Genomic DNA, 57671 nt, shown 5'->3' on the forward strand with positions numbered 1-57671 from the left:
AAGAAGTGGGCAAACGTTTTGCCCCGCGTGTATTACTATCAGATGAAGTTGGCTTAGGTAAAACCATTGAAGCCGGCATGATTATTCACCAACAAGTGCTTACAGGTCGTGCTTCTCGCGTGCTAATTGTGGTGCCTGAAAACTTACAGCATCAATGGTTGGTTGAAATGCTGCGTCGCTTCAACTTACAGTTTTCAATTTTTGATGATGAACGCTGTACAGAAGCTTATGCCGATGCTGCAAACCCGTTTGAAACTGAACAGCTGATCCTAACCAGCCTTGAATTTATTACGAAAAAGAAAACTTGGTTTGAGCAAGCAACACTTGCCGATTGGGATTTACTTGTCGTCGATGAAGCGCACCACTTAAAGTGGAGCGAAAAGAAATCAAGCACAGAATACAACCGTATTGCTGAACTAAGCCAAGACATTCCGGGCTTAATTCTACTCACCGCTACGCCTGATCAACTGGGTCACGAAAGTCATTTTGCCCGTTTAAAACTGCTTGATGAAAACCGTTTCTACGATTATCAAGCATTTGTTGAAGAAGAAAGCCACTATCAAGAAGTTGCTGATGCGGCAAACCAGCTACTAGCTGATGAAGCCTTAAGTGATAACGCAAAACAAACGCTTACATCACTATTAAAAGAAAGTGATATCACCACACTGCTTAGCCAAGTTGAAAAAGGTGAGCAAGCGGCTAAAAATGAAATTTTATCAATGCTGCTCGACAGACACGGTACAGGCCGCATTTTGTTCAGAAACAGCCGTAGTAGCATCCAAGGTTTCCCATCACGTGAGCTACACGCTTACCCTGTAACGATGCCGAAACAATACACTACAGCAATGAACGTAATGGGTAATATTGCGGGCTTAAAAGATGCGGAAATGCGCGCGAAACGTGCATTATTCCCAGAAAAGATTTTCCAAGAGTTTGAAGGCGAATCAGCAAGCTGGGCACAATTTGACCCACGTGTTGAATGGTTAGCCGAGAAACTACTTGAGCTAAAACGCGAAAAAGTATTGGTAATTTGTAGTGAAGCGCAAACAGCACTGAGCTTAGAACAAGCAATTCGTGAAAGTGAAGGTATTAAAGCCGCGGTGTTCCACGAAGGTATGAGCATTATTGAACGTGACCGCGCAGCAGCATACTTCGCCGAGCAAGAAGATGCGGCGCAAGTATTAATCTGTTCTGAAATTGGCTCTGAGGGACGTAACTTCCAGTTTGCCCACCACCTAATTTTATTTGATCTACCGCTAAACCCTGATTTACTTGAGCAGCGAATTGGCCGTCTTGACCGTATTGGTCAAAGTGAAGACATTAAAATTCATGTGCCGTACTTTGAAAACACTGCGCAAGAAGTATTATTCCGCTGGTACCACGACGCGCTAGAAGCATTTGAACACACATTAACCACTGGACAACTGCTGTATTCAGAATACAAAGATGAATTATTGGAGTTCGTGGCAAGCCATAACACCGACGAGGAAGAGCTTGATCCATTACTTGAATCGGTAAACAAGCAAAACCAAGCGTTAAAGCAAAAAATGGAGCAAGGCCGCGACCGATTACTTGAACTACATTCAAAAGGCCAAGGCCGCTCAGAGCAATTGGTAAGCGATATTGAATCGCTTGATAACCAAACTGCACTGCCTATGTTTATGATCAAGGTGTTTGATATTTTCGGTATTTCACAAGAAGACCGCGGTGAGAACTCAATTGTTCTAAAACCAACTGAACATATGCTAACGCCATCGTTCCCGTGTTTACGTGACGAAGGTTTAACCGTTACTTTTGACCGCGACACCGCACTTGCACAAGAAGATGTGCACTTTTTAAGTTGGGATCACCCTATGGTACAAGGTGCAATGGAGCTGATTATTGATGATGATCTCGGCACTACTTCCGTTGCGCTACTTAAAAACAAGCAACTGCCTGCGGGAAGTTTCTTTGTTGAGTTAGTGTACCTTGCAGAAACCAGCGCACCAAAAGCACTGCAAATGGGTCGTTTCTTACCAACTACACCTGTGCGTTTATTACTTGATAAAAACGGTAATGATTTAGCTGCGAATGTCGCCTTTGATACGTTTAATCAGCAACTTAATGCCGTTGGTAAACAAACTGCTAGCAAGCTTGCCTCGGCACTGCAATCAAGCGTTCACCCAATGATTGAAACGGCAAATAAACTAGCGAAAAGTCAATTAGATACACTAAAGCAAAGCGCTAAAGAAAGTGTGAATACTAACTTAGATGATGAGCTAGCACGCTTAAAATCGCTAAAACAACTTAATCCGAACGTACGTGAAGACGAGCTGTTTTATTTAGAAAAGCAAAAATCACAATTACTTGAGCATGTTGAAAAAGCAGAGCTTAAGCTTGATGCAATCCGCTTAATAGTGGTTTCTCACTAACTATAATTGCTTTAAAATGGGGCTTAGATTAAGCCCTTTTTTTGCTGGAATCACTGTGCTGTTAAACTATAACCCGCCCACTTCGCCATACATCAATATTTTATATCGTGATGATGACCTAATCATTCTTAATAAACCCAGTGGTTTACTGACCGTGCCGGGCAAAGCGCTTGAGCACAAAGACAGCCTGATTAACCGCGTTAATTTAGTATTCCCAACGGCAACCATAGTACATCGCCTTGATATGGCCACCTCAGGCATTATTTGCCTTGCGCTCAATAAAGCGGCGCACCGTGAAATAAGCCGCCAGTTTCAAGACAGAGAAACCAAGAAACGTTATATCGCTCGCGTCTATGGCAAACTCGAACCAGAAACAGGTTCTGTGGATCTTCCGTTAATTTGCGATTGGCCAAACCGACCAAAACAAATGGTGGATCATGAGCGTGGAAAACCCTCTCTTACCCATTATAAAGTGTTAAGCTATGAAGAACATGCAACGCGTGTTGCCTTAACGCCAATCACTGGTCGTTCACATCAGTTGCGTGTACATATGTTATCATTAGGTCATGTGATTTTAGGCGATCGTCTGTATGCGCACGACAACGCACTTGCTATGGCGACAAGATTACAACTTCATGCGCAATACTTAAGCTTTACTCACCCAGTAACAAAACAGCAACTCAGTTTTTATAGTGATCCTGATTTTTAACTAAAATATTAGCTTAGAGTGTCGATAAGCTTAAAAAGTCAAAATCAAATCATGCGTGTGAAGCCTAAATTTTACCTTACAGTTTGTTTGTTACTTGTTAGCGCGTTCTTAACGCAAGCTAAGGATGTTAAATGGCTCGCACCTATCAATAAAGAGCTGCAAAACAATCAAGATGTGTCCCATTACTTCGAACCTTCAGAGGTTGTAACAGTAATGGCTGGCGACAATGAGTTAACAGCCTTGTACCGAGACCACACGGCAGAATTTGAAAAGGGTGTTGCGATCTTAATTGCTGATTGGCACTTAACCCAATCGAATGACCGTGGCATCGACTTTTTACGTAAATCACTAAATGATTATGGATGGGTTACTTACAGCATTAGCGCAGGGAGTAGCCCACGTATAAATAATGATGAATTGCCCTATAATGATAACGTAAGCGTTGCGCCTAGTTTATCGCAATTTAAAAAGCCTGACCTCGACGCCTACGCACTTAGTTTAACCAGTCGTTTTAAAGCCATGTATCAACAAGCGCTAACTCACCCGGGTTTTGTAATTGTGATTACACAAGGACAAAGCGGCGCAATTTTGAATAGTTATCTAAATCAGCAAACATCGGAACAAATTGATGCACTGATTTTGCTTAATAACTTTTATAACGAAGCGCAGAAAAACAAGTCACTAAACCAAACCATCACTACGACCCCGTGGCCAACGCTCGATATTTATTATCAAAGTCAAAACCATTGGCTTAACCAACAAATGGTACAGCGCAAAAAACTTGCACGACGTAACCATAAATTAAACTATCGCCAACGCGCTTTATTTGGCAACCAATCCAGTGAGCAGCAACATCAGCGTTTATCTAAAGAAATATATGGTTTTTTAACCTGGTTAGGTATTTAACTCCCCCCCCTGTAGCAAGCTTTAAGCCTAACATGCTACTTCGCTTTTAAATATTCATATGCTGCTTGAATATCTTGGCTTTTCTGTTTGGCGAGCTGCATCATCTCAGGTGGTAATCCCTGCGACACTAGTTTGTCTGGATGGTGCTGAGCCATTAATTTACGATAGGCTTTTTTAATCGCCTTTTCATCGGCATTACTATCTAACCCAAGCACTTGTAGTGCTGCACTTTTTGTTAATGCCGTATCTTGCGCTTTGTTCGTTGACGAGCGATGAGATTGCTGCTGATTTTGCTTTGTATGTTGATAACGATGAAACTCAAATTCTGCAATATAACGCTTTAAAATAAACTTAAAGTGAGTACTGTTAATGCCAATGTATTTACTCACCTGTTTGAGTAAATCACGCTCTTTATCGCTTAACTCGCCATCGCTAAATGCCATTTGAATTTGAATTTCAAGAAACAATTGGATCAGGTCATAACGACCTGAAAAGCGGTCGCGAAAATCTTTAAGTACTGACTTAAACGGGAAGTCAGCTTGTTTGCCACTGCGAAATGCGTTTTGCGCATCGCGGCGCGCATCGTCAGTTAATCCCATTTCATCCATAAAACGAGACGCGGCACTAATATGCTGTTCGTTAACTCGGCCATTCGATTTAGCTATATGACCCATTACGGCAAAGCAGGTATAAGAAAATAACGCTTGTTTTTCAGAGACGCTACTATTGTCGAAAAAACCTTGGAAGCCTCCGGCTTTATTAAAATCTTGCTTTAAACCGCGGTCAAATAAGTGGCCTAAATAAAGACCTAAAATTGCGCCAAACCATTTACCAAATAAAAAGCCAAACCCTGCACCTAGTAACTTACCCCACATTTAGTTTAATACTCCTGTTGGTTAATTTCGGCTAATCGCTCAGGTGTGCCGACATCTTGCCAATTGCCAATGTACAGTTCGGCGGTCACTAATTTTTCGGCCATTTTTTCTCGTAGCATTGGCGCGAGTGGTAAAAAATCAGCCTTGGTATTCGCAAAAAATGACTTATGGTAAAGCGCAATGCCCGCAAATGTATGTTTTATTTCGGCATCGCTATCACTTGATGCAAACCCTTGCACTAACGAAAAATCACCGTTCGGATTATGTGCTGGATTTTCAACTAACACTAAATGCGCTTGTTGCGGCAATAGCGCAATTTGCGTCAAACTTGCTGCATCATAATCAGTAAAAATATCACCGTTAATGACAATAAATGTCTCGCTAAGTAAATCGAGGGCATTGATAATACCACCGGCAGTTTCTAAACCTTCTCCGCCTTCGTCACTATAAATGAGACTCACGCCAAATTGGCTGCCATCCCCTAATGTATTGCGAATACTTTCACCACACCAAGCCAAATTAATCACAATTTCGCTAATACCCGCCGCTTTTAAGCGTTCAATATGGTACTCAATGAGCGGTTTGCCATTCACTTTTAACATGGGTTTGGCGGTATCTGCTGTTAATGGCATCATGCGTTTACCGCGCCCCGCCGCTAAGATCATTGCTCTCATAATTTTGCCTTCAAGCTTGGTAAAACACTCACTTTAAGCCATTGTGAAAAGTAACCTAAGACAGGAAATGAATGTGCTAATTCGTCGCATGCTTCAACAACATAGTGCATGGTATCAAGCACATGAGGTAGGTATCCTTGTTTGTTATCTCGAATACTTAATCGACAAAAAATACCCGCAGCTTTTAAGTGACGCTGAATACCGGTTAAGGTGTATAAGAGTTCAAAATCATCAAACGATAAACCGACTGTCATTCCCGCGTTTTCGTACTGCGCAAACCCGTAGCGTATAAGTTCTTGACGAAACGTCTTTGGTAAAATGTGATAGCAATCTTTGGTAAGTGACACTAAATCATAGGTGAGCGGGCCTTGCACCGCATCTTGATAATCGATAATTGCCAGCTGTTGTTGCCATACCATTAAGTTTCGACTGTGGTAATCACGGTGCATGGTCACTTTAGGTTGCATTTCTAACGCATTAATTAGTTGTTGCTTCACTTGTTGCCATGTTTTTTGCGCGCCAGTATCCATTGTAATCTGACAAAACTGCTCAATTAACCAATGATTAAAAATTTCTAGTTCAAGATCGATAAACGCTGCATCATACGCCTTCATTGCGTTGGTTTTTGCTAACTTTGCAATGTTAGGCAACATATCAATCGCTTGATGATACAATTTCTGCTCACAACCTTGCCCTAAACAATCTGCAAAGTGAGTACTTCCTAAGTCTTCAATAAGCAGTAAACCTAATTCTTTATCTACTGCTAGAATTTGTGGCACTTTAAAAGAGCCCTGACTAAACAGATGATTAAGTTCAATAAAGGGTTCGTTATCGACTAAATTTGGTGGCGAAACCATTAAGATATAAGTGTGGTTATCAGTAAAAACACGAAAGTACTTACGAAAACTCGCGTCACCTGTAATAAGCTCAACTTTGAATACGTTTTGTTGTTCTAAATTCGGTAAGTTTTGCGTTAAAAACGCATCAAACATTTGGTTATGCAAGGCTTAACCCCAACTACAATTAATTACAATTTGTGCATTGTCCTGTGCCATTTGCTAACAGACTATAAATGGCGCTTAATTGCACAAGTATTTTTCTCTTTTCAATGGTATATTAACAGTTCAAGTAATGAGAGAAATCATTAAAATTAAATTATTATAGGCTTAGTTACGTGTGCGCTTTAAATTATGCTCAAAGCAGCAAGTTTTTGGTGCAACAAAATGCCGCTGTTTAACCATATAAAATTAAGTGTAAGCTCCGAAATTCGCTTACTGACAAAAACAGCGCATAGTATAAAACGTAAGTAAGGTCTTTTTCACAAGGTTATCTGATTAATGAAACGCCCTTTTGGCATATTTGCGACACTGATTTTTATGTCACCTCTGGCCAGTGCTTCAGATATGTTTTCTCTGTGCGAAACCGATCCTAACTTAAGCTGGCAGTCTACTTCCCAGCTTGCTGTTGGTCAGCTTGCGATTAACGCAGATCAGGTAGAATTAGCAGGAAAAAACAAAGCGCTCTTTAGCGGCAACGTGATGATGGACTCGACACAGATGAGTCTAACCGCATCCAGCGCTGAACTTGATAAAATAAATGGCATGCTCAATGCTATTGGCCCAATTATTTATCAGGATCCCAACAGTTATATTTCGTCAAAACACTTTTTTGCTAACTTAACCTCATCTGAGTTATCTCTCGGTGACGCTAAATATCAATTTACCCAACAAGCAGGTCGCGGCGAGGCCAAGCTGCTTGAAGTAAATCAATCACTTTTACTCTTGCAAGATGCCAGCTTTACAACTTGTCCAAGCGATAACCCTGTGTGGGCGCTGGATGCAAAAAAAATTAAACTATCACAAGAAGAAGGCTGGGGTGAAACTTACGGTGCGGTATTAAAAGTGTATGACACACCGGTGTTTTACCTTCCGTATTTTACTTTTCCAATATCGGATAAACGTAAATCTGGTTTTATTCAACCAACATTTACCAGCTCTAATCGTTATGGTTTAGAGATTGAAACCCCGTTTTATTGGAATATTGCGCCCGATATGGATGCGACGATTACCCCACGTTACATGTCAAACCAAGGTTTTCAGCTGCAAACCGAGTTTCGCTATTTAACTGAAGAGCACCAAGGCATGGCTGCAATTGAGTACCTTAACAGCGATGATTCTGAACCAGAGTTGGGCAGTCGTTATTTACTGCACCTAAGCCAATACAGCAAAATTGACGATAACTGGCGCGGCCAAATCGATATCACAAATATCAGTGATGATAACTATATAAACGATATGGGATCGAGCTACGCTAATCGTACCGATACTCAGCTTAATCACCTTATTCAGTTGACCCATTTAGGTGATTACTGGCATACCGATATGAAGTTACAAGGCTTTGAGGTACTTGGTGATCATTTAGAGTCTTATCGCGCACTGCCACAAATTACCTTTAGCCAGATTAATGCGTTTGATTTTTATGGTGTCGACTTTACTTTAAACGGTGAATTTGCCCATTTTCAAAACGAAGAAGCACTGGTGGAAAAAGCCACCCGTGTTCACTTAGAGCCTAAGTTAAGCTACGGCATTAGCGACTACGCATGGAGTTTTTTATCTGAGGTTAGTTTGCTGCAAACGAATTACCATCAACAAGGTGATTTACTTGGCACTCAGTTAGAGGAAAATGTAAACCGTACCTTGCCAAAACTACGCCTCTACGGACAAATTAATTTTGAACGTGATACTCATTGGTTAGTGGATAACGGCCTACAAACACTCGAACCAAAAGCTCAGTATTTGTTTATTCCAGAAAAAGATCAGTCAAATATCGGCTTGTACGATACAGTAAAGCTACAAGATGATTTCCACGGGTTGTTTCGCGAGCAACGCTTCTCGGGCGTAGACCGTATTGCTACGGCAAACCAATTTACCTTAGGCGCAACAACACGTATATTTAATCAACAAAATAACGAAGTATTTAACTTCAGCATTGGTCAAATTTTTTACGTTTCAGATGACGCTAAACCGTCTGAGATTGACGACAATGCGAGTTATAACTCGTTATTTGCCAGTGAAGCTATGTTACATTGGCACAAGAATTGGTACCTGTCTGCAGGTATGCAATACGATACTGACGGCAGCGACCTTGTTAACTCACACCTCACCCTCGATTATAAAGGGGATAATAATGAGTTAATTCAATTGAACCATAGGTACGCAAACAATGTCTCAGGAAATACAATTGAGCAAGTTGGTATTTTTGCTAGCTACCCAATTGGCGAGCAATGGCAACTTGTTTCGAGCTACCAGCGCGACCTAGAATCAGATCGCAGCGTGGAGTTTTTAACTGGTGTACAATACCAATCATGTTGTTGGGCGATTCAATTATCTGGTAGCAGACAAATAGAAACTGACTTAAATAAACCAGTTGGTCAGTTTGCTAATGAATCAGCTAAATTTGACTCGAGTATTCAAATTAAATTTATAATGGGTCTAGATGCGCAAAAACTACTCAACCAAAGCATCTTTAGTTATCGCAGACCTTACTTTCTAACAAATTAATATGTAAGTAGAAAAAATCAATGAAGTTAAAACGATTAATGACAGCGGGCGTTGCCCTACTTGCTTTCTGCCAAAGCGCATACAGCCTTACTGAACTTGATAGCGTTGCCGTAAAAGTTAACGACGGTGTTATTTTACAAAGTGAAGTAGACGCACTGGTAAACCGTGTTAAAAACCGTGCAAAAGATTCTGGTCAGGAATTGCCTTCAGAAACGGCGCTAAGACGTCAAGCAATCGATAAACTTATTGACCAAGCTCTGCTACTGCAAATGGGTGAACGTATTGGTTTACGTATTTCTGATGCACAGTTAGATCAAACCCTCTCGCAAATGGCCCGTGAGCAAGGTGCAACCCTTGACGATATGCGCCGCTCGCTTGAAGCAAGCGGAGATAACTTCCAAACTTATCGTGAAGAAATTCGTAACGAAATGGTTGCTAGCCGCACTATGCGTGCAAGTGTTGAACGCCGCGTTTACGTAAGCTTACAAGAAGTACAAAACTTACTGCGTATTTTAGAGCAGCAAGGGCAGACAAACGAAGAATACGATATCGGTCATATCCTGATTGAGATCCCTGAAAATGCCACTGCAGACGATATCAAAACACAAAAAGAGCGTGCTGAAGCCGTTATTCGATTATTAAACGAAGGACGTGAATTTAAGCAAATAGCAATTGCGTCATCAGGTGGTGGTAAAGCTCTTGAAGGTGGTCAATTAGGTTGGATGAACATTAACGAAATGCCAACACTATTCGCTGAGGCGGTAAAAGGCCATAAGAAAGGCGACATTGTCGGCCCACTTCGTTCAGGCGCAGGTTTCCACATCGTAAAACTACAAGATGTACGTGGTGTTGAAGTTGTTGAAGCGGTTGAGCTAAAAGTACGTCATATTCTTGTTAAGCCATCAATTATTGTATCGGAAGAAAAAGCGCGTTCTATGCTCGCAGGTTTTGTTGAGGATTTAAAAGCAGGTAATGCTGACTTTGGCGAATTAGCTAAAGAGCATTCTGAAGATCCAGGTTCAGCATTAAACGGTGGTGAATATGATTGGACAGACCCGAACTCTTGGGTAGGCGAATTTAAAGAAACTGCATTAGGTTTAGAAAAAGGCCAACTCAGTGAGCCATTCAGAACCCAATACGGCTGGCATATTATGGAATTATTAGACCGTCGCGTATCAGACAAAACTGAGCTTGTTAAACAAAACCGCGCGCACCAAATGATTTTTAATCGTCGCTTTAAAGAAGAAAGCTTTACGTTCCAGCGTGAATTACGCGAACAAGCTTATATTGAAGTTGTAGAAGAATAGTTATGACATTACGTATTGCAGTTACACCGGGCGAACCGGCAGGTATTGGGCCAGACCTTATTTTACAGCTGGCGCAACAAGATTGGCCTGCAGAACTTGTCGTAATTGCTGATAAAAATCTGTTAAAGCAACGTGCAAAATTACTTGGCATAGATATTCAACTAATTGAATATCAGCCAAATAATGCGGCTCAACCGCATAATGCAGGTAACTTAACCGTTAAGCATATTCCATTAGCAGAAGACGTGATTGCTGGCGAACTCAATGACGCCAACGGACAATACGTACTTGATACGCTGAAATATGCCTCTGATGGCAATATGCAAGGTGAATTTGCTGCAGTGGTCACAGGCCCTGTGCATAAAGGCATTATTAACCAAGCAGGTATTTCATTTAGTGGTCATACTGAGTTTTTTGCTCAGCAATCAAATACGCCTGATGTTGTGATGATGCTCGCTACTGAGGGCTTACGCGTTGCTTTAGTGACAACGCATATCCCGCTCGCGTATGTGTCTAAAGCAATTACTGAAGACCGTTTAAGCAAAGTTACGCGTATTTTGCATCATGATTTAACCACTAAATTTGGCATTGAATCAGCAAAAATTTATGTCTGTGGTTTAAACCCGCACGCAGGCGAAAATGGTCACTTAGGCCGAGAAGAAATCGAAGTCATTTCACCAACGCTAGATCAGCTTAGAAATGAAGGCATTAACCTTGTTGGCCCACTGCCAGCGGATACGTTATTTCAAGACAAATACCTAAAAGATGCCGATGCCGTGCTTGCAATGTATCACGATCAGGGATTACCTGTGTTAAAATACAAAGGATTTGGTAATTCAGTTAATATCACCCTAGGTTTACCGTTTATCCGCACATCTGTGGATCATGGTACCGCTCTCGATTTAGCCGCAACTGGCGAGGCCGACGTGGGTAGTTTCGAATTAGCAATTTCTAAAGCAATTGAAATGGCAAGTAAAAGCGCACAATAGATGAATGATAAAGTACACTTAGGGCACCGCGCCCGAAAACGTTTTGGTCAAAACTTTCTACACGATACAAGCATTATCGATAAGATCGTAACTGCAATCGATCCAAAACCTGGCGATAACCTCGTTGAGATTGGTCCAGGCCTTGGCGCAATTACAGAGCCAGTGGCAGAGCTAACAGACCATTTAACGGTAGTTGAGCTCGATAAAGATCTTGCTCACCGCTTGATTCATCACCCATTTCTTGCCGACAAGCTGACTGTGCATCAAGGTGATGCCATGCAGTTTGACTTTGCGTCATTAATTAATGATGAGCGCAAACTTAAGGTATTTGGTAATTTACCTTATAACGTTTCAACGCCGCTTCTGTTTCATTTATTTGAATTTTATCAAAATATTGAACACATGCACTTTATGCTGCAAAAAGAAGTGGTCAAACGCATGGTTGCGAGCCCTGACAGCAAAGCCTTTGGCCGATTAAGTGTGATGACACAGTATTATTGTCATGCAATGCCTGTTATTGATGTGCCACCAGAGTGCTTTAAACCTGCACCTAAAGTGGATTCAGCAGTTATTCGCCTGATCCCGAAATCGCCAGATCAATTAAAGGCAAAGAGCACTAAAATCCTTAACACGGTGTGCTTAGAAGCGTTTAACCAAAGACGTAAAACAATTCGTAATAGTTTATCGAATTTATTAACGCCTGAAGAAATTGAAAACTTAGGGTTAGATTTAAAGCTGCGCGCCGAAAACCTTTCCCTAGACACTTTTGTAAAGATTGCAAACTGGATTTATGACAACAAGCAGTAATTCTCCAATTAAAGTATCGGTAGAAACGTTTTATGTTGATGGTCAGTCTGAGCCAGAAAAAGATAAATACGTTTTTGCCTATACCGTAACAATCAAAAACCACAGTTTATGTTCATCTAAATTACTTAGCCGCTACTGGTTGATTACCGATGCTAACGGTAAAGAAACCGAAGTTGAAGGTGAAGGTGTGGTTGGTGAAACACCAACGATTGGACCTGGTGAAAGCTACACCTATACATCAGGTGCAGTATTAGATACACCAATCGGTACAATGCAAGGTTATTACCAAATGCGTAACGAGTTTGGTGCCGAATACCAAGCCCCGATTGAAGTATTTCGCCTAGCTAGTGATGTTGTATTACATTAATTAAGCAAATATGGCTAAATATGTAATTGGTGATCTGCAGGGGTGCTTTAACGAATTTACCTCGTTATTAAAAACGGTAGATTTTAACCCAAGCCGCGATCACCTTTACTTAGTTGGCGATATTGTTGCGCGCGGTCCAGATTCACTGGCGTGTTTAAAGTATCTCTTTACTCAGCAAGGCAGTGTAACAATAACGTTAGGCAATCATGACTTACATTTACTAGCGACGTACTTCACGCAAAACACTCCCAACCCAAAAGATAACTTACAAGCCTTATTCAACGCAAAAAAGCTACCTACTTACATTGAGTTTTTAAGACAACAACCGCTCGCGGTATGGCTTGAAAAGTATAATACTTTTATTTCCCACGCTGGATTAAATCCCCAGCTATCATTGCAAAAAGCACTTGAGCTTTGTGCTAAAGCACAAAAAAAATACCAAGGTGACAATGCACAGTTTTACCTAGCAAATATGTATGGCAACAGCGTTAACTGCATTTCACAAGCTAATGATAAACTATCGCGCTTTACCTACACCGTAAATGCATTTTCGCGTATGCGCTTTGTAAATCAACATGGACAAATGGACTTTGCAAATAAAGGACCTGCGAGCCAAAATTCACCCGAATTATTTCCATGGTTTGATGTGAATGCAAAAAATCATTCAGATATTAATATTTGTTTTGGTCATTGGGCTGCATTAAAAGGACAAACACCTTATCCAAATCTATTTGCCCTTGATACCGGTTGTGTTTGGGGCGAGCATATGACTTTGCTTGAGCTAAAATCAAAGACAAAACATTATTGCAATAACTACAAAGAACATAAAAACAGTACTTAAGTTGTATTTTAAATACTACAATTAACTATTCAGCTATAAATACTGAAATAAAGTTACGAGTTTGTTAGATTGAACTAAAGTTGTATCCATGTATGTCGATAAAATACAAAAGCCCTCAGAGGCTTAATCATTTTGCCGGCAATTAGTAAACAGGAATGAATATGAAGTTGACTGTCAGCCAACGTATTTGGGGTGGCTTTATCCTAATCACCCTACTTTTGATCACCATTGGTATCAACTCACTTGTTAGAATCAATAGCATTAGCAATTCATCTAACCATGTTAATACCCTCTCTATTCCTGCGCTCAGAGCGACAAATGAGCTTCAGGTTTCGTTCAATAAAATGCAGGCACTTGCGCTGCAAGTTTATTACAGCGACAACAGTAAGCAACTTCAGGGTCTAGTAAACCAATACCGCGCTGCAGCTGAAGATTTTGATAAATCAAATGAACGACTAAAGCAGGTTGTTAGCAGCGATGCGCAACTGGCAAATGCCGCCTCAGCTGTTGATAAAACTTACAACAGTTTTGTTGGCCGAGTACAAAACCTTATCAACAACAAAACCAGTGCACTGCAAATTGAAAGCAGTTTAACAACGCAGTTAGAAACACTGGAAATTGCCGCGGAAGATGCCAGCACGGTCGTATTAGACTTAAGTGATAGTGCAGAGCTTGAAGATAACTCACAACGTCTTTATCAAGCCGTTTCGAATATTGAAAATGCACTTCTTAGTATTGTGAGTAACAGTACAGATCTTAAAAATATTAAAAATGCAGCAACAGTAGAAACCTTATCAAACGAAGTAAACTACAGCCTTGCTGATATTGAGCGCAATATCGAGCTACTTTCAGAAACCTTTAAACAAACAGATGAAGACTTACACCAAGACTTCCAAAGCTATTTTGCGGTTGTGAAAGAAAACGGCCAAGGCAGTAAATCACTCGCTAATGTAAAGCAAAATCATATTAGGCAACTTGAAGAAGCTGCTACTAACTTATCGCTTGCAGAGCAAGACACAAATACGGCGAGCTCTCAGTTGGATAAATTAACTTCTCTTTCGGATACGCTTGTAGTAGAGCTTAGAAAAGAAGTGGAAAGCAGCGTGTCAAAAGCAGAGCTTTGGACATGGTTAGGTATGATCATTGCCACTGTAATTGCAATTGTTATTGCGTTTTTAACAGTTCAACGTATCACGAAGCCGTTATCTGAAATCAACAAAGTGCTTGATAACGTGGCGCAAGGTGATATGACAATGCGCCTTGACGATAGCAATAAAGATGAATTTGGTGAATTAGCGAAAAGCTTAAACCGCGTGACGGACAATTTACGCAACTTAATTCAAGGTATTATTTCACGTTCTACACAGCTTGCAGCGGCTTCTGAGGAAACATCGGCTGTGACAGTTGAATCGAGCCAAGCAATTGAAAGTCAACGGGCACAAGTTGAACAAGCGGCAACAGCAACAACTGAAATGAGCAGCACCTCACAATCAGTTACACAAAGCGCTGAAGATGCGTTACATGAAATTAAACAAGCTGACAACGAAGCTGAGCGCGTTAAAACAATTTCAAGTAATAACAAGCTGACTATTGAACAACTTGCTCGTGAAGTGGCTGGAGCATCTCAGGTTATTAATAAACTGCATCAAGACAGCGCGTCAATTGGCGGTATTTTAGATGTAATTAGAGGTATTGCAGAGCAAACAAACTTACTTGCACTAAACGCTGCTATCGAAGCTGCGCGTGCTGGTGAGCAGGGTCGTGGATTCGCAGTGGTAGCTGACGAAGTACGCTCACTTGCAAGCAAAACCCAAGAATCTACACAAGAAATTCAGGCTATGATTGAATCACTGCAAAGTGGTGCAGAAGAAGCGGTATCTGTAATGGCGAAAGGCCAGCAGCAAGCAGATTCATGTGTTGAACAGTCTGAACAAGCCGCTTCTGCGCTTGAGCAAATTACGCAAGCGGTATCACAAGCGCACGATGCGAGTGAACAAATTGCAACAGCAGCAGGCGAGCAACATCAAGTATCACAAGAGATCAGTGAAAGCTTAGAGTCAATTGTTGCAATAGCCGAACAAACAGCTGAGGGTGCAAACCAGACATCAGCGTCAGCAAGTGAAGTTGCTAAGCTTGCAGAAGAGCTAAGACTCTCTGTAGAAGAGTTTAAAGTGTAACGCTATTCACACACTTTCAAAAACAAAAAGGCCCACTAATCAGTGGGCCTTTTTAATATCTAAACGAAACTCGATTTAAAATTAACAAGTAACTTTAACTGAGTAACGGCTGTACAAGATTAAATAAATCGTCAGCCTGAGGTGCGAGCTTAGAGTTGCTCTTCAGAGATGCAGCAAAACTTCAATAATAACGAATTAATTGAGTCTGTTATTCAAGATGAAAGGTCAAAATAACTGAGGTTAAAGCGTTTATAACTCCGCTCTTTTTCTATTCCTTAAAGATTACTTTTAACTACATAGCCAGCACAATAACGACTTTATACTTTAAGAGAGTCACGTAAAAACAAAAAAGCCAGCTTAAAGCTGGCTTTTACAAAGGGAATAAACTAATTAAAAACTATTAAAGACCTGCACGATCTTTTAGTGCAGCAATTACAGCTGAACCTGAATGACCATTTGCATCAGCCCAAGCCACGTCGCCACCTGCTGCTAAGTCGCTTTTTGGTAGCTGCTTAACGATGTATTCGCCTACGCCATCTGCGCCACTAACAATTGCATGACGGATCAGGTTATTACCACCACAGCTAATGCCCGCATAAATATTACGTAGCTTTACACGTGATTCTTTAAGCTTCTTACGAATACGGCTTTTATCATCAGCACCTACATAGTCACAAATACTAGCAGCTAATTGCTCATTTGCATTTACCGTGTGAGAGCTTAGTAATGCAGCCGAAGATACAGATAGAGTAAATAATAATGTTGATAATTTCATGGTACAGCAACCCTAGTAGCACTTTATACTTAATTTAATTGCAACAATTCTAACAACAAGTTAAATCATCTTCAAGAAATTAAGCCTAATTTCTTATAAATAACAAATTGGTAATGATATTGATTGGTTTCATCCGGTGCGAAGCTTTGGGTTTCTAGCACCTGCCAATCTGCCACAGCTTCGTAATCAGGAAACTGCGTATCACCATCAACATCCAAATCTATATGAGTTAAGTATAGTCGATCTGCACGGCTTAAAAAGTCTAAGTAAATTTTACCGCCACCAATAATCATAACTTCATCTACATCACCAGCCAAAGAGAGCGCATGCTCTGGGCTTTCAGCCATTATCGCACCTTCAACAGCGTACTCTGGATTACGCGTGATAATAATATTATCTCGCCCTGGTAATAGACGGCCGATCGAATCATATGTACGGCGCCCCATAATGACAGGTTTGCCCAAGGTGACCGATTTAAAGTGCTTTAAATCAGCAGGAAGGTGCCATGGCATATCGTTATCTTTACCAATAATACGATTATTAGCCATCGCAGCTATCATTGAAATCTTCATAAGAAATTAATACTTTTAACCTAGTTACTTATTATTAGTACTTTTTTATTAAATATAAAAAAAGGTGCGCAAGCACCTTTTATTATCGTTGATAGACGACTTCTACGTCGTAATCATCTTCATCCCAGTCTTCGTCATCATCGTCATCTTCAAAGTCAGATATTGACTCTTCATGGTATGTATCCCACTTAAACTCAACTTCTTGTGGCTCTTCTTCAGCAACAAACTTCTCTTTAGGCATACTTTCTAAAAGCTGCATAATGTCGAAGCATAACTGCTCTGTACCAATTTTATTGAATGCAGAGATCTTATAGGTTTTTTCAGCTTCAAGCGCATCAGCGATCTCAGCGCACAGTTCATCGGCTTCTTCATCTAACAACAAATCAATTTTGTTAAATACTAACCAGCGAGGTTTTGCAGCGAGTGCTGGGCTGTAACGCTCAAGCTCACCTAAGATTGTGTAAGCATTTTCTACCGGATCAGAACCATCTACAGGCATAATGTCGATTATATGCAGAAGAACACGGCAGCGTTCTAAATGCTTTAAGAAGCGAATGCCTAGGCCTGCACCTTCAGCAGCACCTTCAATTAATCCTGGAATATCAGCGATTACAAACGATTGATTTTGGCTTGGTCTAACCACACCAAGATTTGGCACTAAGGTAGTAAATGGGTAATCAGCAACCTTTGGCTTTGCCGCAGATACACTGCGGATAAAGGTTGATTTACCTGCATTTGGCAAGCCTAATAAGCCAACATCAGCAAGTAATAATAACTCTAAACGTAAATTACGAATTTCACCAGGCGTTCCCAGTGTTTTCTTACGAGGAGCTCGGTTAGTACTTGATTTAAAACGAGTATTACCAAGTCCGTGAAAACCACCTTTGGCAACAATAATCTTTTGACCATGTTGCGTTAAATCACCTAGTGCTTCCGCAGTATCAACATCAACGATACGCGTACCTACAGGAACTTTTAAGGTAAGATCTTCACCTTTTTTACCAGTCATATTTCGGCCAGCACCATTAGTGCCACGCTCTGCTTTATGAAAGCGCTCAAACTGATAATCAATAAGTGTATTTAGGTTTTCATCGGCTTCAATAAAGACACTGCCGCCATCACCACCGTCACCACCATCAGGACCGCCGTCTGGTACAAACTTTTCTCGGCGAAATGAAACTACACCGCTGCCACCGTCACCAGCTTCAGCGCGAATTTCAACTTCATCTACAAATTTCATATATTTAGCCTTACACAGCCTAGAATGTACTTATTATACCAAGACAAACGGGTTGTGCGTAATCAAGAAACAAAAAAAGCCCCGCAGTTGCGGGGCTTTTTAAAACTTTTAGGGTTTACTCAGCGATGATGCTTACGTATTTACGACCTAAAGGACCTTTTTGCTCAAACTGAACTTTACCGTTTGATGTTGCAAATAAAGTGTGGTCTTTACCCATACCTACGTTTGTACCTGCGTGGAACTTAGTACCACGTTGACGAACGATGATGTTACCCGCTAAAACTGATTCACCACCGTAACGCTTAACACCTAGGCGTTTACTTTCTGAATCACGACCGTTACGAGTACTACCAGCTGCTTTCTTATGTGCCATCTTTCTGTACCTCTAAATTAAGCGTTAATGCCAGTGATTTTAACTTCAGTGAACCACTGACGGTGACCCATTTGCTTGCGAGAATGCTTACGACGTCTAAACTTAACGATCTTAACTTTCTCACCACGACCATGAGACACAACTTCAGCTGTAACCTTACCGCCATTAACGAAAGGTGCACCAATTTCGATTTTCTCACCGTTTGCAACAAGTAATACTTTGTCAAATTCTACTGCTGCACCAGTTTCAGCCTCTAATTTCTCAAGGCGAATCGTTTGACCTTCAGTCACACGGTGCTGTTTACCACCACTTTGGAAAACCGCGTACATAATTAACTCCGTTCTGCGCCCTCAAATCGACGCAACTTAATAATCTTCGATAGGGCGCGAAGTCTACGCGAAATCAGAGCGTAGCGCAAGCCTATTTTCATAAAAAAGACTAAATATGTTGCGTGTTGTAAGGCACACTAAAAAATTTAATATTAATGGCGTCAATTCTACCTAATTAAAGCGCTGTAGAAAACTATTATTTTACATAAAATATTGATTCTACTCAGTGCCAAAAATAGTGTACAATCCCCGCAAATCAGCGGATCTTACCTCTTTACTTGTTGGAGACCCATGGATATAAAAGCGATCCAAGCCTTAACAGAACAAGATATGTTGGCGGTTAATCAACTAATCGAACAACAACTGCAGTCGAACGTTGCGCTTGTCAATCAATTGGGGCTTTATATTGTCAATAGCGGTGGCAAACGCATCCGCCCAATACTTTCAATCCTCGCTGCAAAAGCGTTAGGACACACAGGTAATGAGCATATTCGTCTGGCAACCATCGTAGAATTTATCCATACCGCTACACTTTTACACGACGACGTTGTTGACGAATCACTTCTACGTCGAGGAAACCCAACGGCTAATGCTGAATTTGGCAATGCAGCCAGCGTGCTTGTTGGTGATTTTATCTATACTCGTGCTTTCCAGCTGATGGTTGGTTTCAATAAGATGCAAGTAATGGATATTTTTGCTCATGCAACGAACGTTATTGCTGAAGGCGAAGTGCTGCAACTAATGAATTGTAACGACCCTAATACTAGCGAAGAAAGCTATATGCAGGTCATTTACAGTAAAACAGCAAAATTATTTGAAGCTGCAACTGAACTAGCTGCCATTATTACAGAACAAGATGAAGACGTAATAAACGGATTAAAGTTTTATGGCATGCATCTTGGTACCGCCTTCCAACTAGTCGATGATGTGCTCGATTATAGCGCAAACCAAGCTGAACTAGGTAAGTCAATCGGTGACGATCTGGCAGAAGGTAAACCAACATTACCTTTGATCTATGCAATGCAAAATGGATCACAAGCGCAAGCTGAATTGATCCGAGGGGCAATTGAAAAAGCTGATGGCAAAGATTACCTAGACAAAGTTCTCGCTATTCTTGAAGAAACCAATGCGTTAGCACTAACAATGCAAAAAGCACAAGAAGAAGCCGAAAAAGCAATTAACTACCTTTCTGTACTGCCAAATTCAGAGTATAAAGATGCATTAGTTGCACTTGCTAAGTTATCAGTCGATAGAAAATACTAATCAAACTGAGCTTTGCTTTAAATAACTACTAAAGTATTTAAATAAAAAAACCGCTGGTAATCAGCGGTTTTTTTATTTTTAACTGGTTGTTATACCAATTCACTTAAGTAGCTGATCATCCTAGCGGACTAAATATCATGCTAACTGCGGTAGAATTTATCAATGTAGAGCAACTACATAAGAAAAATTCTGCCTTGTTACCATTTCATTTATCCAGCGCTATCCCTGACCACATACTTAACAGAATTGGTATTATTTATTAAGCTCTAAATAGCGATTCAATATTTAATCCTTGGTGTGTTAACACCTCTTTTAATCGACGCAACGCTTCAACCTGAATTTGTCTTACGCGTTCGCGTGTTAATCCAATTTCTTTGCCTACATCTTCAAGCGTTGAAGGTTCATAGCCAAGCAGTCCAAAGCGTCGTGCTAACACTTCACGCTGTTTCGCATTAAGTTCTTCAAGCCAATGCACAATATTATTGTGAATGTCTTGGTCTTGAATTTCACCTTCAGGACCACGTCCCTTTTCATCTGCAATGATATCTAATAACGCTTTGTCTGAATCACCGCCGATTGGTGTATCAACAGAGCTAATCTTTTCGTTAAGACGCAGCATTTTACTCACATCTTCAACAGGGCGATCAAGCTTCTCTGCTATTTCTTCTGCGGTTGGTTCATGGTCAAGCTTTTGTGTTAATTCTCGTGCTGTGCGTAAATAAACATTAAGCTCTTTAACAACATGGATCGGTAAGCGAATCGTGCGTGTTTGGTTCATAATCGCACGTTCAATGGTTTGACGGATCCACCAAGTTGCATATGTAGAAAATCTAAATCCACGTTCGGGATCAAATTTTTCTACCGCTCTGATCAGGCCTAAATTACCTTCTTCGATGAGATCTAATAGTGCCAGCCCACGATTGTTATAACGACGCGCTATTTTGACCACTAAACGCAGATTACTTTCAATCATGCGTTTTCGTGATGCTTCACATCCTCGTAAGGCCTTGCGTGCAAAGAATACTTCTTCTTCTGCACTAAGTAGTGGTGAAAAGCCGATTTCGCCAAGATAAAGTTGTGTAGCATCTAAATTTTTAACAACTTCTTCTTTTGCGAAGATTTCGTCTTCTGTATCTTCAATTTCTTCCAAAACCTCGTCTTTAACATCCATATCAACGTTTAGTTCTGTACTATTTTCTTTCTTTGTGCGTCCCATAAGCATCCTCCCGAGTCATTCAGTGACCTTTAAACACTAAAACACGTTCGCGCGCCAACTAACTTAGCGTGGCAAATACCTTAATGGGTTAACCGATTTACCTCGGTATCTTACTTCAAACCTCAGTCCAACCGACTTAGCTTCAGAGTTACCCATAGTGGCTATTTTTTGCCTAGCTGTAACTTTTTGCTTTTCTTTTACCAGAATTTTCTGGTTGTGAGCGTATGCCGTTAGATAATCATCATTATGTTTCACTATGATTAAATTGCCATACCCTCTTAACGCACTTCCCGCATAAACAACAATACCGTCTGCTGCTGCAAGAATGTCAGTCCCTAACTTATTTTTTATTAGAATTCCTTTATAGCCGTTTTCTTTTCCTGAAAACTTGCGGGCTATACGACCTTTAGCAGGCCAATACCAGCGCAACTTACCAGATGTTTTCGCTATCTTTTGTTGCTTTTTTAAACTGGCTTGATTTTCAACATACTCTTGTTGTTTTTTCTGATCAAGTGGTTTTTTTAATGAATTGTTATTTTTTTGTTTATTTTTGGTGGACTTGCTACTAGTGACCGTGTATTTTTTAGCCTTTTTTGCACGTTTAGGTGGTGATACTAAGTGTATTATTTGACCAGGAAATATGGTGTAAGGTGCTTTAATGCCATTGATCTTAGCGAGATCACGGAAGTCTTTGTTTGATCTAAAAGCGATCGAGTAAAGGGTTTCACCTTTCTTAACTTTATAGTTACTTCCATTAATTTTAATTTTTTGTTGCGAACTACTCTTACCAGATGAAAGGTTCGCGACCGGCGCCGGCGTTGTTCTGCTACTGCACGCTATTAACTGAAGACAGATTAAGCAAATAAGTAGTTGAGTTAACAGACGCATTAATATCACCTAATTAATTGCGCCAGCAACCAGCGGTACAAATCTTACAGGTTCTAATGTTTGCGTAATAAACTCATTACCTTGACGCTTCACTGCAACTAAGTTCTGTTGCTCATTACCGCCTACTGGAGAAATAAGCACTCCGCCTTCATTAAGCTGTTCCAGTAATGCCTGAGGCAACTCACTCGCTGCGGCTGTAACAATAATTCCGTCATAAGGCGCGTTAGATTGCCAGCCTTGCCAACCATCAGCGTGTTTCATAGTGACATTGAATAAATCAAGCTGGTGTAAACGTCTTTTGGCCTGCCACTGCAATGCTTTAATTCGCTCAACTGAATATACCGAACGAAAACACTGAGCGAGAATTGCGGATTGATAACCTGAGCCAGTGCCAATTTCTAATACCTTGGCATTTGGACCTGTGAGCTGCAACAAAAGCTCAGTCATGCGCGCAACAATAAAAGGCTGAGAAATTGTTTGTCCCAAACCAATAGGTAACGCGGTATTTTGATACGATTTGTGTTTTAACACGTCATCTACAAACAAATGGCGTGGTGTAGCAGCAATCGCATCCAATACTTGCTGAGATCGAATGCCTTGCTCATAAACTAATTGTGCGAGTTGATGCGCACTACGACGATAATTATTCAACACCTGAAATATTCAATCCTTCAACCCAAGATTCCATTTTGGCAAGACTCGATTTTGCCGTCATATCAACCGTCAACGGAGTAACTGATGCGTAATGATTAGCTACCGCAAAAAAATCAGTGCCATCGCCAGCATCTTGCGCTTCACCTAAATGACCATACCAATATATTTTTCGGCCCCACGGATCTATTTGTTCTTGCATGGTTTCAGCTTTGTGACGTGAACCTAAGCGCGTAACCTTAATGCCTTTTAAATCAGCTAGTGGAATATCAGGTACATTCAAATTAATAATTTGGTCCGGACCAAGCGGGTGCGCTTTTATTTCTTTGATAATGGAAACTGCAACGGCAGCTGCGGTATCGTAATGTGCTTCCTGTTTTGAGCACAAAGATACGGCAATCGCTGGCAATCCTAAAAAACGCCCTTCACTGGCGGCTGCCACCGTGCCTGAATACAAGGTATCGTCACCTAAATTAGCGCCATTATTTATGCCCGCCACAACTAAATCTGGCGTAAAATCGAGCAGTTTATTAATTGCCAATTGCACACAGTCACTCGGCGTGCCGTTAACCGATATAAAACCATTATCATATTGATGTGTTCTTAGCGGGTTTAACAAGGTAAGTGAGTTACTTGCACCACTGCAGTTTCTATCAGGTGCAACAACCACCACTTCCGCTATCTGCGATAGGGCGTGATAGAGTACTTCAATCCCTTTTGCGTTTACGCCATCATCATTGCTCAGCAAGATTTTCATTATTATCCTTATTCTTTAAAGAAACATCTTGGCACTCTGCAAGCTCACGCAGTACGGCCGTTGCAAAACACCCTTTCGGCAAACTAAAACTAAACTCTATCATATCTTGCGTTACTTCAAGCACTTCAAATTTTTCAGGATAAAGTCGCATATTCCTACGTTCAGCTTTAAGGCCAAGTTGTGAAAGGTTTTCATGCCAGCTGGCGAATGGTGCTAACCACTCTTTTTCAAGCTCTGTAACGCCCTGATCGCCTTTACCAACCAAAGGTGCCGATAAGTGAATATCCCCACAAGCCAAACGATTAACTGTTTCAAGGCTAATACGCTCTTTAAAAAATGCATTGCTACCATCTAGTAGGAACACTTCTTCGACCATGGTTTTTGCAATACCATATTGCGCAATACGTTGGCTTACAATTTGATTAAAGATATGAGAGCGTGCAGCTGAAATAACAATGCCACGCAGCTTACGATCGTGGATTTCTTTACCTGAGAACAACTGCTCTGCCAGCGTTAAGTTGTGTGCATCATGACCAAAACGCTGTGCACCAAAATAATTAGGCACACCTTGGCGAACCGCATTAATACGTGTCAAAATGTCCTCAACCATACTGCAGCGTCTCAGCGCAATCGTAAAACGGTTCGCTTTATGGCAACCTGTTTTTAACTTTCGATTATGCCTAACTTGCTGAAGTACTTTCACACTGTCGCTATTCAGCGCTGAAAAGTCGATGTGTTTTTTAATCGGCACCGGTACACTGAACCATTGCGATGTCACTGCATTGCGGTCTTTTAAACCAGGGTAACTTACATTGCGAGCTTGTGTGCCCGCAATTTTAGCGATTTGCTTGGCAATATATTGGGTATTTTCTCCCCTTTTTATTACCTGTAAACATACATGCTCGCCACTTCCGCTAAGTTCAAAACCGAGTTCTTCATCTACTCGGAAATCTTCAGCACTGGTTTTAAATTCGGCGGTCGAATTAGGTTTACCGTATAAATAACTTAAGTTATCCATTTACGAGTAACACCACGGCATGGCTTTCAATGCCTTCTTTACGACCAGCAAAGCCTAGTTTTTCAGTTGTTGTCGCTTTCACATTGACTTGGTCGATTTGAATATTTAAATCTTTGGCAATCACTTCACGCATTGCATTTATGTGTGGCGCCATTTTTGGTGCTTGAGCTACAATCGTGATATCAGTATTGCCAACTTGGTAACCGCGCTCAGTCATTAGCGACACTACATGACACAATAAAATTCGGCTATCGATGTTTTCAAATTCTGCGGCGGTATCTGGAAAATGTTTGCCGATATCACCAAGGGCTAGTGCCCCTAGAATTGCATCACACAATGCATGAATCGCTACATCACCATCAGAATGCGCTAAAAAACCAAATTCATAATCAATTTTTACGCCTGCAATTGTTAGCGGTCCTTCACCGCCAAACTTATGCACATCATAACCATGGCCTATTCGCATGTGTTGTTCTCCAAAATTTGCTTCGCAATCAAAAACTCTGCGATTGCAATATCATCAGGGGTAGTCAATTTAATATTATCTGCACGGCTCGATACTAACTGTACTTTTCCACCAGCCCATTCAATAGCTGAGGCTTCATCAGTAATTGCAACGTTTTCGTTTAAAGCATTAGTCAGTGCGGCGGTTAAATCGTTCAGTAAAAACATTTGCGGTGTTTGCGCCTGCCAAAGAGCTTCTCTTGGTACTGTCGCTTCAACAAACTCACTACCCTGCTTTATAGTATCTCGCACCTTACTTGCTAAAATGCCACCACAGTGACGCGATTGACAATGTGAAATGAGTGTACGTATATCGTTCGGTAAAACCAGTGGCCGCGCGGCATCATGTACCAACACCCAGTCAACTGGATGATTAGTTGTTAGGTAATTCAGTGCATTTAATACTGAATCTGCACGTTCCTTACCCCCCAATACAGTTATAACGTTATCGGGTAAGGTTAAATCTGGAAAATAAGCGTCATTTTCACTGATAGCAACAATAATCAATGCATTGGGTATCGTTGCTTTTAGCTTATTAATGGTGTGTTCTAATACCGTTTTGTCGCCAAGTTGAATATATTGCTTTGGCTTATCGGACTGCATTCTTGCCCCAACGCCTGCGGCAGGAACAACAAATGCAAAAGAGGGATTAATATCTTTCATTTTTATGTGTTACGCGAAAAAAGGTTTCGCCTTGTTTAATCATACCCAACTCGTTGCGTGCTCGCTCCTCAATGCCCTCGAGGCCAAGTTTGAGATCTTCCACATCTGCTTTCAGTAATTTGTTTCGTTTTTCTAATCTAGCGTTTACTTTAGTGTGTTGAGTAACGGCAGACTGCAGTTTTTTATAGTCTTTTACGCCGTGATGACCAAACCAAAGTTGGTATTGCAAACTTGCAAATAAACACAAAAGCGCTAACTGAAATAATCGCATAGTGAATTTCTATTTTTGAGTTATAAATGGGTGTTTAAAATCTTGCCAATTAATTCGTGCTGCAAGTAACATTTCGCGTAACGTTAACACTCTGGGTGTTGTTGCCCGGCCGAGTAACCACACATGGCCACAACACGCCGCAGAAAACGCAGTTTTACTTGGTTTTAATACCTGAATACCAACACCTTCTTGTGATTTTCCTGCCTTATCAACCCAACCAAATTGATTGCAGTGAAAACCCGACGCGGTTACTTCATCAACGCTATCGATTCTAACAGTTGAATACTCAGCGTCATATACTAAAACCGGAATAATTAAACCAACAAAGGCGTTTTTCCCAAAAAATAGCGTGTTTTTCTCTAAATCGTACTTAGGTAGGTTACGCGACTGCTTTGCAATCCAACTGCCATTTTGAGTATCTAAAGTTAACGGACTATTGCCATCTAAAATATGACTGGCGGCTTTTTCAATATAATATGGAAGGCTTGCAAAACGACGCTGTAATCGCTCTACATTATTAAATGACTCTTTACTCAAACGATGGATTTCACGAACATAAAACGTATTACACAACGCATTATATGCATTGCTTTTTGACGAACTGCGCCAAAGTTCTGTTTGTTCTTTACACCCTGTTTGCACTTATAAAAAACCCACCAAATACACTTAAGTAACCATAGTACATGATTCTATATTTGGATGTAATATAAGCAGTTGCTTTATCAAAGTATATGCTTAATGAAATTTAACTTAACCTTAATTAAGTAAAGTGAACAGTATGGCAGCAATCGATGAAAAAAACGGACGTTAATGAGTAAAATAAAAGGTTGTAGTTACAAGCAATAAGCGCATCAATCGACGCGCTTGCCTAATTTGGCATAACCAGTTTCTAAAAACTGCACAACTTGATGGCGTTTTTTACCAATCAGTAAACAGCCATCGCTCATAAACAAGAAATTTAACCACGTCGCTTTAAATGTACGCCAATCAGTTTCAATAACATGCTTTCGCGATAAGCAATAATAAACGGTTGTGTTCTCGTCCCAATCAAGGTGATTAATTATTTCTTCAGGAAGCGCTTCGTCATTATCCCACGCAGATTCCCACTTTACTGAGTTACCCCATGTTTTACCATTACCCGGCCAATCTTTAGTGTCGAAAAAATCAGGGTGATCTTTTTCACGGCTGACAAATGTGCACCATAAATTCGTTGCACGGCTATCTGACATTGGCTTTATTTTAGAAAGTAAATTTTCTTCGATAGGCAGTTGTTGATGACGAAATGCCCACGCATATTTAAAGTCATCAAGGGATATGTAATTCATACTCGGTCAAATCAGTAAAAAGTCACGAAACTATACCACAATTGATGTTTAAGCTAAATCACAGTAATGGCAGAGCATAAGGTTGATAGAAAAGTAAAACGCAAAAAATCAGACTAGTTAAAGTTGGCTTGGTAACGTTTGCTGGTACTTACTGTAAATTTCAGCCAGTTTTCCTGACTTTTTTAATTCGGCAAAACGACCATCAAACAGTTGGGCTATTTGTTTACCGCGCTCAGATTTCGAAAACGCCATATACAAATTCAATGAGCCGATATCTATTAATTCAAATTCCGATTTATCAGGCTGCTTAGCCAAATGCGTCGCTAAAATTGTGCGAACATCAATAAAATAATCAACTCGATTATGGCGCACTAAGTTAAACCCACTGTCCGTGCTTTCGGTCGGCACGCCTTTTACTTGGGATTTTAACTCACCACTGAGTAACTCATTTCGATACCCTGAACGCCAAACCCCGACTAGTTCAGGCAGCTGTGTCAATTTCGCAGCATCCAAATGGGCCTTTTTAATTAACACAGAAATTGGTTGGCTTAAAACAATATGCTGCGACATAACGTAATCGCTATTTAACGGCATTGCGCCGGTAAAATCAGCATTGCCAGACTTTACTAATTCTAGCGCTCTTAGCCAAGGCGTATACTGCACATCAAACTCTTGTCCATTGTGAAAAACACTGCGCATTAACTCGTGATATAAACCGGAACCATCTTTATCAGTATAATTTGGCCAAGAGTCAGTAACCCAACGAATTGGGGGTTTAATCTCTTCTTGCTGTGACACACTGTAAGTTGAAAACAACAACAAGCTTAAAAAGCAATAAAATCTAATTTTCACAACGCTTGCTCCAGGATGAATACTACAAAACTAAACTAATTTGCTCTCGTTTACTACTTTTAGCTGCAAGTTTGACCTTTACTTAATCACTTATTATGACAAACTTACAGATCTTACCAGTTTAATTTTCAAAAGGTACTCCGTGCAATTTAATGGTACACAAGATTACATCGCGTCAGATTCACTTAAGCTGGCAGTAAACGCTGCAATTACGCTAGAAAAGCCACTCTTAATCAAAGGTGAACCGGGTACAGGTAAAACCATGTTGGCCGAAGAATTGGCAAAAGCACTCGATACTGAGTTAATTCAGTGGCATATAAAGTCAACAACTAAAGCACAACAAGGCTTATATGAATATGACGCAGTATCACGCTTGCGTGATAGCCAACTCGGCGATGAAAAAGTACACGACATTAGCAATTACATTGTTAAAGGTAAGCTTTGGCAAGCCTTTGAAGCGAAAAAACGCCCTATTCTATTAATTGATGAAATCGACAAAGCTGATATCGAGTTCCCAAATGACTTGTTGTTAGAGCTCGATAAAATGGAGTTCTATGTGTATGAAACACAACAGCGCATAAAAGCAATCGACCGCCCAATAGTTATTATTACCTCTAACAATGAAAAAGAGTTACCCGATGCTTTTTTACGCCGCTGTTTTTTCCACTACATAAACTTTCCAACAGCAGAAGAAATGGCACAGATCATTGAAGTTCACCACCCTAACGTGAAACAGGACTTGCTTGCACAAGCGCTACAAGTTTTCTTTGGGTTACGTGATGTAAATGGCCTTAAAAAGAAACCATCTACTAGTGAATTAATCGACTGGCTTAAATTGTTACTTGCCGAAGATATAGACGCACAAACCTTGCATGATAAAACTCAAAAAGGCGGACTTATGCCACTTTTTGGCGCACTGCTTAAAAATGAGCAAGATGTAAGCCTTATCGAAAAACTCGCATTTCTCGCTAAGCGTTAACACTTATGCTGATTGCGTTTTTTTTCACATTAAAAAAACACCGCGTAAATGTGAGCGTGCGTGAACTGTTGGATTTAATCAATGCATTAAAAAAACAGGTCATATTTGCCAATATCGACGATTTTTATCACTTGGCAAAACTGTGTCTAGTCAAAGACGAAACGCAGTTTGATAAATTTGATCGCGCTTTCGCTGAATATTTTGAAGGGGTTGAGGCTGTTGATATTTTCTCTAAGCTGCAAACCCAACATCAACTTCCCGATGCGTGGTTAAAAAAGGAATTTGAAAAGCACCTTAGCCAAGAAGAAAAAGACAAAATTGAGGCCCTAGGTGGCCTTGATAAACTTATGAAAACCTTGGCGGAACGCTTAAAAGAGCAACAAAAAAGGCATGCCGGTGGTAATAAATGGGTTGGCACTGGCGGCACCTCCCCGTTTGGTGCCTATGGTTATAATCCTGAAGGCATACGCATTGGGCAAGATGGCAACAATCATCGCCGTGCTGTAAAAGTGTGGGATAAACGTCAGTTCAAAAACCTTGATCAAGACGCCGATATTAGCTCGCGTACCATGAAACTCGCACTTAAAAAGCTCAGAAAGTTTGCCCGTAGCGGTGAAAGTGACGAACTTGATTTGAATAACACAATTAGTGCAACAGCAAAACAAGGCGGTATGCTCGATGTAAAAATGAAACCTGAGCGCCACAATGCCGTAAAAGTACTTATGTTCTTTGATATTGGTGGCTCGATGGATGACTATATTCACACCTGTGAGCAACTGTTTAGCGCTGCACACTCTGAATTTAAACACCTAGAGTTTTTCTATTTTCATAACTGCTTATATGAAAACGTATGGCAAGATAACAAGCGCCGTTACAGTGAAGTATTGGATACCTTAACAATCATCAACCGCTTTGCGAGCGACTATAAAGTGATTTTTGTTGGTGATGCAACAATGGGGCCTTACGAGATTGATTACTCCGGTGGCAGTGTTGAACATTGGAATGAAGAGCCAGGCAGAGTATGGCTTGAAAGAATAACGCAACACTTTAGTAATGTAGTTTGGCTTAATCCACAACCAAAACAATATTGGCACTACTACCCTTCAATTGGCATTATTGAGCACTTAATGGAAAAGCGCATGTTTCCCCTTACGCTAGATGGGATCGGGCAAGCAATTAAAAGTTTAAATTAGCGCTTACTGCGACTTTACTTTATCTCAATTTGATTAGTAGGATAAAACCCTAATTATAAAATAAAGCATATAAAATGGATAAGCACACGGTTACAGAGTACTTTCTGAGTAAGCCTTTCACGAGCGTAAGCCAACCGTTTGGAGAAGGCGTAGACGTTTTTAAAGTCAAAGATAAAATGTTTGCGACCCTATCGCTTGGTAACGGTAATGAGAAAGATACAAATGGCAAAATGGCGGGTCACTATTGCATTAATTTAAAATGCGACCCCGATGAAGCACTTATGCTCCGCGATATTTTTGACGCTGTTATTCCAGGCTATCATATGAATAAAAAGCTTTGGAATACCGTGATTCTTGATGGTTCAATGCCAAAAGGTGAAATTGAGCGCCTTATAGATAATTCGTTTTTATTGGTTGTTAGTAAAATGACCAAAGCAGATAGAGAAATGATATCACTTCACCTATGACCATAAGTAATCTCAAATCTCTGTCATCGATATAATTCATCTAGTTACTGACATTTTATACCCAATCATACCCAAGCCTAACGTTAAAAAATATTCACAGTTTCTTTAACGCTTTAGAGAAAATGTAAGCAAATAAAAGCAGGGCTTTGCCCCGCTTTTATTTCAAAAGTTAAGAACTCAAATTACAGGTATTGGAATCCCAAAAACTGAAACTTACCTGTGGATGATCCGTCAGGGTCTGGCCCAACTACCGACTCACCCAAATACACATCATAGTGAAATGCACCACTACCTGTTATTGACACTGTCTTCCCTAAAATCGCCCCCATAAAATCAGCTGATGATGTAACTGTGACGTCTGTTTTTGGCGCATAAACGGCAGCATATATGTCTTCTGTGCCACCCTGAATTGCAATACCATCACCAACGTAATCGCTAAAAATGCTTAATACTGGAAGTTTGTCAGGATTAGTTAAACCAACATCTGGAGTGTAAATTTCACCACCGCCACCTACTTCAAACGTACCTTGAATTATAATCATTAGGCTACTGCCATCAGGGATCGTTAAAGTAGATTGCCCACCCATTTCAAAATCCCCTTTTATAAACCAAACCACGTGCGAATTATCAGCAATTTTAATATGACCTTTAACAGATACATTATCGACCATAATCACGTTACGTTCTAAACTTAGAAAAGTAGCTCTGACGCTTTCAAGTGAAGCAACACTGCCTTGATTTGTTGAGTTTCTATCAACTGAAAATTCAGCACTTGTTTCGCCAATAACAAACACATCTCCACTACCTGAACCACTGACAAATAAATCACCGTTCGATACATAATCTTGATTAATATCTGACATTTGACTGTCAATATTCAAAGGGTCGCATTGCACTTCACTGTCTTCGCCACCATCATCAAATGGGATCTCCTCCAGCGGCTCTATTTCGTCAAACAAGGCAATGATGTTTTCTTCCGTATCGTGGTAATCACCCAAACCAAAATCTGTGTGCTCGATAAAACTACCGGTGCCAGCATACAATAAATCATCGTTAGATATAGTGGTTCCCCATTTAGGTAAGCTAACATCACCTACAACACGTACACCACCATCGACGCGACCATAGGTTTGTATAAAATTACCAAAAGTTTGAACGCCAAATGATAAGTTTGATGTCTCATAATCAATAATTGCATTATTCAAAAAGACATTACCTTTGCTATAAACACCACCATAAATAGTCTCACCCGTTATATCGATGTTAGATGGATCGCTTGAGCTGCCCGCAACAGGTGACGAAATTACATCACCGCCAACAACAACTTGTGATAAGGTAATATAGTTATTGCTTTGAATTGAACCGCCGATAATCGTATTTTTTACATCAACATAATCTAAGGCGCTTACATCACCACCAATAAAGCTTGATGCGCTTGTAATATCGACAAAACCGTTAGTACTTAGATTACCTGAAATAGAGGCCGAGCCACCAAATATCACATTACTGGTAGCCTTCACATCACCTTGAATATCGGCACCACCTTTAATAGTAATAACACCAATATCTGAAACAGTACTTACCGTAACCGCATCCCCAATGTTATCTCCACCATATGCACCATCTTGGGAGTTATAACTATCTGCTTCGCCACTGCCGCCCAATACAACGCCATCACAACCAGTTAACCCCGTAGCAAATGGCGATGGGTAATTAACCAAGTTTCCCGGTACAAATTTAAAAACAGCACTCAGTGTATCTCGCCCTTCGAACTGGCTGCCTTGAGTTTTAAATGTAAATACATCACCCGATACCGAAGTTAGCTCACTACTATATTTGCTATGATCAGATAGTCCCGTATCTGACATCATATCGGTATTTGCCGCCAGCGCTTCGACAAAATCATCTAACTCCATGTAAGGGTTAGCTTTAATCATATTTTCAACTTCTTCACGAATATTTAACACACCAAGCTCAGCTGTATGTCGAGAGTTCATTTTCTTGTGAAAATTACCTGACAACCGCTCTTGTATAAAATTATCCTTCAATGAGCCAGCAACTAAGACACTCGCCATCATGACAAGCATCATAACGCTTAATAAAGCAAACCCTTTATTTGGATGAGAACACAACATTAGTTTGTCTCCTCCATTAAAATTTTACTGCTTACAGCGATATCAATTCTTACTCCATTTGGCAAATCTGCAATTGGAAAATCGTTCGGTAAAACGGTAATTTGAACCAAGTTCCCATTAATCGCAAAAGACATATTTGCGATTCCCTGAAGAATAACCACTTCGCCATTACCAGCGTTACAGAGTAGGTTTGGAACTTCAAATCGGTATGATTCTGTGTAAGGCGCAGCAACAGGCACAGTGCCATCACACGCAACTGAACCGACTTTATCTTGAATCACGCGAATATTGTCAGGTGCAGTCGATACGGGGGAAACCAGTGTTTGTTTCAAACTTCTGCTAAATACTTCTGTTGTGTAACGGAGCACCTCTTGCGTGTTTTCTATATTTTTAGATAAATTAATCGAATCGGAAATTCCGATATAGGCAAATCCAGTTCCAGCTATTAAGCTCATCGAAACAGCCATAGCTACCATCAACTCAACAAGTGAAAAACCTGATACCGTTTTCATGAACAAACCCTCGGAAGCTTAACCTGTAACGCTGCACTGTTAGCTAGATTGTCGGTCATTCGTTCATCGTTCCAGCTAACTAGAACTTCAAAGTCATCGATGTCAAAACCATTAGGAAACTCAACTGTGTATTTGTTTGTTTGAGCAGCTACATCAAGATCTGCAAGTTCAATATTGCCATTTTGTAAATCGCATAAATTAGCCCAAGACTGTTCGACTGCATTATTCGCCTGTATCAACGATAAAGTATAATCAAGGCTGCTAGCAGCATATTGCAATGACTTAACTTGACCCACTCCAAGACTAAGTAATGCAATCGCTGAAACAACCGTTGCAACCATAGCCTCCACAAGCGAAAACCCAGACTGTTTTTTATGGAGTTTCATTGATACAAGCTCCCTTAGTTAATTGGCTTTGCCCACTCACTAACACAGCAAAGCAACGGTCTCGAGTATCGGCATCATCATCAACGATACTTAGATTTATGCTTGTCGTCTCACCCGAGGCACGCACAGTCATATTTGCCAGCCCTTCAACTTTAATGTTTTCGTAATTACTACTAAAAACCATAATAGTTTCGCCATCAAGCTGGACGTGCCAATCAGCTCCTGAAACTACCAGTTCAATATCCGACTCCCGCTTAACTGCTTCACTGCGAGCAAACTTAAACGTGCTGGTTAGTTGATTTGCAGTAGCAACGAGTCTGTCCGATTTAATGGTGGTAATCATAGAAGGAATTGCAACAGTACTTAGAATGCCAACAATACTTGAAACAACTGCTAACTCTATTAAGGTATATCCATTTTTCATAACGTCACCTCAACGCCAGCACGTGTCGAGAGAAGCAGTTGTGGTGCCTTGTTGGTTAACAGACAAGTCACCGCATTTATCGTCTGATTGTGGTCCTTTGGGACTTGCATTCAAGGTGAATGCTGTGTCGCTATCACGTGAATACGTAAAAGCATAATAATCAGATGTTTCAGGAGTAATAGCATCTTCGGCGGGGTATTCACCAAGGCGTGTATAGTTTCTCTCAAGCGTGCCTGAGAGCTGAAGTAAATATTGCTGCGCGTCTACTCTGCGACTTTCCTTAACGTATTCAGTATATGCTGGCAAAGCTACCGCTGTTAAAATACCAATGATTGCAACCACTATCATTATTTCAACAAGTGTAAAGCCGCTATTTTTTTGCATTTCCTCACTCCTAAAAGCGCACTATGAAATGCAAATCCGTTTGTCAGTGCAGTCTTATAAGTATAGAAAAGCCTAAAAAATAGACAAAACAAAATAGTCTCTTTTTGCTGTATTGAGCAAATTTGAGCCCCATTTTGCTAAGCAAACATTTAATTAGTAACCAAAATTTAAATCTAATAATTTTCCAATAATTTTTGGGAATATTTCTCAGTATCGAGTACAACATTCACTTCACGGGCTTTTGCATCAAGTTCGGCTTGCCAAATACTTAACTCTTCCATCGTAATGGTATTGTCATCAAGCTGCCAAAGCTGACGAGAACCGGCATACGAGTAGTTAATTATCTGCATGGCAATAACATCGCCTTGCTCAACCGCAGCTTTTAACTTACGCATTTTACGGGTAATGTAATTTAGCTGTTTTTTCAGCTCCCAAACATACGTTACTTCTGTCATAAAATCGTGATGTTTATATTTTTTTAACACGCTTCCAATCACTAAACAGCTAATCACGACTCCTGCAAGGTTCCAGTGGAAATGACCCCCTTGCTCATTCGGTAAAACGGCGATGAGCCCTTGTGCAATACCCAAACTGCCGACAACGAGTGCCACAATGCAGCCAACAATCACTTTATTTAAATGATTGCGATAACGAGCTTTATTGATCTCTTGTAATTTCATGCGCGTAAAACCTATAAATTATTCTGACGTGTATCAAGACAAGGCATTTTACCATTTATTAATTGAAACAAAACCTTGCAAGTCAGTTGTTAAAATATAAAATGAAAACGATTATCAATAGCATTAGATGAGAAAACACATGAAATATTTAATTAAGTTAGGTTTTATTACTTTAGCGGGAGCACTATTCTCTGCCAATGCATCAGCTTCGTGCAAAGCTACACTCGAAGCCAACGATATGATGCAATTCAACCAAAAAACACTGAGTTTTTCTAAAGACTGCAAAGAAATTAGCATTGAGTTAAAGCACGTTGGTAAATTACCTGCTCAAACTATGGGCCATAACGTTGTAGTTGTAGACACAGCAAATATACAGGCTGTTGCAACAGACGGTATGTCAGCAGGAATCGATAACCAATATGTAAAGCAAGGCGATGAGCGCGTATATGGATATTCCAAAGTAATCGGTGGCGGCGAAACAACCACACTCACTTTTGCAACCGACAAATTAAAAGCTGGTGGCGACTATTCATTTTTCTGCTCATTCCCAGGCCACTGGGCGATTATGAAAGGTAAGTTAGAGTTCAAATAGGCTGAAAATTCCTATTGGGCGTTTTTTAAACGCCCCTAAGGACAAATGTCCTTACCTCAAGCATCTACAAAGCACTATATTGGTGAATCACTTTGAAAATACAGTGTGTAATAATGAACTTTAACGTCATTAAAACGTCATAACTCTGTATTAAGTTAATGGAAATCGCAGGCACCCTGATCCAGTGGCTGTACTTGTAAAACCAGTGTTTACCCTAAACACTTAGATAAGAGAGTCGAAAATGGACTATTTATATCAAGGATCCAAAATCCATGTGGCATTGCCTGTGGACTTTGCATCCATCAACAAAAGCAAGGTGACTTTCGAAGATAAGTCAGGCAATCAACGCGTTGATTTCGAAAACAAAAGCGACGCACGCCAATTCCTTAGCTGGCTAACAAGCCAAAAATAAAAAAACCGCGAAATTCGCGGTTTTTTTATGTCTGCTAATAAGTTTGTTAACTTGGCCAATTAAATAAACCTCACATTTAAACCGCTTACTCCAAATGAAAATATTTCGCTCTGCTCACATAAGATATAGAGTAAATACTTCATTAAACTGTAAATTAGCTGTAAAACTAAACACTTAACTTAGTACCTTTATTAACAACAAAAATAAGGGTACACATGAAAATCAACGCTATCTCACTACTTGTTGCTGGTGCTATTGCTTGCGCAAGCCAACAAGCGAACGCCTTCTCACAAGAAACACACAAACGCATTGTTATTGATGCAGTAAACTACATGCAACAAAACCCAAGTTCTACTGAGTATGCCAAGTTGTCCGCATGGGCGTCTCAACTTAACTTGTCAGTTGCTCAGTTGGCTAACTTACTTGGTCAAGCTGCTTACGACGTTGATGATTTTGAAGATACATTCTTTTGTGGCGCAATCACAGGGTCTTGCGTACAAGCGCCTATTTGGGGTGCAGCAGAAAGCATTGTAAAGTACACTAGCTACTGGCACTTTCAAAACCATACCCAAGGGCCCGACCAACACGGCAATGACTTTGGTGGTTATAACTACCAAAAACTTACGGTGTGGGGTGACATTGACAATTTAGCCGCAACTTGGTTAAAAGGCGATTACTTGGACGATGGCCGCGGTGGCGAAACCGGCTGGTTTGGTTCTGACTCAACGAAATACAATAGCTACGGCATTACTGAAGCAAACTACCGCATTGATGGTCACTCACACTACAACATGTATGATGACTTTGAAGAAATGCCGTTCCAACCAATTGATCATTTGGGTCAATACTGGTTTCAAAAGTTTGTCGAAAGCAAAAATCCACAGATCCTAGGATTTGTATTTCACACCACTGATTTACTACAACCACACCACACTTGGGTAACATCTGCATTAAATCATTCTGGTTGGGAATCGTGGGTAAAAGATTACTACGATAAAGAGCAGCTAAACGATTTTAGTAAAGTCAGCCAAGCACTTGAATACTACGCAACACTAGATGCAAACCAGCAAGATATTCGCCCAATTCTTACTCAAGGTGGTGCACTTTCATATTCACAAGGTGGCATAGTACTTAATTCAAAAGATCACTACGACCGTGTAAATACCGGGCAAGTTGTGATCCCACATGCCATTGCTATGGTCGTTCATTTACTTAATCATGCCGTGGTACAGCTATAAATGAAGTTTTTAGTATTATTAAGCACGCTTTTAGCGTGCTTTGCACACGCTAATGTGCAATTTAATAACGATGAAATTGCTTTTATGAAGCAGTTTTATATCAAGCAAGGCGAGCAATTATCCAAGCAGCAAACACAACAAAGGCTTGAAACTCTGTATTTTCACCTTGCATTGGCAAAACAAAAAGCACCGACATTATTGGAGCGTGTTTCAAGTGTAGGCTTTAGCACTAACTACCATAAAAAACGCTATATGATCAGCTTATTAGATAATGGATTTACTAAAATTTCAGCACCAAACATTGCTCTTAGCAGTACTGAACTAAAACAGCTACTGGGTAACTACCCTCATAATGGCATAGCAACAACGCAACTTTTAGCTAAGTTAACTCAACCCTTAACTACAAGCTATACATTGGCAGATGCTTATAATGATGCATCCATGCAAGCGCGCTTTAACCTGCACCAAGGTGACATAAAACAGCTTGCTGAACTCGTAAAGGTAGAAGCCCATTATCAAACCGTAAAGCAACAGCATCAAAACCCAAATATTCGCTGGCAGGTACTCGAGTCACTCAGTACAAGTCAGGCTATCACGCCAGCTCTGCTTAACTATCTTGGTGTAAAAGCCAGTATGCATAATGAAAGCCCATACCTCGACAGTTTGAAACAACAAATTTCAGCACCTGAAATTGCTAAATACTACCAACAAAATAAACAGCAATTTCGCTATAGCTCAGAAGTAACGGCAGCATCGCTATCTTTTAGCTCGCATGAAGCTGCACAAACCGCCTACAAAAATAATGCGCTGTCACAGCAACTGAATAGCAAAAAAACAGTTATAAAACGTAATTCACTTAGCAATAACTTTGTTAATCAAGCCGCATTCAATTTATCCATAAAACAAGGTCCTACGCTTTTACGCAAACCTAAAAACCAATGGGTGATCATTCAAGTATTTGATAAAAAGTATGATTACTACCCTGAAAACAGTGAAACCGTTGTCTATCAGGCGAAAACCTCGCTTGCAACAACACTGGCTAAAAAGCAGTATGCCACTGCTAAAAATCAATGGCTAAAAGGCGGCCAATTATGAAATTAAAATTACTATTTGCTAGCATAGTCATAGGGTTGATTATCGCGCTTGGTTGGTTTAGCAATTTGCCAATGAGCCCAAATACATATACTGCGATTAATGCTCCAAAAACCGTGCATTCAAGTGCAAAACCCGCAGCAAAAATACAAACCATTGAAACAAAAACACCAGTATTAACCGTTAACAGCAGATTAAAAACAACATTAATCAGCCCTGTAAAAACGCATGTTAAAGTGGATATTCCGCCGATATCACCAACTAAGATAGAGACAACATTTACCGGTGATTTAGATGATCACGAGGCTTACTTAGCGTATGAGAATGAACAAGAAATCGCGTTAAAAACAGCGTATATTCAAGCCGCCAAAGACAAAGTAAAGCAGTTAAACTCTTGGTTAGTAAAAGGCATAAACCAGCAACTTGATGCCTCTCAAATTGAATTTGCGAAAGAAAAAATTAAAGCACTAGAGCAACTCACCCAATCATTAGAAGAAGAACTAAAAAAGGCGAGCTAAATGCTCGCCTTTCTACCAAATCAACTAGCCTATTAAGCTGGTTTTAAATCAATTTTGCGCTGGTTGTAGTAGCTAATAAGGTCATCTACTGTTTTTTGGCAATACTCACGAATGCCCGAAACCAGCATATTCTTTTCACCTTTACCAATCACTTTATCACCATCTTTAAAAACAAATGGTAGCGTGATTTTTCCGCGTTTTCCTGTTAGCTCAAATTCAGGCGTCACAAACTCTAATACCGGTTGTTTAACATCTAGGCTAGAGAACTCAATCGACATTGACTCGTACATTACCATAGGGCGTGCAGGGTTAATCATCACCTCTTGCTCACCCATCAGCGGAATAATCACGTGTGGGAATGCTTTACCTGAAAATTCCACATAGTTTTTAATTAAACTATTGGTCAGCTCTTCACAGGTTGATGTCTCACCTTCACGGTTTACCGATAAGTACACTTTATCATCTTGTGTTAACGCAATTTCACTGTCGGCATTAGGAAAAGTAAGCGATACTTTTTCGTCTACCATGCCAGCAAAAGTAAAGTGCATTTTTTCACTTACACCATATTTGTTTAACACCATTGAGAAAAGTAAATCACCTGGTACACAAAAACGCTTTGCATCAATATCATGAAGCGGGTTGTAATCGTCAGCAATCAGTTTTGCAAAACGGCTAGCCTGATCACGGCTGAACGATACTTTTCCTTCAGACTCTTGATAGAAACCAGATAACATAAAATAACCTCAATTTTAACTTGGCCGCGCATTTTATCAGCGTTTTTCGGAATAATTGGTCATACCTGTTTAAAGGCAATCACGATTGCTAAAAGCGCCATTCTAAATTCAAATAATACTTATCCATAGATAAGAAAGTGTGGTGACTATAACCGGCTTTTAAACCCCAATTGCGGGCGAAATCATACTGTAAACCTAAGCCTAAATTTGCGCCAAAATTGGTTGAGTTTTCACGTGCAATCGGCTCTCGCTGTTGCGAGTGATGGTAGGTTAATTTAGTAGAGACACGCGTTACTGCAAGACCAGCGATACCGTAAAACGATAACTTATCATTAATATGATAAAAATGGTAAATGCCATCTAAGGTTAAAATACTCGCATCGCTGTCATGGTACACATTATTCTTACAATCAAAAAAACATAGGTCTAACCAATCAAGTTCAATGCCATAGGTGTAGTTGGCGCGCACTGCTAAATCGTTTGTCACATAATAACCTAAGCCAACACTTGCATTAACAATGTCAGAATCATCACCATTTAAATCATAATCATCCAATAAATCTTGCAGGTTTTGATCTAGCTCGTCGCGCGCATCCTTACTGTTGTAATTGTAATAATTTGAAGCAACCCCAAAGTTAATAAAATATTGACCTTGTTTTTGGGTTTTTGCCATTGCTGTAGCGGGAATTAAAAGCGTTACTATAAAAATCAGAAAAGAGGCCGATTTCATAACTATCCTTTTGTATTTGAATGAAAAATTAAAAACGGATATATCGTACCTAATTTGTGAAAAACGCCCATAAATTAATGGTAATAAAATGTAAAAAGCCAGCATTATGCTGGCTTTTAAAAACAATAAATTTAAACGTTATTATTGCGCTTGGTACGCCTTATAGGCTTTTTCTAGCTTCTTCGCCTGTTTCTTAGAAACACCGATATGGTTTAACGCTACACGTAAACGTGCACGCGACATATCTGAACCTAAAATCTCCATTGCATCAACAACCGATGTAGACGATGTTTTACCTGTGATAGCAACAAAAATTGGCTCTAAGAAGTCTTTAATCTTAAGCTCAAAGTGCGTTGCAACCGCTTTAGCAATGGCAAAAATCTCTGATTTTTCCCAAGTACGTAGTGCTTCTAATTCCCAGATGAAAATTTGTAACGCTTCACGTACCACATCTTCTTCTACCTTACCTGCTGTAAGTAGTGCTGGGTCATATTCTGGTGTACCTGCAACAAAGTGACCAGCTAAATCAACTAAATCTGATAACTTATTAATACGCGTTTTTGCCTGCGGTAATACTTTAGCAAGTAACTCAGGGTTAAATTTCCAGTCAAAGAAACGCGCCATTAACTCTTCATCAGATAAGTTTTCGCGGATCCATAAACCGTTTAACCAGTTAAGCTTGTCGATATCAAAAATTGGACCACCTAGTGATACACGCTTCATATCAAAGTGTTCAATCATTTCATCAAGCGTGAACTTTTCACGCTCATCTGGCATTGACCAACCCATACGGCCAAGGTAGTTAAGCAATGCTTCTGGTAAAAAGCCCATCTCTTTATAGTAATTAATCGATGTTGGGTTCTTACGCTTAGATAATTTTGACTTATCAGGATTACGCAGTAGTGGTAAGTGACCAAGTACTGGCGGCTGCCAGCCAAAATCTTCATAAAGTTTTAATAACTTAGGTGCTGAGTTAATCCATTCTTCACCACGGAAGATATGGCTAATTTCCATATGGTGATCATCTACCACATTGGCTAAGAAATAGGTTGGGAAACCGTCCGCTTTTAAAAGCACCTGCATGTCTACGTTTTCCCACGGGATCTCAATCTCACCACGTAGATAATCGTTAAACTTGAAAGAACCTTCAGCAGGAATTTTCATACGGATAACGTAAGGCTTACCCGCTTCAAGGTTTGCTTTAATTTCGTCTTCAGACAAGTTTAAACCACGGCCGTCATACTTAGGACGAAGACCTTCCGCCATTTGCTCTTCACGCATTTGGTCAAGTTCTTCAGCTGTGGCAAAACAGTAAAACGCTTTACCTTCATCAACTAATTGATGCGCAAACTTTCTGTACAAATCAGAACGCTCAGACTGACGGTAAGGGCCAAACTCGCCACCCACATCAGGACCGTGATCCCAGTTAAGGCCTAACCATTTAAGGCTATCCATAATCGCTTGTTCTGATTCACGCGTGCTACGCACTTGGTCTGTATCTTCAATACGCAGTACAAATTCACCACCTTGCTGTTTCGCAAAGCAGTAGTTAAATAGTGCAATATAGGCCGTTCCTAAATGCGGATCACCGGTTGGTGACGGTGCAACACGTGTACGAATTGTCATCAAATTTCTCTTATAAATCGATAGCGATAAAATTGGCGAAAAGATAGCACACCACGGCTATTTTTCGAAGTCATTCCCACACTTTTTTAAGCTAAATTACCACCTCAATTCCACCATCACGATGCCGTAGCACTTGATCTACACGGGCAAGACCGAGTTCAAATGCGTGTCGTGAGCTGGGACCACCCAAAGTAAATCTCAGTGCGTTGCAATTCGCGTTGCCATTGCGTGTGAACACATCAACTGTTCGCACAATCACCCGATTTGCTTTTAATTGATTTGCTAATGAGAACATATTGATATGCTCAGGCAGTGGTAAATACACATTCAAGCCCGAAAATATGGCCTCTAAGCCATGTTTTTCAAAAAGCGCTCGCAGTAAGTTGATACGCGCTCTTACTTCTTCTGCAAGCTGCAATTGATTACGTTTAAATTCATCATCATGTAATGCAAGTGCTAACAACTCAAAATTCATCATTGAAACCGACCAACACTGGCTATGAATTTGCTTAAGTACTGCTTGCTGCCACAAAAATGGCGCAATTAAGTAACCAGCGCGCAGGCCTCCAGCAAAGTATTTTGAAAAACTACCTATATAAAACACTCTGTCATTGGCAGTTTGCCAAAGCGGTAAACGCCAGTTTTCAGGCAAACAGTAGTTCACATCATCTTCAACAATAAAAAAGTTGTAACGCTGGCTGAGCGCAAGCAGCCCATCTAATGTTTCTTGGTCATAGCGAATATTGGTGGGGTTTTGACAGTTTGGCGTAATGTAAATTGCTTTTACGGTATGTGACTTACAGTAGGCCTCAAGCGCGTTTAAATCGATACCTTGCGGCGTTAGCGCCATCGGTTTGGTGTTTAAACCAAGTGAATCGCATGCTTGATAAAAACCCGGATAACACATTTCTTCGTGAAGTACCGTGTCGCTAGGTTGGCACAATGCAGCAAGCACACTATAAATCGCTTGCTGAGCACCTTGGCAAAAAATTAGTTCCTGCTTACCAATTTGCAACCCTTTATCGTTCAACCAGGCTTTATAGGTATGTTGTAGTTCATCGCTGCCATTGAGTTTGTAGCGCAAAACATTTGTCAGTGCAGAGGCGTTATTTGCTAGCTTGCGCATTTGCTCGGCCAATACATTTTGCTGCCCCATAAGCGGCATCATACTCGATGAAAAATCGGTATCGTCTAATTCATCCAGATGAACTGACTGCGCTTTTATAAACGTGCCTGCCCCAAGTTTTGCCGTAGCAATGCCGCGTTTAACGAGTAAATCATAGGCGCGCGTAACCGTGCCATGAGTCACACCAAGGTGATCGGCCAAAATTCGTTGCGCTGGTAATTTTTGCTCTGCAGAAATTACCCCAGATTGGGCGACACGCTCAATTAAATCTGCAAGCGATTGATATTTTGAACTTAATTTGCAGAGCTTTTGGTACTCCGCAACATCTGGCAACCAAATTGTATTCATAACAATAATTAAATTGATCCTTTTTAAATAATATGCCATTGCTAACAATATAAATAAATATGAAATTGTATTGATACAATTAGAGGATCAAAATGGAAACCAGCACAGTATTATCATTATTGCCTGCACTTATATTATTTAGCATTAGTGCCACACTCACACCTGGGCCAAATAATATTCTGCTCGCCTACTCAGGGGCGAATTTTGGTTTTCGTAAAACGCTGCCGCATATTGTGGGCATTCGTATCGGCATGACGTGTATGCATTTAGCTATGTTGCTTGGCCTTGGCAAGCTGTTTGAACAGTATCCAATGCTGCATCAAGTATTAAGTGTGTTTGCCGCCAGCTACATTATTTATTTAGCCATTAAAATTGTGCGTGGTAAGCCAAATAGCAGTAACAGTAGCGCCTCCCCTATGACGTTTAGCCAAGCAGCGCTATTTCAATTGGTGAATCCTAAATCATGGGCAATGTTACTCACTTTAGTTACCGCACTGACTTTACCTAATGAACAGTACTGGCCATCAGCTTTGCTAGGTGTAATCGTATTTAACTTGGCGACCTTACCTTGCTCGTTTTTTTGGGTTGCTGTTGGTCGTTACTTAAAGGGATTTCTACAAAATCCACAAAAGCTAAAACGTTTTAATTTGGTTATGGCAAGTCTGTTACTACTGACATTACCACTTATCTTTTATTAAGGAATTAACAATATGAAGGTGAGCCACACAATTGATGAGCATGATTTTGAACACATTCATCAGTTCTTATCGCTTCATGCATATTGGTGTTTAAATATTCCAAAACACACACTAAAAACAGCGTTAAGCAACTCACTATGCTTTGTTGTAAAAAGTGATGAGGATGAACTGCTCGCATTTGCACGGGTAGTAAGTGACTATGCCACATTCGCTAATTTATTGGATGTATTTGTTTTACCCGACAACCGAGGCTTGGGAGTTGGCAAAACTCTCATAAAAGCAGTCGTTGAACATCCAAAATTACAAGGTTTAAGGCGTTTCACCCTTGCCACTAAAGATGCGCATGGGCTTTATCAACAATTTGGCTTTAAAGCGCCTAAGTTCCCAGACGCAAATATGGAAATCTATTTACCCAATATTTATCGAGATTAAGGCACAATAATAGTGGGTGCTTCTGGCTCTTCTTTACCTAACATACGGCGAATAGCATGCAGTTTTTGGGCATGCTCATTCTCTTTGTGATACGCGATATACACATCGCGCTTAAACTCAGGTAATGCATCTAATCGGTGCAATGAGCCTTGCTCAATAAAAGGCTCTACTAATACATCGGGTAAATAGGCCGTGCCGCCGCACTGCAGCATTAAATCAAGAGCGATACGTGCTGTACTGGTTCGCATTAATGGTGTTGCCATGCCTTTAAGCTCTTTTCCATGCCATGCCGTAAAATTAGTGCCCCAATCAACACGAATATAACGGGTTACATCACTTGGACTAGCAATTGGCTCGCTTGAAGTTGATACTGGGATTAATGCAAAAGTATGCAGTAATTCAATTTTAAGCTCTTCCGCTTTGGGCGGATCAAAAATAATTGCGATATCTAGTGAGCGCTCTAACAATTGTCGCGTGATCTGCTCTCGCGCTAAAATTTCAGCCACCAAGCTTACATCAGGTTGCGTCGCGTATATTTTTGAAATCGCATCATGAATGTAGGTATCCCACGTATTCGGCGTACCTGCGATAGAAATTTGCGTCACTTGCTCTTGGGTTAATGCTACATCTTGCTTTGCCATACGCAATGTTTGCATCATCACTTCGGCATGCGAAACAAATCGTTCGCCCGCAGGCGTAAGCTGAATATTGTTACGGTTGCGAATAAATAGCTCTACGCCAAAATACTGCTCAAGCTGACGAATTCTCGAACTTACAGCAGCTTGTGTTAAATATAAATTTTCAGCCGCCTTACCAAAATGGCGACAATTTTTTACTTCTATAAAGGTTTTAACTAATTCGATATCCAAAGCAGCATCTCTTATCGTGACGATAAATTTTTATTGTTGTACTTAGTAAACACAATTCACGCATACTCCGCCAAAATGGGCAAAGTTGTCAACATGAGTATCTCATATGGACTTATTACATGGTTTTGTAAAAACAAGCAATTTCTATGATGACCTGAATTTTCCACAAGGATTTAACCGTAGCGGACACTTTACAATTCAAGAAGCAGAATTGTTAACAGCCATCGGTAAGCGATTATTTCAATTAGAACATCAACTAGCAGAGCCACAAAATCACACTGAAGAGAATTTTGTGGCTATGTGCGTTACAAAACGAGACCCCGAAACTCGATTAGAGAGTTTGTGGCACAAGTATAAATCGGCTACTCAAAGCAAACGATTTCATACGCTAAGTAGTTCAGTTAAAGCCAATGTTGATAACGCATTTAATGAATTAGAAGGTAATTACTAATGCGTGGTTGGATAATCTACAAGCAAAACGAAATGCTATTACGTCAAGAAGCGTACGAAATACACCGCTTACTTGAAGTAGCAAAAGAAGAAAATATTGAATTACAGGTATTTTCACCGGATCAGTTCGATCTAACGGTAACCCGTGATGACGAAAAAAGTATTCTAATTGATGGTAAACGTCAGGAACTTCCTGATTTTGTAATGCCACGCATGGGTGCTGGCACAACCTACTTTACCCTTGCTGTCATTCGTCACTTAGAGCGCTTAGGTGTTTACTGTGTAAACAGCTCGCATTCAATTGAAACCGTAAAAGATAAGCTGTTTGCACAGCAAATCTTAGCTGAAAAAAACTTACCAACACCCGATACCATGCTGGTTAAGTTCCCAGTAAACGTGGCGTTAGTTGAAAAGCAAATTGGTTTTCCTGTGGTTGTAAAAACCCTGTCGGGTTCGCAAGGCAGCGGTGTATTTTTATCAAAATCACCGGGCGAATTTGATGACTTAATGCAATTAATTGAAGCAACAAGTCCAAAAGCAAATATTATTTTGCAGCAGTTTGTAAAAGCGAGTCACGGTAGAGATTTGCGCGTATTTACCATTGGTGGTCGTGCAATTGCCTGTATGGAACGTAACTCAAACGGCGAAAACTTTAAAGCAAATGTAAGCTTAGGTGGCGTTGGTAAACTTTACCCAATTACCCCTGAAATTGAATGGCTTGCCACACAAACTGCCAACGTGCTTGGCTTAGATGTAGCAGGTATTGACTTATTATTCGATCAAGAACACTTTAAGATTTGCGAAGCGAATTCATCGCCTGGCTTTGAGGGATTAGAAAACGCAGTCGATATTGACGTACCGCGTGAAATCTTTCACTTTATTCGCATTCGCTTAGGTATTTTTGATAAAGCCTCCGCTAAAAAGGCAACCAAACCAGTTGCAAAGCAAGTGGAAGAAAAAAGCTAATAAATTGCTTTAATAGCAAAACGCAGCCTAGAGCTGCGTTTTTTGTTTCTTTAATAAGTAGCTTTGAATTTGTTTAGGTAATTTGCATTTACCCGTTGTTGTGCCATCACAATCGTGTACTGCTACTTTCACAAGTTTACTATCTACTACCGGCACAATGTACTTTTCACAGCGTTTATCTTTTTGAACATAGCCTTCAATGCATTGCCACCCGCCTTCGCCATTATCAATGGCAAATTCAGGCAAGCCATAGCTGACGCACTGACCGTAGCGCCAATCCTTACCAATAGGGCAAACACATCCACCACCTACTAAGGATTTATCCATGTCTTTACCACATTGGCTCGCATATAAATTCAGTGGAAAAAATAAGAGTAATATCAGCCATTTCATTCGTCACTCCATAACAAAAAGCAAAACAACACTGTGACATATTACATATAAAACATGAAAAAACAAAAAACGCAGCCGAAGCTGCGTTTTGTAAAACTCTTTACTACTTATTGAAAATTAAGCAGCTTTTTTTGCTACTTCATTTTCTAAAAAGGCAATAATATCGTTCGACTCATAAAGCCATGTTACTTTGTCGTCTTGCTCAATACGTAAGCACGGCACTTTGACCTTACCGCCCTCTGCTGCAAGCGTTTCACGGTGAATACCTTCGGCTTTTGCATCACGTAACTCAATATTTAAGCTGTTGCGCTTCATTGCACGGCGTACTTTTACGCAAAACGGGCACGCTTTAAATTGATACAAGCTTAGGTTTTGGGTTTTTGCGTCAATTTCAGCCTGTAACTGTGCATCGCGCTTAACACCACGTGGTGTTGTAATAAAATCAAAAAACAAAATAATGCGGCCTAATAACCAACGAACAAACTTCATACAACCTCCAATAAATTTGGCGGCATTTTACTGTAAATGCTGGAACGAATAAAGGTTAGCCCGAAGTAAGAAAAGTCTAACTTATAACCAACGGCGGACGTTTGTTTTGTAGCGTGTAAACTGATCACCAAAGCACTCTGTTAGTGCGGCTTCCTCTGGTTTAATTTGAAAGCGCTCAATAAACAACATAAATGCCACAACACCTAAAAGGCTTAACCAACTGCCAAGTAATATAGCAAAGCCTAAAATCGCGAAAGCCATGCCCAAATACATTGGGTTTCGCGTGTATTGAAAAATACCGCTTGTAACTAAGCTTGAAGCGGTTTCGGGTTTAAGTGGGTTTACCGTGGTACTCGCTTTTCGAAATGAAATAACACCAGCAAGGGCAATCGCTACCCCAAGCAAAACGGCAAGTACAAACAGTTTAAAATTAAGTGTGCGAATAATCTCAAATGTGAATTCAGCATCCGACACTAAATACATGCCCACCATACAAGATAATCCCACCACAGGGGGTGGGATTTTATTATTTAGCTTATTGGCGAATGAGGTAATCACCCTCACCTACCCATTTATATGTAGTTAATGCCTCTAAGCCCATAGGCCCACGGGCATGCAGCTTTTGTGTTGATACCGCAACTTCAGCACCTAAGCCAAACTGCGAACCATCAGTAAAGCGGGTACTCGCGTTAACATATACCGCCGCAGAATTTACCGCTGCAACAAACTTATTGGTATTGCTCAAACTTTCAGACAAAATACCATCTGAGTGACCTGATGAGTGTTCACGAATATGCATTATCGCTTGGTTAATATCATCAACGACTTTTATGCCAAGCGTTAGGCTTAACCATTCTTTGCTGTACTCACCATCAGCAATTTGGCTAACGCGCTCACTCAGCGCAGCTGCTCTTTCGCAGCCTTTAAGCGTCACTTGATCTAAACGTTGTGCTAATAATGGCACTAACTGCTTTGCAATTGATTCATCCATAAGCACAGTATCAAGCGCATTACACACACTTGGGCGCTGTACTTTGGCGTTTTCAATGACATCCAATGCTTTTTGCAAATCAGCAGAAGCATCAACATATAAATGACAAATACCAATACCGCCTGTGATCACCGGTATTGTGCTATTTCCAACGCATACTTTTTGCAGCGTATCGCCACCGCGCGGAATAATCATATCGATGTACTTATCTTGCTTTAAAAGCTCAAGCACTAAAGCGCGATCTGGGTTGGTAATTAATTGCACTGCGTCTTTATTAATGCCGGCATCAATAAGTGCTTTACCAATTAATTCAACTAAGTAAGTGTTAGTATTAAGTGTTTCTTTACCGCCGCGTAAAATACTGGCATTACCGGTTTTTAAACATAAACAGGCGATATCTAACGTAACATTGGGGCGCGCTTCATAAATAACGCCTACCACACCTAATGGCACAATTTGTTTTTTTAAGCGCAGGCCATTTTCAAGCGCTTTCCCATCATATTCACCGCCTACAGGATCATCCATTGCGATTAAGCTTTGAATATCATCGGCAATGCCTAAAATGCGTTCTTTATTTAATAATAAACGATCAAGCAAGGCCTCGGTTAAGCCATTTTCTTTACCTGCATTTATATCGCGCTGGTTCACTTGTTCGATTTGTTCGGCATTTTCTAAAATGATGGAACGAATATTTTCTAATGCTGTATTTTTCTGTGCTGTTGTCGCCACAGCGAGATCAAAACTTGCTAACTTTGCCTGCTGTGCTAATTGCGTAATCACGTTAATCCTCCAAAAAGTACTAAATCATCGCGGTGAATCACCACCGCCCCGTAGTCGTAACCGAGCAATTGATTGATTTGCTCGGAATGTTGCCCTTTTATCTGGGCCAGATCGCTTGATGAATAACGACAAATGCCCCGTGCTATTTGCGCCCCATTTTGGTCGCATAATTTCACCATAGCACCGCGTTCAAATTTACCAAGCACATCACTCAAGCCTTTTGCTAACAAGCTTGATCCTGAGTGTTTCATTGCGCTCACTGCGCCGTCATCTAATATTAGCTCACCGCTTGCTGGCGGCCCTGCCATTAACCACTGTTTACGGCTTTCGGTCACTGACGCTGTTGCTACAAAACGTGTGCCAACATCTTTACCTAGTGCCGAATCTACAATTACGTTGTCTTTATGGCCTGCGGCAATAATCACTTCAACACCTGCTCGGCACGCAATATCGGCTGCTTGCAGTTTAGTTGCCATGCCGCCGGTGCCTAAATGCGTACCCGAGCCGCCTGCCAATGCTTTTAAATTAGCGTCAATTTTATCGACCAAGTTAATCAACTTGGCATCTGGGTTAGCGCGCGGATCTGCAGTAAATAATCCCGGCTGATCCGTTAGTAACAACAATTTATCGGCTTTAGCGAGAATGGCAGCCAAAGCCGATAAATTATCATTATCCCCAACTTTAATTTCTTGTGTTGCTACCGCATCGTTTTCGTTAATGATCGGCACAATATCGTGTTTAATCAGCGCCTTTAGCGTATCACGTGCATTTAAATAACGCTCACGGTCGTCTAAATCTGCGCGGGTTAACAACATTTGCCCCACATGCATACCGTATAAGTTAAATAAGGTTTGCCATGTATGAATTAAATGACTTTGGCCAACGGCAGCAAGCATTTGTTTGTTATTCACATTGCTTAAATCACAGCTTAAATGTAAATGCTCTTTGCCCGCAGCAACTGCACCGCTCGATACCAAAACAACTTTGTACCCTTTCTTTTTTAATTGGGCACACTGGCGCACTAATTCAACCATATGCGCTTTATCTAAAGTAAAACTACCACCGGTTAATACACTCGTACCCAGCTTTACAACAATTGTTTTTTTCCCGTCACTCATTCCCAACACCTAACACCTCAGGCAACAACCTTTGTTATATCAAAGCTGAGAAAATCAACAAGGGTAAAATGGTCTCACACAAAAAAATATCATGCAAACCACCCAATCAACCAAATTTAAATAAGAAAATCTAATCTATAACAGCATAAAATTTTGCATTTTTATGTTCCGCTATTCTTTGGTCGATACTCATCGCTTGATGCTTATTGCACCAATAAAAGTCTGTTAAAATTCACTGCCCCTTAAATTTGAGTAGTGTTTATGCCCGCTAGTTTATGTTTACTGATCGCCACATTTTTGTGGGGAAGCTCGTTTATTGCCTTAAAGTACGCCATTGATTTATACCACCCCGCGGTAGTAATTTTTCTGCGAATGCTCACCACATTTAGTCTGTGCATGCTGCTTTGGCGCTATGTGAAAAAATTTGATTATCAAAAAGGTGATTGGAAATACCTGCTCGGTATGTCTCTTGCCGAACCTTGCTTATACTTTTTATTTGAAGGCTATGCCCTTGAATACACCTCTGCCAGCCAAGCGGGTGTCATTGTGAGCTGCTTTCCACTTATCGTAGCGATTTTGGCGTTTTTTATGCTGAAAGAATATTTATCTAAATCCATCATCACCGGGTTTGTTTTTTGTATTGTGGGGGGAATTGCGCTTACCCTTGTATCGCCCGATACCAGCGCCGCACCCAATCCAATTTTAGGCAACTTTTTAGAGTTTTTGGCCATGGTATGCGCTGCTATTTATGCAGTGTGCGTAAAGCATTTAGCTCACCGCTACTCGCCGCTTAGCTTGATTGCCTTACAAGGCATTAGTGGCACCTTATTTTTTACGCCATTTTTGTTTTTTGTCGAAATACCAACTGAAATGTCGATAGAAGGCATCGCTGCTATTATCTACTTAGGCTCATTTGTAACCCTAGGTGGCTACGGCATGTATAACTATGCCATTTCAAAAGTATCGGTATTAACTGCCGCTGCATTTTCAAACCTTATCCCTGTATTCACCTTGTTACTGGCGTCATTACTTCTTCATGAGTTCTTAACGTGGCAACAGTGGTTAGCTATTGGCTGTGTATTTATTGGCGTTGTTATTGCCCAGCATCATAAGCCAAAACCACAAGAAGATACCGAACCGCAAATGGATACCATGCCAGTAGAGGTTGGGAGTGAAAGATAACTAATTTTGCGTGAGTATTGCGTTAATTCGATGCTCACGTTTTCATATTAAACGTATCCCTAAATTTAACTTGTGCCATCCAAGGCACACTCTTGTTCATTTTTGTTACACGACAAAAACGAACCAAAAAACGTGCCCAAAAATCAAACTAATCTTCAACGTGTCTTAAATATGAACATAAACGCCATGAATCGGCTTCCCTGCCTCAGCATGACTTGCTCGACCGTTTCGCTCCCTGTCTCGCATTATTCATTTAAGCCACTTTTTCAGGTTTGATTAATGGGGTGATCTATCTCAGCAACAGTCTTTAAGGTCGCAATTGAGCGAATAACGGTCGTTGATTAATGTAATTTGGAAGTACATAATTTACGACTCAATATATTCTCACCAAAAATTTAAATGAAAATTAACCCATATACATATACTTACTATCATATTTATAAACTGATGGGGAAAACTTCAGACTTCGGATGGTTCGGTGTCGCCCAGTATTGGCGTGCTTCGGTAGTTCTTATAGTCTTGAGTCTTTGGGTTATAGGAGGGGGATTAACATTCATTGCTTCACTCTTTAAGTGGGATTTGAGTACTCAACATCCCTTTGAAGCTGCATTTATTACTGGAGTCTTTGGAGCGATATTCAACTATTTTTTGTTTCATAGGAATGATAATGGAAAAAAAATTATTTCTATGTATGAAAGATTACCTAAGAGAACCAATTGCATCGGTGGCTTGTTAGTTCTTTTAGGTGTACTTCTGTGTAGTTGGCTAGTTATTGAAAGTTTTCAGATGTATGGAGAGGTAGCTAAAAAGTTAAAATGAGCTAGGTGACATTATAGGGCAGCGCTTTTACCTGGCTGATGCTTTTGACAATGAAATAGGTTTAGAGTTAATACGAATGACAGTAGTTGGCACAACGCGGAAGTAACTCTCTGAATTTAATTATGTATCCGGCAGTAATGAGCGAATAGCGGTCATTGATTTAAAGTATATTTTCAAGCAAAATTTACGTTCTATAAATAGGAACAGTCATTAAGGAATGTGAGTTTGCCAAGAAATAAGAGAAATAAAAAGTTTGGTGTTAACCCCTTTAGATACTTACTAGCACTTTATATGCCCTTCTTTTTGAAGTCTTTTTGGACGCATGAAATAGATTTCCCGTTGGTCAATAAAGGCGGTAGAGGAAACGGCGAAGTATTAACCATAAGTGACCCATTGCTACCAATAATTACCATTCCACTATTTCTATATGGTATTTATTACCTAGTTAAAGTAATTAGAACTAATTGGAAATTCGTAAATGGCTCAGAAGCTAGAATGGGCGCCTACATGTGTATTCCATTTGGAGTTGTTAGTTTCTTATTAGCTATATTAGAAAAGCCAAACTTCGCAATATTTATTTTTATATCAATTGGTGTACTTGGTTTATTTGCGGTCGATTTTAATAGTGAAGACAAAGTGCATTGATAGAAAAGCCTAAGCGTTAACTTTGTTCGCTATTGAGACTTAATTTAATTAATTAACATATCGTGTTGAAGAAAAATAATAAAATATGGAAATATAATGAAGAGTATTATAACTGTAATCGTAGCAAGTTTATTTTTAATAGCATGCCAATCAACTTCTCCAAAAGTTACTGTAAATACACTAGATAAAGAGCAACAACTCAATAAGAATGTTGCATTTTTAAAATCAGAAATCTCATTAGGAAAACAAGAGAAAAGATATGATCTTGCTTTAATTTACTCATCGAGTTTTGAACAAAATAAACGAAAGCTAGCTAAGCCATTATTGAAGCAGTTAGTTGAAGAGGAAGATGTAAATGCAATTGTACTCCTTGCTCAATTAGAGTTTTTAGGACGATTGGGATATGTTTCAGACAGTCTGTTCAAAGAGCACTATAAAAAAATAATAGATAAAGACCCAGAAGCTATTAAAAACTATAAAGATGAAAAAGCGGAGATAGAAACTGCTTTAGAGTTAAACTTTTCCTCAATGAAACAGCTTTATGATAAAAATAAACATTTGTGTGAGCAGCCACTTGAGCAACCAGAAATCGATTTTGACAAAAACTCAGATGCATACCTAGTCGCAAAATACTTTTACTCGTGTTTAGAAAAGTACTCAATAAAGAATAGTAAACTGCGCTTACAAGTAATGTCAGAGTTCCAAGCAATAATGTGTAACACTAAGGAAAGTAATAAAACATGTATTAGTGAAGGATATAATGCTCTTAGCCTAGGTTTAAATTCGATTGAAGAGTCTTTTGTAGTTGCTGCTGCGATTAGAAATATCTATAAATCACATAAAGACCAATTGCGTAAAAAGAATGGCCTTCAAAAAAGGAATCCATCATCAGAGACTGGCAAAGTATTGGTTAAAGCATTTGATGCCTATAACGAAAGTGATCTAGATAAAAGTAGCGAAATCCTAATAAGTTACATAACTAATACGAAACAACTTACGCCTTTTGACAAAGCATACGTCGAAAAATTTATCTCTCATATCCTTTTTCAACGAGATAAAGAAGGAGATACCGAACTTGTGATTTCTTATGCAAATAGAGCTTTAAGTAGCAATGAATTATCTTATAAAGATCACTGGGAACTATTCGATTTACTATCGGATGTATATATGCATAACGAAGAATACTCTAAGTATATAAATTTAATCGGGAATTACATTATAGAAAATCAGGGCAATATGGACCTTATTCCAGTCAATAGCATTTCAGAAAGTAATACCCGCATGACTAGCAATACAAACTCATAATAGTTTTCCAAGTTCTACTTTGGTATTGAATACTAAACACTTTATAGGCTTTCGAATGGACGAGTTCAGTAACGAACCGTCCGTTGACTCTAACTCATACTTATCCAAAAAGTGTTTAGGCGAACACGCTCGAAAGGGTGTTCAACAGTTATTCTCAAAGGAGGATTGGGGTCAGGTCTTGCATAGGAGGATAAAGGAGGATTGGGGTCAGGTCTTGCATAGGAGGATAAAGGAGGATTGGGGTCAGGTCTTGCATTGTGCATTGCCGATATAAAATTTAATGGTGTTAGAGTAATTGACTTTGCTTTTTGAATCCAATCAACGGCAGTTTATGGCACAAAGCGGAAGTAACCCTCTGAATTTAATTATGTATCCGACAGCAATGAGAGAACAACGGCCGTTGATAAAATTGTGAAAATAGTTCACGATGCCCACTAGATAACGATAAAATTAATGAGCTAACTTTCATCATCTTTCCATACCAAAGAAGTAAAATGGACTTTTTAACCAAACTCAAAAAACGCACTTCGGAAATACTCTTTTTCCCAGCCAAACTGGTGCATTGTGTAATGTACTACTTTTTCTTTCTTCAGATGAATAAAGGCACGCATGGAGGGAGTGTTGGGCCAACCATGCTTGTACAAGCATGTACAATGTTAATTTGTATTCACCTAGCATTTGCAGTTTGTGGCTTGAGTTATTGGGAACTGTGTATGTGGTTAGGTAAAGGGTTTGAGTTGGATAAAAGAACAAGAACGTCTGCATTTGGCATGTATATGATTTTTTATTTGATAATATCGTGGGTTAATATGAATAAGGTCACCAATGATAAAACAATACAAGAAATGGCATTTATTCATTCCACATGGCAACGAAAAGTGATAAGTGTAATTTTGTTTTTTGTGTTTGTAATAGGCATACCTTTGCTAACTTTTTTTGTAGCAATGTGGACAGTTGAACCTTGGTATTAAAAAGTTTAGTAGCTGGACTGAACGGCCGAGTTTGGCACTAACCTGCCATTGAGTCAGATATTTAGGTTCACTCCCTCACCCATTAATCAAACCTGAAAATACAATTTAAATGAATAATGCGAGACAGGGAGCGAAGCGGTCGAGCAAGCCATGTACAACAGGGACGTTATTTCATGGCGTTTATGTTCACATTTAAAGTGTGTTTGAAGATTCAGTTTGATTTTGGGGCACGTTTTTTGGTTCGTTTTTATCGTGTAACAAAAATGAACAAGAGGGCGCCATGGATGGCGCAAGATATCACTATAAATAGCTGTTCAAGCGCGTTCTGCCACTACCACTACCCTTCCCTCTGGCACTAAATCCAAACTATTGCGCCGCTCACAGGTGATTAGCACCAAATACCCTTCTAGCCCTAACAACCAATTAGAATCACGGTAATTCACATGCATTATATTAATTACTTTAAAGTGCTGCTGCCCTTTACCTTGTGCTTGGTAGCTAATTTTTTCACCAAGCTTTAACTCTTTAACAAAGCTAAAATGGGTGTCGTTATGTGCTGCAACTAAAATGTTATTGCTTGGGTGATGCCAAATACCGGGGGCGAACGCGAGGTTACGGTTACTTGCCTCATTGAGCACAATTTGTGAAATATTTCTGTTTTTTACAATGAGTTCACCAACCGGATAGCCGTCGGCGTAGTACCATGCTTTTTGCTGGCGATTGGCATCCGCTTTATTTTCTTGCCATGCCTGCCACAGTAAAAACTGAGCAAGTTGCGCTTTGCCATACACATAGCTTGATTTAAATACTAAAAATAAGCCTAGCACGGTAATACAAAACGCCAAAAGGCGTAACAATTTACGCCTACTCTTCATTTTTCTGCGTCCTCTTTTTGTCCCCAAAGGGCTAATAAAAAACCACCGACTAGCAATAAAATACCAAGCCAAAGCAAACGGTCGTTATTGCCTGATGTTTGAGGCATCGCACTTCCTTGCGGCAGCATATTTGGCGCTTCGAACGATTTATTGGCAACATCACCAAAGTATTCTTCCACCGCGATAAAGGCTGTGTATGGTGTTAATAATCCATGGCGAATACCAAGCTTCGTTATTTCAGCTTTATCGTGTACTAAATCTAGCGTGTTAATGTGTTCTTTAGCGTAAGCGCGGGCGATGCCTTTTGCAGCAATCGCATTTTCAAGCGAAACCCGCTTTAAGAACTTACCATTTACACCATCACCTGCGATCTGCACCGCTTGAGCCGGTTGTGCTAATTTAAAATAAGCCACCAGCGGCGATGAAAAATACAGATCAGCCGTCGGTAAACTTTCAGCAAGTGGTAAGCCCATATCATTTAACACGCGAATATTCTGAAGTGCTGGGTTACTCAACTTGTCACTTAACAGCGACACTTCGCTTGCTATGTTCTCGAGATTATTAATAAACAAAGTCTCACCTTTGCCATGCTTGGCTAATAAGCGCATTAAATGACTATTCGGGGCACTGCCAATAGCTATGGTAAAGAGCTTACTATCGGCACGGCGATTTTTTACTAAGCCCTTAACTGATTCAGCATCGGCGACCGCACCATCGGTTAATAACACTACTTGGCGTACTCGCGTTTCATCAAATTGACCGTCAAAACTGGCTGCTAGTGCGCTGTTTATT

At 40.2% G+C, this 57671-nt stretch carries 65 protein-coding genes (2 of these 65 cut by a window edge); 28 read left to right on the forward strand and 37 right to left on the reverse strand.

Annotated elements, in window-relative coordinates; all coding sequences use genetic code 11:
- The 3 genes in view from rapA to AC2IOM_RS01385 are tightly spaced (at most 57 nt apart) and all read left to right on the forward strand, a layout consistent with a single transcriptional unit that may run on beyond the window.
- Positions 1–2411, forward strand: partial view of an RNA polymerase-associated protein RapA gene (gene rapA / locus AC2IOM_RS01375; RefSeq protein ID WP_486358891.1) — the 3' portion only. The gene continues 484 nt to the left of window position 1, outside the view; 2411 of the gene's 2895 nt are visible here — the last part of the coding sequence; its start codon lies beyond the left edge, outside the window; its stop codon occupies positions 2409–2411.
- Positions 2412–2466: 55 nt separating this feature from the next.
- Positions 2467–3120 (forward strand): bifunctional tRNA pseudouridine(32) synthase/23S rRNA pseudouridine(746) synthase RluA, encoded by a 654-nt coding sequence (rluA, locus tag AC2IOM_RS01380; RefSeq protein ID WP_486358892.1) that lies wholly within the window; start codon positions 2467–2469, stop codon positions 3118–3120.
- A 57-nt stretch (positions 3121–3177) separates the two neighbouring features.
- The gene (locus tag AC2IOM_RS01385) at positions 3178–4026 is read left to right on the forward strand and encodes a DUF3530 family protein (protein WP_486358893.1); all 849 of its coding nucleotides are present in this window, start codon (positions 3178–3180) and stop codon (positions 4024–4026) included.
- Positions 4027–4061: 35 nt separating this feature from the next.
- Here the strand turns inward: AC2IOM_RS01385 and djlA are convergent, their stop codons facing one another.
- The 3 genes from djlA to AC2IOM_RS01400 are packed head-to-tail and all read right to left on the reverse strand — an operon-like array spanning position 4062 to position 6579.
- Positions 4062–4901, reverse strand: a complete 840-nt coding sequence (gene djlA, locus AC2IOM_RS01390) for a co-chaperone DjlA (protein WP_486358894.1) — start codon at positions 4899–4901, stop codon at positions 4062–4064.
- A gap of 5 nt (positions 4902–4906) precedes the next feature.
- Entirely contained in the window at positions 4907–5575 is a 669-nt protein-coding gene (gene murU, locus AC2IOM_RS01395; protein ID WP_100912738.1) for an N-acetylmuramate alpha-1-phosphate uridylyltransferase MurU, read from the reverse strand.
- On the reverse strand, positions 5572–6579 hold the full coding sequence (locus AC2IOM_RS01400; RefSeq protein ID WP_486358895.1) for an aminoglycoside phosphotransferase family protein: 1008 nt from the start codon (positions 6577–6579) through the stop codon (positions 5572–5574). Before AC2IOM_RS01400 ends, murU begins: the two co-directional genes overlap by 4 nt.
- Before the next feature lie 333 nt (positions 6580–6912).
- Here AC2IOM_RS01400 and lptD point away from each other — a divergent pair, with 333 nt between their 5' ends.
- The 7 genes from lptD to AC2IOM_RS01435 all read left to right on the forward strand — a co-directional run bounded on the left by lptD (position 6913) and on the right by AC2IOM_RS01435 (position 15623).
- On the forward strand, positions 6913–9135 hold the full coding sequence (lptD, locus tag AC2IOM_RS01405) for an LPS assembly protein LptD (RefSeq protein WP_486358896.1): 2223 nt from the start codon (positions 6913–6915) through the stop codon (positions 9133–9135).
- Positions 9136–9155: 20 nt separating this feature from the next.
- Positions 9156–10442, forward strand: coding sequence for a peptidylprolyl isomerase SurA (gene surA / locus AC2IOM_RS01410; protein WP_010560922.1), 1287 nt, complete (start codon positions 9156–9158; stop codon positions 10440–10442).
- 2 nt (positions 10443–10444) lie between these two features.
- Positions 10445–11431, forward strand: coding sequence for a 4-hydroxythreonine-4-phosphate dehydrogenase PdxA (pdxA, locus tag AC2IOM_RS01415; protein ID WP_010560923.1), 987 nt, complete (start codon positions 10445–10447; stop codon positions 11429–11431).
- A complete protein-coding gene (gene rsmA, locus AC2IOM_RS01420; protein ID WP_010560924.1) occupies positions 11432–12238 on the forward strand; it encodes a 16S rRNA (adenine(1518)-N(6)/adenine(1519)-N(6))-dimethyltransferase RsmA in 807 nt (268 codons plus the stop codon).
- Positions 12222–12605: a Co2+/Mg2+ efflux protein ApaG gene (gene apaG, locus AC2IOM_RS01425; protein ID WP_010560925.1), complete on the forward strand. Its 384-nt coding sequence runs from the start codon at positions 12222–12224 to the stop codon at positions 12603–12605. Before rsmA ends, apaG begins: the two co-directional genes overlap by 17 nt.
- A gap of 10 nt (positions 12606–12615) precedes the next feature.
- A complete protein-coding gene (locus AC2IOM_RS01430) occupies positions 12616–13446 on the forward strand; it encodes a symmetrical bis(5'-nucleosyl)-tetraphosphatase (RefSeq protein WP_486358897.1) in 831 nt (276 codons plus the stop codon).
- 161 nt (positions 13447–13607) lie between these two features.
- Entirely contained in the window at positions 13608–15623 is a 2016-nt protein-coding gene (locus tag AC2IOM_RS01435; RefSeq protein WP_138628949.1) for a methyl-accepting chemotaxis protein, read from the forward strand.
- 400 nt (positions 15624–16023) lie between these two features.
- On the opposite strand, the gene AC2IOM_RS01440 is transcribed toward AC2IOM_RS01435, so the two are convergent.
- From AC2IOM_RS01440 to rplU, 5 genes are all read right to left on the reverse strand, one after another.
- On the reverse strand, positions 16024–16398 hold the full coding sequence (locus AC2IOM_RS01440; protein ID WP_105170890.1) for a DUF3718 domain-containing protein: 375 nt from the start codon (positions 16396–16398) through the stop codon (positions 16024–16026).
- Positions 16399–16469: 71 nt separating this feature from the next.
- On the reverse strand, positions 16470–16970 hold the full coding sequence (folA, locus tag AC2IOM_RS01445; protein WP_486358898.1) for a type 3 dihydrofolate reductase: 501 nt from the start codon (positions 16968–16970) through the stop codon (positions 16470–16472).
- 82 nt (positions 16971–17052) lie between these two features.
- A complete protein-coding gene (gene cgtA / locus AC2IOM_RS01450) occupies positions 17053–18210 on the reverse strand; it encodes an Obg family GTPase CgtA (RefSeq protein WP_054979722.1) in 1158 nt (385 codons plus the stop codon).
- A gap of 115 nt (positions 18211–18325) precedes the next feature.
- Positions 18326–18583, reverse strand: coding sequence for a 50S ribosomal protein L27 (rpmA, locus tag AC2IOM_RS01455; protein ID WP_010560931.1), 258 nt, complete (start codon positions 18581–18583; stop codon positions 18326–18328).
- Positions 18584–18600: 17 nt separating this feature from the next.
- A complete protein-coding gene (gene rplU, locus AC2IOM_RS01460) occupies positions 18601–18912 on the reverse strand; it encodes a 50S ribosomal protein L21 (protein ID WP_010560932.1) in 312 nt (103 codons plus the stop codon).
- A 291-nt stretch (positions 18913–19203) separates the two neighbouring features.
- Between rplU and ispB the strand changes: the two genes are divergently transcribed.
- The gene (ispB, locus tag AC2IOM_RS01465) at positions 19204–20175 is read left to right on the forward strand and encodes an octaprenyl diphosphate synthase (RefSeq protein ID WP_486358899.1); all 972 of its coding nucleotides are present in this window, start codon (positions 19204–19206) and stop codon (positions 20173–20175) included.
- A 259-nt stretch (positions 20176–20434) separates the two neighbouring features.
- Here the strand turns inward: ispB and rpoS are convergent, their stop codons facing one another.
- The 11 genes from rpoS to AC2IOM_RS01520 all read right to left on the reverse strand — a co-directional run bounded on the left by rpoS (position 20435) and on the right by AC2IOM_RS01520 (position 28320).
- Positions 20435–21391, reverse strand: a complete 957-nt coding sequence (gene rpoS, locus AC2IOM_RS01470) for an RNA polymerase sigma factor RpoS (RefSeq protein ID WP_010560934.1) — start codon at positions 21389–21391, stop codon at positions 20435–20437.
- Positions 21392–21454: 63 nt separating this feature from the next.
- Positions 21455–22279: a peptidoglycan DD-metalloendopeptidase family protein gene (locus AC2IOM_RS01475; RefSeq protein WP_100912729.1), complete on the reverse strand. Its 825-nt coding sequence runs from the start codon at positions 22277–22279 to the stop codon at positions 21455–21457.
- Positions 22280–22288: 9 nt separating this feature from the next.
- Positions 22289–22933, reverse strand: coding sequence for a protein-L-isoaspartate(D-aspartate) O-methyltransferase (locus tag AC2IOM_RS01480; RefSeq protein ID WP_486358900.1), 645 nt, complete (start codon positions 22931–22933; stop codon positions 22289–22291).
- On the reverse strand, positions 22923–23687 hold the full coding sequence (surE, locus tag AC2IOM_RS01485; RefSeq protein WP_010560937.1) for a 5'/3'-nucleotidase SurE: 765 nt from the start codon (positions 23685–23687) through the stop codon (positions 22923–22925). The genes AC2IOM_RS01480 and surE overlap by 11 nt, the downstream gene beginning before the upstream one ends.
- Positions 23665–24705, reverse strand: coding sequence for a tRNA pseudouridine(13) synthase TruD (gene truD / locus AC2IOM_RS01490; protein WP_486358901.1), 1041 nt, complete (start codon positions 24703–24705; stop codon positions 23665–23667). Before truD ends, surE begins: the two co-directional genes overlap by 23 nt.
- Complete coding sequence (gene ispF / locus AC2IOM_RS01495; protein WP_486358902.1) at positions 24698–25171, reverse strand: 2-C-methyl-D-erythritol 2,4-cyclodiphosphate synthase; 474 nt, start codon at positions 25169–25171, stop codon at positions 24698–24700. The genes truD and ispF overlap by 8 nt, the downstream gene beginning before the upstream one ends.
- Positions 25162–25872 (reverse strand): 2-C-methyl-D-erythritol 4-phosphate cytidylyltransferase, encoded by a 711-nt coding sequence (ispD, locus tag AC2IOM_RS01500; protein ID WP_486358903.1) that lies wholly within the window; start codon positions 25870–25872, stop codon positions 25162–25164. The genes ispF and ispD overlap by 10 nt, the downstream gene beginning before the upstream one ends.
- Complete coding sequence (gene ftsB / locus AC2IOM_RS01505; RefSeq protein ID WP_486358904.1) at positions 25859–26143, reverse strand: cell division protein FtsB; 285 nt, start codon at positions 26141–26143, stop codon at positions 25859–25861. Before ftsB ends, ispD begins: the two co-directional genes overlap by 14 nt.
- 9 nt (positions 26144–26152) lie before the next feature.
- Entirely contained in the window at positions 26153–26785 is a 633-nt protein-coding gene (locus AC2IOM_RS01510) for a hypothetical protein (protein WP_475148268.1), read from the reverse strand.
- A gap of 209 nt (positions 26786–26994) precedes the next feature.
- Positions 26995–27468, reverse strand: coding sequence for a DUF2947 family protein (locus AC2IOM_RS01515; RefSeq protein WP_010560948.1), 474 nt, complete (start codon positions 27466–27468; stop codon positions 26995–26997).
- Positions 27469–27585: 117 nt separating this feature from the next.
- Positions 27586–28320 (reverse strand): substrate-binding periplasmic protein, encoded by a 735-nt coding sequence (locus tag AC2IOM_RS01520; protein WP_486358905.1) that lies wholly within the window; start codon positions 28318–28320, stop codon positions 27586–27588.
- Between the two features lie 142 nt (positions 28321–28462).
- On the opposite strand from AC2IOM_RS01520, the gene AC2IOM_RS01525 reads away from it, so the two are divergent.
- The 3 genes from AC2IOM_RS01525 to AC2IOM_RS01535 all read left to right on the forward strand — a co-directional run bounded on the left by AC2IOM_RS01525 (position 28463) and on the right by AC2IOM_RS01535 (position 30959).
- Positions 28463–29299: an AAA family ATPase gene (locus AC2IOM_RS01525; RefSeq protein WP_486358906.1), complete on the forward strand. Its 837-nt coding sequence runs from the start codon at positions 28463–28465 to the stop codon at positions 29297–29299.
- Between the two features lie 5 nt (positions 29300–29304).
- Positions 29305–30492: a vWA domain-containing protein gene (locus AC2IOM_RS01530; protein WP_486358907.1), complete on the forward strand. Its 1188-nt coding sequence runs from the start codon at positions 29305–29307 to the stop codon at positions 30490–30492.
- Positions 30493–30566: 74 nt separating this feature from the next.
- Positions 30567–30959, forward strand: a complete 393-nt coding sequence (locus tag AC2IOM_RS01535; protein WP_486358908.1) for an MmcQ/YjbR family DNA-binding protein — start codon at positions 30567–30569, stop codon at positions 30957–30959.
- A 182-nt stretch (positions 30960–31141) separates the two neighbouring features.
- Here the strand turns inward: AC2IOM_RS01535 and AC2IOM_RS01540 are convergent, their stop codons facing one another.
- From AC2IOM_RS01540 to AC2IOM_RS01565, 6 genes are all read right to left on the reverse strand, one after another.
- Positions 31142–33094: a DUF7305 domain-containing protein gene (locus AC2IOM_RS01540; RefSeq protein WP_486358909.1), complete on the reverse strand. Its 1953-nt coding sequence runs from the start codon at positions 33092–33094 to the stop codon at positions 31142–31144.
- The gene (locus tag AC2IOM_RS01545; RefSeq protein WP_486358910.1) at positions 33094–33606 is read right to left on the reverse strand and encodes a PilW family protein; all 513 of its coding nucleotides are present in this window, start codon (positions 33604–33606) and stop codon (positions 33094–33096) included. Before AC2IOM_RS01545 ends, AC2IOM_RS01540 begins: the two co-directional genes overlap by 1 nt.
- Positions 33603–33992 (reverse strand): type IV pilus modification PilV family protein, encoded by a 390-nt coding sequence (locus AC2IOM_RS01550; protein WP_100912718.1) that lies wholly within the window; start codon positions 33990–33992, stop codon positions 33603–33605. Before AC2IOM_RS01550 ends, AC2IOM_RS01545 begins: the two co-directional genes overlap by 4 nt.
- Positions 33979–34416, reverse strand: a complete 438-nt coding sequence (locus tag AC2IOM_RS01555; protein ID WP_486358911.1) for a GspH/FimT family pseudopilin — start codon at positions 34414–34416, stop codon at positions 33979–33981. The genes AC2IOM_RS01550 and AC2IOM_RS01555 overlap by 14 nt, the downstream gene beginning before the upstream one ends.
- Before the next feature lie 9 nt (positions 34417–34425).
- Complete coding sequence (locus tag AC2IOM_RS01560; protein WP_486358912.1) at positions 34426–34800, reverse strand: type IV pilin protein; 375 nt, start codon at positions 34798–34800, stop codon at positions 34426–34428.
- Positions 34801–34973: 173 nt separating this feature from the next.
- Positions 34974–35480, reverse strand: coding sequence for a DUF3087 domain-containing protein (locus AC2IOM_RS01565; RefSeq protein WP_486358913.1), 507 nt, complete (start codon positions 35478–35480; stop codon positions 34974–34976).
- A 139-nt stretch (positions 35481–35619) separates the two neighbouring features.
- Here AC2IOM_RS01565 and azu point away from each other — a divergent pair, with 139 nt between their 5' ends.
- From azu to AC2IOM_RS01590, 5 genes are all read left to right on the forward strand, one after another.
- A complete protein-coding gene (gene azu / locus AC2IOM_RS01570; protein ID WP_394227107.1) occupies positions 35620–36072 on the forward strand; it encodes an azurin in 453 nt (150 codons plus the stop codon).
- 241 nt (positions 36073–36313) lie between these two features.
- Positions 36314–36484, forward strand: coding sequence for a hypothetical protein (locus tag AC2IOM_RS01575; protein ID WP_010560955.1), 171 nt, complete (start codon positions 36314–36316; stop codon positions 36482–36484).
- Between the two features lie 215 nt (positions 36485–36699).
- Positions 36700–37722 carry a phospholipase C/P1 nuclease family protein gene (locus AC2IOM_RS01580; protein ID WP_486358914.1) on the forward strand — a complete coding sequence of 341 codons (1023 nt, stop codon included), beginning with the start codon at positions 36700–36702 and terminating at the stop codon, positions 37720–37722.
- Positions 37723–38817 carry a hypothetical protein gene (locus tag AC2IOM_RS01585; protein WP_486358915.1) on the forward strand — a complete coding sequence of 365 codons (1095 nt, stop codon included), beginning with the start codon at positions 37723–37725 and terminating at the stop codon, positions 38815–38817. It abuts the gene before it with no gap.
- A complete protein-coding gene (locus tag AC2IOM_RS01590; protein WP_486358916.1) occupies positions 38814–39332 on the forward strand; it encodes a hypothetical protein in 519 nt (172 codons plus the stop codon). Before AC2IOM_RS01585 ends, AC2IOM_RS01590 begins: the two co-directional genes overlap by 4 nt.
- 32 nt (positions 39333–39364) lie before the next feature.
- Here AC2IOM_RS01590 and AC2IOM_RS01595 read toward each other — a convergent pair whose 3' ends face one another.
- From AC2IOM_RS01595 to AC2IOM_RS01610, 4 genes are all read right to left on the reverse strand, one after another.
- Positions 39365–40066, reverse strand: coding sequence for a DUF3581 family protein (locus AC2IOM_RS01595; protein WP_010560959.1), 702 nt, complete (start codon positions 40064–40066; stop codon positions 39365–39367).
- Positions 40067–40154: 88 nt separating this feature from the next.
- Positions 40155–40796 (reverse strand): outer membrane protein, encoded by a 642-nt coding sequence (locus AC2IOM_RS01600; RefSeq protein WP_157813453.1) that lies wholly within the window; start codon positions 40794–40796, stop codon positions 40155–40157.
- A gap of 141 nt (positions 40797–40937) precedes the next feature.
- A complete protein-coding gene (gltX, locus tag AC2IOM_RS01605) occupies positions 40938–42422 on the reverse strand; it encodes a glutamate--tRNA ligase (protein WP_486358917.1) in 1485 nt (494 codons plus the stop codon).
- Positions 42423–42513: 91 nt separating this feature from the next.
- The gene (locus AC2IOM_RS01610) at positions 42514–43896 is read right to left on the reverse strand and encodes an aminotransferase-like domain-containing protein (RefSeq protein ID WP_486358918.1); all 1383 of its coding nucleotides are present in this window, start codon (positions 43894–43896) and stop codon (positions 42514–42516) included.
- Positions 43897–43988: 92 nt separating this feature from the next.
- Here AC2IOM_RS01610 and AC2IOM_RS01615 point away from each other — a divergent pair, with 92 nt between their 5' ends.
- Positions 43989–44594: a LysE family translocator gene (locus AC2IOM_RS01615; protein WP_486358919.1), complete on the forward strand. Its 606-nt coding sequence runs from the start codon at positions 43989–43991 to the stop codon at positions 44592–44594.
- A 12-nt stretch (positions 44595–44606) separates the two neighbouring features.
- Positions 44607–45026 (forward strand): GNAT family N-acetyltransferase, encoded by a 420-nt coding sequence (locus AC2IOM_RS01620; RefSeq protein WP_486358920.1) that lies wholly within the window; start codon positions 44607–44609, stop codon positions 45024–45026.
- Here the strand turns inward: AC2IOM_RS01620 and AC2IOM_RS01625 are convergent.
- Complete coding sequence (locus tag AC2IOM_RS01625; protein ID WP_010560965.1) at positions 45023–45895, reverse strand: LysR family transcriptional regulator; 873 nt, start codon at positions 45893–45895, stop codon at positions 45023–45025. The two genes, AC2IOM_RS01620 and AC2IOM_RS01625, sit on opposite strands and share 4 nt — an antisense overlap.
- A gap of 106 nt (positions 45896–46001) precedes the next feature.
- On the opposite strand from AC2IOM_RS01625, the gene maoP reads away from it, so the two are divergent.
- Positions 46002–46346, forward strand: a complete 345-nt coding sequence (maoP, locus tag AC2IOM_RS01630; protein WP_054979746.1) for a DUF413 domain-containing protein — start codon at positions 46002–46004, stop codon at positions 46344–46346.
- Positions 46346–47311, forward strand: a complete 966-nt coding sequence (locus AC2IOM_RS01635; protein ID WP_100912704.1) for an ATP-grasp domain-containing protein — start codon at positions 46346–46348, stop codon at positions 47309–47311. The genes maoP and AC2IOM_RS01635 overlap by 1 nt, the downstream gene beginning before the upstream one ends.
- Before the next feature lie 27 nt (positions 47312–47338).
- Here AC2IOM_RS01635 and AC2IOM_RS01640 read toward each other — a convergent pair whose 3' ends face one another.
- The 5 genes from AC2IOM_RS01640 to proB all read right to left on the reverse strand — a co-directional run bounded on the left by AC2IOM_RS01640 (position 47339) and on the right by proB (position 51082).
- Complete coding sequence (locus tag AC2IOM_RS01640; protein WP_486358921.1) at positions 47339–47704, reverse strand: hypothetical protein; 366 nt, start codon at positions 47702–47704, stop codon at positions 47339–47341.
- Between the two features lie 117 nt (positions 47705–47821).
- Positions 47822–48193, reverse strand: a complete 372-nt coding sequence (locus tag AC2IOM_RS01645; protein ID WP_010560969.1) for a glutaredoxin family protein — start codon at positions 48191–48193, stop codon at positions 47822–47824.
- Between the two features lie 81 nt (positions 48194–48274).
- A complete protein-coding gene (locus tag AC2IOM_RS01650; protein ID WP_486358922.1) occupies positions 48275–48751 on the reverse strand; it encodes a methyltransferase family protein in 477 nt (158 codons plus the stop codon).
- Complete coding sequence (locus tag AC2IOM_RS01655; RefSeq protein ID WP_486358923.1) at positions 48729–49964, reverse strand: glutamate-5-semialdehyde dehydrogenase; 1236 nt, start codon at positions 49962–49964, stop codon at positions 48729–48731. The genes AC2IOM_RS01650 and AC2IOM_RS01655 overlap by 23 nt, the downstream gene beginning before the upstream one ends.
- Positions 49961–51082 carry a glutamate 5-kinase gene (gene proB, locus AC2IOM_RS01660; RefSeq protein WP_486358924.1) on the reverse strand — a complete coding sequence of 374 codons (1122 nt, stop codon included), beginning with the start codon at positions 51080–51082 and terminating at the stop codon, positions 49961–49963. The genes AC2IOM_RS01655 and proB overlap by 4 nt, the downstream gene beginning before the upstream one ends.
- Before the next feature lie 261 nt (positions 51083–51343).
- Here proB and AC2IOM_RS01665 point away from each other — a divergent pair, with 261 nt between their 5' ends.
- The 5 genes from AC2IOM_RS01665 (at position 51344) to AC2IOM_RS01685 (ending at position 56004) form a co-directional block, all read left to right on the forward strand.
- On the forward strand, positions 51344–52264 hold the full coding sequence (locus AC2IOM_RS01665; RefSeq protein ID WP_486358925.1) for a DMT family transporter: 921 nt from the start codon (positions 51344–51346) through the stop codon (positions 52262–52264).
- 399 nt (positions 52265–52663) lie between these two features.
- Entirely contained in the window at positions 52664–53083 is a 420-nt protein-coding gene (locus AC2IOM_RS01670; RefSeq protein ID WP_486358926.1) for a hypothetical protein, read from the forward strand.
- 225 nt (positions 53084–53308) lie between these two features.
- On the forward strand, positions 53309–53728 hold the full coding sequence (locus AC2IOM_RS01675; RefSeq protein WP_486358927.1) for a hypothetical protein: 420 nt from the start codon (positions 53309–53311) through the stop codon (positions 53726–53728).
- 96 nt (positions 53729–53824) lie between these two features.
- Positions 53825–55033: a hypothetical protein gene (locus AC2IOM_RS01680; protein WP_486358928.1), complete on the forward strand. Its 1209-nt coding sequence runs from the start codon at positions 53825–53827 to the stop codon at positions 55031–55033.
- 494 nt (positions 55034–55527) lie between these two features.
- Positions 55528–56004, forward strand: coding sequence for a hypothetical protein (locus AC2IOM_RS01685; RefSeq protein ID WP_486358929.1), 477 nt, complete (start codon positions 55528–55530; stop codon positions 56002–56004).
- Positions 56005–56318: 314 nt separating this feature from the next.
- Here the strand turns inward: AC2IOM_RS01685 and AC2IOM_RS01690 are convergent, their stop codons facing one another.
- Positions 56319–56879 (reverse strand): sortase domain-containing protein, encoded by a 561-nt coding sequence (locus AC2IOM_RS01690; protein ID WP_486358930.1) that lies wholly within the window; start codon positions 56877–56879, stop codon positions 56319–56321.
- Positions 56876–57671 carry the 3' end of a VIT domain-containing protein gene (locus tag AC2IOM_RS01695; RefSeq protein WP_486358931.1) on the reverse strand. 1265 nt of this gene lie beyond the right edge of the window, so 796 of the gene's 2061 nt are visible here — the last part of the coding sequence; the start codon falls outside the window, past its right edge; it ends in the stop codon at positions 56876–56878. Before AC2IOM_RS01695 ends, AC2IOM_RS01690 begins: the two co-directional genes overlap by 4 nt.

The sequence above is a fragment of the Pseudoalteromonas sp. NS-SX12 genome, assembly GCF_057367955.1.

Excerpts from the sequence above, each read along its gene's own strand:
- djlA (WP_486358894.1), bottom strand. The coding sequence starts at position 4,901 with ATGTGGGGTAAGTTACTAGGTGCAGGGTTTGGCTTTTTATTTGGTAAA.
- murU (WP_100912738.1), bottom strand. The coding sequence starts at position 5,575 with ATGAGAGCAATGATCTTAGCGGCGGGGCGCGGTAAACGCATGATGCCA.
- lptD (WP_486358896.1), top strand. The coding sequence starts at position 6,913 with ATGAAACGCCCTTTTGGCATATTTGCGACACTGATTTTTATGTCACCT.
- surA (WP_010560922.1), top strand. The coding sequence starts at position 9,156 with ATGAAGTTAAAACGATTAATGACAGCGGGCGTTGCCCTACTTGCTTTC.
- pdxA (WP_010560923.1), top strand. The coding sequence starts at position 10,445 with ATGACATTACGTATTGCAGTTACACCGGGCGAACCGGCAGGTATTGGG.
- rsmA (WP_010560924.1), top strand. The coding sequence starts at position 11,432 with ATGAATGATAAAGTACACTTAGGGCACCGCGCCCGAAAACGTTTTGGT.
- apaG (WP_010560925.1), top strand. The coding sequence starts at position 12,222 with ATGACAACAAGCAGTAATTCTCCAATTAAAGTATCGGTAGAAACGTTT.
- AC2IOM_RS01430 (WP_486358897.1), top strand. The coding sequence starts at position 12,616 with ATGGCTAAATATGTAATTGGTGATCTGCAGGGGTGCTTTAACGAATTT.
- AC2IOM_RS01435 (WP_138628949.1), top strand. The coding sequence starts at position 13,608 with ATGAAGTTGACTGTCAGCCAACGTATTTGGGGTGGCTTTATCCTAATC.
- AC2IOM_RS01440 (WP_105170890.1), bottom strand. The coding sequence starts at position 16,398 with ATGAAATTATCAACATTATTATTTACTCTATCTGTATCTTCGGCTGCA.
- folA (WP_486358898.1), bottom strand. The coding sequence starts at position 16,970 with ATGAAGATTTCAATGATAGCTGCGATGGCTAATAATCGTATTATTGGT.
- cgtA (WP_054979722.1), bottom strand. The coding sequence starts at position 18,210 with ATGAAATTTGTAGATGAAGTTGAAATTCGCGCTGAAGCTGGTGACGGT.
- rpmA (WP_010560931.1), bottom strand. The coding sequence starts at position 18,583 with ATGGCACATAAGAAAGCAGCTGGTAGTACTCGTAACGGTCGTGATTCA.
- rplU (WP_010560932.1), bottom strand. The coding sequence starts at position 18,912 with ATGTACGCGGTTTTCCAAAGTGGTGGTAAACAGCACCGTGTGACTGAA.
- ispB (WP_486358899.1), top strand. The coding sequence starts at position 19,204 with ATGGATATAAAAGCGATCCAAGCCTTAACAGAACAAGATATGTTGGCG.
- rpoS (WP_010560934.1), bottom strand. The coding sequence starts at position 21,391 with ATGGGACGCACAAAGAAAGAAAATAGTACAGAACTAAACGTTGATATG.
- AC2IOM_RS01475 (WP_100912729.1), bottom strand. The coding sequence starts at position 22,279 with ATGCGTCTGTTAACTCAACTACTTATTTGCTTAATCTGTCTTCAGTTA.
- surE (WP_010560937.1), bottom strand. The coding sequence starts at position 23,687 with ATGAAAATCTTGCTGAGCAATGATGATGGCGTAAACGCAAAAGGGATT.
- truD (WP_486358901.1), bottom strand. The coding sequence starts at position 24,705 with ATGGATAACTTAAGTTATTTATACGGTAAACCTAATTCGACCGCCGAA.
- ispF (WP_486358902.1), bottom strand. The coding sequence starts at position 25,171 with ATGCGAATAGGCCATGGTTATGATGTGCATAAGTTTGGCGGTGAAGGA.
- ispD (WP_486358903.1), bottom strand. The coding sequence starts at position 25,872 with ATGAAAGATATTAATCCCTCTTTTGCATTTGTTGTTCCTGCCGCAGGC.
- ftsB (WP_486358904.1), bottom strand. The coding sequence starts at position 26,143 with ATGCGATTATTTCAGTTAGCGCTTTTGTGTTTATTTGCAAGTTTGCAA.
- AC2IOM_RS01515 (WP_010560948.1), bottom strand. The coding sequence starts at position 27,468 with ATGAATTACATATCCCTTGATGACTTTAAATATGCGTGGGCATTTCGT.
- AC2IOM_RS01530 (WP_486358907.1), top strand. The coding sequence starts at position 29,305 with ATGCTGATTGCGTTTTTTTTCACATTAAAAAAACACCGCGTAAATGTG.
- AC2IOM_RS01535 (WP_486358908.1), top strand. The coding sequence starts at position 30,567 with ATGGATAAGCACACGGTTACAGAGTACTTTCTGAGTAAGCCTTTCACG.
- AC2IOM_RS01540 (WP_486358909.1), bottom strand. The coding sequence starts at position 33,094 with ATGTTGTGTTCTCATCCAAATAAAGGGTTTGCTTTATTAAGCGTTATG.
- AC2IOM_RS01545 (WP_486358910.1), bottom strand. The coding sequence starts at position 33,606 with ATGAAAACGGTATCAGGTTTTTCACTTGTTGAGTTGATGGTAGCTATG.
- AC2IOM_RS01550 (WP_100912718.1), bottom strand. The coding sequence starts at position 33,992 with ATGAAACTCCATAAAAAACAGTCTGGGTTTTCGCTTGTGGAGGCTATG.
- AC2IOM_RS01555 (WP_486358911.1), bottom strand. The coding sequence starts at position 34,416 with ATGAAAAATGGATATACCTTAATAGAGTTAGCAGTTGTTTCAAGTATT.
- AC2IOM_RS01560 (WP_486358912.1), bottom strand. The coding sequence starts at position 34,800 with ATGCAAAAAAATAGCGGCTTTACACTTGTTGAAATAATGATAGTGGTT.
- AC2IOM_RS01565 (WP_486358913.1), bottom strand. The coding sequence starts at position 35,480 with ATGAAATTACAAGAGATCAATAAAGCTCGTTATCGCAATCATTTAAAT.
- azu (WP_394227107.1), top strand. The coding sequence starts at position 35,620 with ATGAAATATTTAATTAAGTTAGGTTTTATTACTTTAGCGGGAGCACTA.
- AC2IOM_RS01575 (WP_010560955.1), top strand. The coding sequence starts at position 36,314 with ATGGACTATTTATATCAAGGATCCAAAATCCATGTGGCATTGCCTGTG.
- AC2IOM_RS01580 (WP_486358914.1), top strand. The coding sequence starts at position 36,700 with ATGAAAATCAACGCTATCTCACTACTTGTTGCTGGTGCTATTGCTTGC.
- AC2IOM_RS01585 (WP_486358915.1), top strand. The coding sequence starts at position 37,723 with ATGAAGTTTTTAGTATTATTAAGCACGCTTTTAGCGTGCTTTGCACAC.
- AC2IOM_RS01590 (WP_486358916.1), top strand. The coding sequence starts at position 38,814 with ATGAAATTAAAATTACTATTTGCTAGCATAGTCATAGGGTTGATTATC.
- AC2IOM_RS01595 (WP_010560959.1), bottom strand. The coding sequence starts at position 40,066 with ATGTTATCTGGTTTCTATCAAGAGTCTGAAGGAAAAGTATCGTTCAGC.
- AC2IOM_RS01600 (WP_157813453.1), bottom strand. The coding sequence starts at position 40,796 with ATGAAATCGGCCTCTTTTCTGATTTTTATAGTAACGCTTTTAATTCCC.
- gltX (WP_486358917.1), bottom strand. The coding sequence starts at position 42,422 with ATGACAATTCGTACACGTGTTGCACCGTCACCAACCGGTGATCCGCAT.
- AC2IOM_RS01610 (WP_486358918.1), bottom strand. The coding sequence starts at position 43,896 with ATGAATACAATTTGGTTGCCAGATGTTGCGGAGTACCAAAAGCTCTGC.
- AC2IOM_RS01615 (WP_486358919.1), top strand. The coding sequence starts at position 43,989 with ATGGAAACCAGCACAGTATTATCATTATTGCCTGCACTTATATTATTT.
- AC2IOM_RS01620 (WP_486358920.1), top strand. The coding sequence starts at position 44,607 with ATGAAGGTGAGCCACACAATTGATGAGCATGATTTTGAACACATTCAT.
- maoP (WP_054979746.1), top strand. The coding sequence starts at position 46,002 with ATGGACTTATTACATGGTTTTGTAAAAACAAGCAATTTCTATGATGAC.
- AC2IOM_RS01635 (WP_100912704.1), top strand. The coding sequence starts at position 46,346 with ATGCGTGGTTGGATAATCTACAAGCAAAACGAAATGCTATTACGTCAA.
- AC2IOM_RS01640 (WP_486358921.1), bottom strand. The coding sequence starts at position 47,704 with ATGAAATGGCTGATATTACTCTTATTTTTTCCACTGAATTTATATGCG.
- AC2IOM_RS01645 (WP_010560969.1), bottom strand. The coding sequence starts at position 48,193 with ATGAAGTTTGTTCGTTGGTTATTAGGCCGCATTATTTTGTTTTTTGAT.
- proB (WP_486358924.1), bottom strand. The coding sequence starts at position 51,082 with ATGAGTGACGGGAAAAAAACAATTGTTGTAAAGCTGGGTACGAGTGTA.
- AC2IOM_RS01665 (WP_486358925.1), top strand. The coding sequence starts at position 51,344 with ATGCCCGCTAGTTTATGTTTACTGATCGCCACATTTTTGTGGGGAAGC.
- AC2IOM_RS01670 (WP_486358926.1), top strand. The coding sequence starts at position 52,664 with ATGAAAATTAACCCATATACATATACTTACTATCATATTTATAAACTG.
- AC2IOM_RS01680 (WP_486358928.1), top strand. The coding sequence starts at position 53,825 with ATGAAGAGTATTATAACTGTAATCGTAGCAAGTTTATTTTTAATAGCA.
- AC2IOM_RS01685 (WP_486358929.1), top strand. The coding sequence starts at position 55,528 with ATGGACTTTTTAACCAAACTCAAAAAACGCACTTCGGAAATACTCTTT.
- AC2IOM_RS01690 (WP_486358930.1), bottom strand. The coding sequence starts at position 56,879 with ATGAAGAGTAGGCGTAAATTGTTACGCCTTTTGGCGTTTTGTATTACC.